Source organism: Natronorubrum thiooxidans, assembly GCF_900156475.1.
Classification (GTDB): domain Archaea; phylum Halobacteriota; class Halobacteria; order Halobacteriales; family Natrialbaceae; genus Natronorubrum; species Natronorubrum thiooxidans.
This window is the reverse complement of record NZ_FTNR01000001.1, coordinates 563,289-607,287: the sequence shown is the minus strand read 5'-3', so window position 1 is coordinate 607,287 and position 43,999 is coordinate 563,289. Positions and strand designations below refer to the sequence as shown.

General features: G+C 63.5%; 45 protein-coding genes (1 of these 45 running past the window's edge). 18 read left to right on the top strand and 27 right to left on the bottom strand.

Annotated elements, in window-relative coordinates; genetic code table 11:
- Nucleotides 1–60: 60 nt before the first annotated feature.
- From BW940_RS03020 to BW940_RS02995, 6 genes are all read right to left on the bottom strand, one after another.
- Entirely contained in the window at nucleotides 61–1,134 is a 1,074-nt protein-coding gene (locus BW940_RS03020; RefSeq protein WP_235847765.1) for an RNA-guided endonuclease InsQ/TnpB family protein, read from the bottom strand.
- A gap of 61 nt (nucleotides 1,135–1,195) precedes the next feature.
- Complete coding sequence (tnpA, locus tag BW940_RS03015; RefSeq protein ID WP_076607681.1) at nucleotides 1,196–1,630, bottom strand: IS200/IS605 family transposase; 435 nt, start codon at nucleotides 1,628–1,630, stop codon at nucleotides 1,196–1,198.
- 167 nt (nucleotides 1,631–1,797) lie between these two features.
- A complete protein-coding gene (locus BW940_RS03010) occupies nucleotides 1,798–2,925 on the bottom strand; it encodes a serine hydrolase domain-containing protein (protein ID WP_076607680.1) in 1,128 nt (375 codons plus the stop codon).
- Between the two features lie 77 nt (nucleotides 2,926–3,002).
- Nucleotides 3,003–3,323: a hypothetical protein gene (locus tag BW940_RS03005; RefSeq protein ID WP_076607679.1), complete on the bottom strand. Its 321-nt coding sequence runs from the start codon at nucleotides 3,321–3,323 to the stop codon at nucleotides 3,003–3,005.
- A 111-nt stretch (nucleotides 3,324–3,434) separates the two neighbouring features.
- Complete coding sequence (locus tag BW940_RS03000; RefSeq protein WP_173834834.1) at nucleotides 3,435–4,913, bottom strand: MATE family efflux transporter; 1,479 nt, start codon at nucleotides 4,911–4,913, stop codon at nucleotides 3,435–3,437.
- A 120-nt stretch (nucleotides 4,914–5,033) separates the two neighbouring features.
- On the bottom strand, nucleotides 5,034–6,146 hold the full coding sequence (locus tag BW940_RS02995) for an acyltransferase (RefSeq protein ID WP_076607724.1): 1,113 nt from the start codon (nucleotides 6,144–6,146) through the stop codon (nucleotides 5,034–5,036).
- A gap of 483 nt (nucleotides 6,147–6,629) precedes the next feature.
- Between BW940_RS02995 and BW940_RS02990 the strand changes: the two genes are divergently transcribed.
- On the top strand, nucleotides 6,630–8,543 hold the full coding sequence (locus tag BW940_RS02990) for a molybdopterin biosynthesis protein (RefSeq protein ID WP_076607677.1): 1,914 nt from the start codon (nucleotides 6,630–6,632) through the stop codon (nucleotides 8,541–8,543).
- Nucleotides 8,544–8,643: 100 nt separating this feature from the next.
- On the top strand, nucleotides 8,644–9,297 hold the full coding sequence (locus tag BW940_RS02985; RefSeq protein WP_076607676.1) for a helix-turn-helix domain-containing protein: 654 nt from the start codon (nucleotides 8,644–8,646) through the stop codon (nucleotides 9,295–9,297).
- A 125-nt stretch (nucleotides 9,298–9,422) separates the two neighbouring features.
- Here the strand turns inward: BW940_RS02985 and BW940_RS02980 are convergent, their stop codons facing one another.
- The 4 genes from BW940_RS02980 to BW940_RS02965 all read right to left on the bottom strand — a co-directional run bounded on the left by BW940_RS02980 (nucleotide 9,423) and on the right by BW940_RS02965 (nucleotide 11,164).
- Nucleotides 9,423–9,620: a hypothetical protein gene (locus BW940_RS02980; RefSeq protein ID WP_076607675.1), complete on the bottom strand. Its 198-nt coding sequence runs from the start codon at nucleotides 9,618–9,620 to the stop codon at nucleotides 9,423–9,425.
- 140 nt (nucleotides 9,621–9,760) lie between these two features.
- Nucleotides 9,761–10,390, bottom strand: a complete 630-nt coding sequence (locus BW940_RS02975; RefSeq protein WP_076607674.1) for an HAD family hydrolase — start codon at nucleotides 10,388–10,390, stop codon at nucleotides 9,761–9,763.
- A gap of 95 nt (nucleotides 10,391–10,485) precedes the next feature.
- Nucleotides 10,486–10,872, bottom strand: a complete 387-nt coding sequence (lwrS, locus tag BW940_RS02970) for an LWR-salt protein (protein WP_076607673.1) — start codon at nucleotides 10,870–10,872, stop codon at nucleotides 10,486–10,488.
- Nucleotides 10,873–10,882: 10 nt separating this feature from the next.
- Entirely contained in the window at nucleotides 10,883–11,164 is a 282-nt protein-coding gene (locus tag BW940_RS02965) for a 4a-hydroxytetrahydrobiopterin dehydratase (RefSeq protein ID WP_076607672.1), read from the bottom strand.
- 143 nt (nucleotides 11,165–11,307) lie between these two features.
- Between BW940_RS02965 and BW940_RS02960 the strand changes: the two genes are divergently transcribed.
- Nucleotides 11,308–11,487, top strand: a complete 180-nt coding sequence (locus tag BW940_RS02960) for a hypothetical protein (protein WP_076607671.1) — start codon at nucleotides 11,308–11,310, stop codon at nucleotides 11,485–11,487.
- 62 nt (nucleotides 11,488–11,549) lie between these two features.
- Here the strand turns inward: BW940_RS02960 and hemA are convergent, their stop codons facing one another.
- From hemA to BW940_RS02945, 3 genes are all read right to left on the bottom strand, one after another.
- Nucleotides 11,550–12,896, bottom strand: a complete 1,347-nt coding sequence (gene hemA / locus BW940_RS02955) for a glutamyl-tRNA reductase (RefSeq protein WP_076607670.1) — start codon at nucleotides 12,894–12,896, stop codon at nucleotides 11,550–11,552.
- Nucleotides 12,893–13,549, bottom strand: coding sequence for a precorrin-2 dehydrogenase/sirohydrochlorin ferrochelatase family protein (locus tag BW940_RS02950; RefSeq protein WP_076607669.1), 657 nt, complete (start codon nucleotides 13,547–13,549; stop codon nucleotides 12,893–12,895). Before BW940_RS02950 ends, hemA begins: the two co-directional genes overlap by 4 nt.
- A gap of 333 nt (nucleotides 13,550–13,882) precedes the next feature.
- A complete protein-coding gene (locus tag BW940_RS02945) occupies nucleotides 13,883–14,287 on the bottom strand; it encodes a DUF5778 family protein (protein WP_076607668.1) in 405 nt (134 codons plus the stop codon).
- Between the two features lie 128 nt (nucleotides 14,288–14,415).
- Here BW940_RS02945 and uppS point away from each other — a divergent pair, with 128 nt between their 5' ends.
- Entirely contained in the window at nucleotides 14,416–15,372 is a 957-nt protein-coding gene (uppS, locus tag BW940_RS02940) for a polyprenyl diphosphate synthase (RefSeq protein ID WP_076607667.1), read from the top strand.
- Between the two features lie 49 nt (nucleotides 15,373–15,421).
- On the opposite strand, the gene BW940_RS02935 is transcribed toward uppS, so the two are convergent.
- The gene (locus BW940_RS02935) at nucleotides 15,422–16,027 is read right to left on the bottom strand and encodes an undecaprenyl diphosphate synthase family protein (RefSeq protein WP_076607666.1); all 606 of its coding nucleotides are present in this window, start codon (nucleotides 16,025–16,027) and stop codon (nucleotides 15,422–15,424) included.
- Between the two features lie 233 nt (nucleotides 16,028–16,260).
- Here BW940_RS02935 and BW940_RS02930 point away from each other — a divergent pair, with 233 nt between their 5' ends.
- The gene (locus tag BW940_RS02930) at nucleotides 16,261–17,607 is read left to right on the top strand and encodes a DUF92 domain-containing protein (RefSeq protein ID WP_076607665.1); all 1,347 of its coding nucleotides are present in this window, start codon (nucleotides 16,261–16,263) and stop codon (nucleotides 17,605–17,607) included.
- A 763-nt stretch (nucleotides 17,608–18,370) separates the two neighbouring features.
- Complete coding sequence (locus BW940_RS02920; protein WP_076607663.1) at nucleotides 18,371–19,603, top strand: orc1/cdc6 family replication initiation protein; 1,233 nt, start codon at nucleotides 18,371–18,373, stop codon at nucleotides 19,601–19,603.
- 285 nt (nucleotides 19,604–19,888) lie between these two features.
- Here the strand turns inward: BW940_RS02920 and dnaG are convergent, their stop codons facing one another.
- Complete coding sequence (gene dnaG, locus BW940_RS02915; protein WP_076607662.1) at nucleotides 19,889–21,283, bottom strand: DNA primase DnaG; 1,395 nt, start codon at nucleotides 21,281–21,283, stop codon at nucleotides 19,889–19,891.
- Between the two features lie 104 nt (nucleotides 21,284–21,387).
- On the bottom strand, nucleotides 21,388–22,263 hold the full coding sequence (locus BW940_RS02910; protein ID WP_076607661.1) for an ArsR/SmtB family transcription factor: 876 nt from the start codon (nucleotides 22,261–22,263) through the stop codon (nucleotides 21,388–21,390).
- Nucleotides 22,264–22,437: 174 nt separating this feature from the next.
- On the opposite strand from BW940_RS02910, the gene BW940_RS02905 reads away from it, so the two are divergent.
- From BW940_RS02905 to BW940_RS02890, 4 genes are all read left to right on the top strand, one after another.
- The gene (locus tag BW940_RS02905) at nucleotides 22,438–22,713 is read left to right on the top strand and encodes a DUF3311 domain-containing protein (protein ID WP_076607660.1); all 276 of its coding nucleotides are present in this window, start codon (nucleotides 22,438–22,440) and stop codon (nucleotides 22,711–22,713) included.
- A complete protein-coding gene (locus BW940_RS02900) occupies nucleotides 22,710–24,185 on the top strand; it encodes a sodium:solute symporter family protein (protein ID WP_076607659.1) in 1,476 nt (491 codons plus the stop codon). The genes BW940_RS02905 and BW940_RS02900 overlap by 4 nt, the downstream gene beginning before the upstream one ends.
- A gap of 104 nt (nucleotides 24,186–24,289) precedes the next feature.
- Nucleotides 24,290–25,075 (top strand): SDR family oxidoreductase, encoded by a 786-nt coding sequence (locus tag BW940_RS02895; RefSeq protein WP_076607658.1) that lies wholly within the window; start codon nucleotides 24,290–24,292, stop codon nucleotides 25,073–25,075.
- Nucleotides 25,076–25,133: 58 nt separating this feature from the next.
- The gene (locus BW940_RS02890) at nucleotides 25,134–26,117 is read left to right on the top strand and encodes a hypothetical protein (protein ID WP_076607723.1); all 984 of its coding nucleotides are present in this window, start codon (nucleotides 25,134–25,136) and stop codon (nucleotides 26,115–26,117) included.
- On the opposite strand, the gene ubaA is transcribed toward BW940_RS02890, so the two are convergent.
- Complete coding sequence (gene ubaA / locus BW940_RS02885; RefSeq protein ID WP_076607722.1) at nucleotides 26,114–26,977, bottom strand: SAMP-activating enzyme E1; 864 nt, start codon at nucleotides 26,975–26,977, stop codon at nucleotides 26,114–26,116. The two genes, BW940_RS02890 and ubaA, sit on opposite strands and share 4 nt — an antisense overlap.
- A gap of 178 nt (nucleotides 26,978–27,155) precedes the next feature.
- Here ubaA and BW940_RS02880 point away from each other — a divergent pair, with 178 nt between their 5' ends.
- The 4 genes from BW940_RS02880 (at nucleotide 27,156) to BW940_RS02870 (ending at nucleotide 30,761) form a co-directional block, all read left to right on the top strand.
- Nucleotides 27,156–27,341 carry an HVO_0416 family zinc finger protein gene (locus BW940_RS02880; protein ID WP_076607657.1) on the top strand — a complete coding sequence of 62 codons (186 nt, stop codon included), beginning with the start codon at nucleotides 27,156–27,158 and terminating at the stop codon, nucleotides 27,339–27,341.
- Nucleotides 27,342–27,465: 124 nt separating this feature from the next.
- Complete coding sequence (locus tag BW940_RS22640) at nucleotides 27,466–27,624, top strand: DUF7563 family protein (RefSeq protein ID WP_449406671.1); 159 nt, start codon at nucleotides 27,466–27,468, stop codon at nucleotides 27,622–27,624.
- 135 nt (nucleotides 27,625–27,759) lie between these two features.
- On the top strand, nucleotides 27,760–29,628 hold the full coding sequence (locus BW940_RS02875) for a UvrD-helicase domain-containing protein (protein ID WP_076607656.1): 1,869 nt from the start codon (nucleotides 27,760–27,762) through the stop codon (nucleotides 29,626–29,628).
- Entirely contained in the window at nucleotides 29,625–30,761 is a 1,137-nt protein-coding gene (locus tag BW940_RS02870; RefSeq protein ID WP_076607655.1) for a M24 family metallopeptidase, read from the top strand. Before BW940_RS02875 ends, BW940_RS02870 begins: the two co-directional genes overlap by 4 nt.
- Nucleotides 30,762–30,782: 21 nt before the next feature.
- Here BW940_RS02870 and BW940_RS02865 read toward each other — a convergent pair whose 3' ends face one another.
- The gene (locus BW940_RS02865; protein WP_076607654.1) at nucleotides 30,783–31,067 is read right to left on the bottom strand and encodes a DUF7533 family protein; all 285 of its coding nucleotides are present in this window, start codon (nucleotides 31,065–31,067) and stop codon (nucleotides 30,783–30,785) included.
- Nucleotides 31,068–31,199: 132 nt separating this feature from the next.
- Here BW940_RS02865 and BW940_RS02860 point away from each other — a divergent pair, with 132 nt between their 5' ends.
- Nucleotides 31,200–31,805: a riboflavin synthase gene (locus BW940_RS02860; RefSeq protein WP_076607653.1), complete on the top strand. Its 606-nt coding sequence runs from the start codon at nucleotides 31,200–31,202 to the stop codon at nucleotides 31,803–31,805.
- Nucleotides 31,806–31,818: 13 nt separating this feature from the next.
- Here the strand turns inward: BW940_RS02860 and BW940_RS02855 are convergent, their stop codons facing one another.
- Together BW940_RS02855 and BW940_RS02850 are read right to left on the bottom strand one after the other, a co-directional pair.
- Complete coding sequence (locus BW940_RS02855; protein WP_076607652.1) at nucleotides 31,819–32,169, bottom strand: hypothetical protein; 351 nt, start codon at nucleotides 32,167–32,169, stop codon at nucleotides 31,819–31,821.
- A gap of 70 nt (nucleotides 32,170–32,239) precedes the next feature.
- Nucleotides 32,240–33,247: a PrsW family intramembrane metalloprotease gene (locus tag BW940_RS02850; RefSeq protein ID WP_076607651.1), complete on the bottom strand. Its 1,008-nt coding sequence runs from the start codon at nucleotides 33,245–33,247 to the stop codon at nucleotides 32,240–32,242.
- A gap of 147 nt (nucleotides 33,248–33,394) precedes the next feature.
- On the opposite strand from BW940_RS02850, the gene BW940_RS02845 reads away from it, so the two are divergent.
- Both BW940_RS02845 and BW940_RS02840 read left to right on the top strand, forming a co-directional pair.
- Nucleotides 33,395–33,610: a DUF7532 family protein gene (locus tag BW940_RS02845; RefSeq protein ID WP_076607721.1), complete on the top strand. Its 216-nt coding sequence runs from the start codon at nucleotides 33,395–33,397 to the stop codon at nucleotides 33,608–33,610.
- A 46-nt stretch (nucleotides 33,611–33,656) separates the two neighbouring features.
- Complete coding sequence (locus BW940_RS02840; protein WP_076607650.1) at nucleotides 33,657–35,087, top strand: ribonuclease FAU-1 family protein; 1,431 nt, start codon at nucleotides 33,657–33,659, stop codon at nucleotides 35,085–35,087.
- 7 nt (nucleotides 35,088–35,094) lie between these two features.
- Here the strand turns inward: BW940_RS02840 and BW940_RS02835 are convergent, their stop codons facing one another.
- From BW940_RS02835 to BW940_RS02805, 7 genes are all read right to left on the bottom strand, one after another.
- Nucleotides 35,095–35,553 carry an NUDIX hydrolase gene (locus BW940_RS02835; RefSeq protein WP_076607649.1) on the bottom strand — a complete coding sequence of 153 codons (459 nt, stop codon included), beginning with the start codon at nucleotides 35,551–35,553 and terminating at the stop codon, nucleotides 35,095–35,097.
- A gap of 108 nt (nucleotides 35,554–35,661) precedes the next feature.
- Nucleotides 35,662–36,651: a bile acid:sodium symporter family protein gene (locus BW940_RS02830; protein ID WP_076607648.1), complete on the bottom strand. Its 990-nt coding sequence runs from the start codon at nucleotides 36,649–36,651 to the stop codon at nucleotides 35,662–35,664.
- Between the two features lie 184 nt (nucleotides 36,652–36,835).
- Nucleotides 36,836–36,985: a DUF7560 family zinc ribbon protein gene (locus BW940_RS02825; protein ID WP_076607647.1), complete on the bottom strand. Its 150-nt coding sequence runs from the start codon at nucleotides 36,983–36,985 to the stop codon at nucleotides 36,836–36,838.
- 113 nt (nucleotides 36,986–37,098) lie between these two features.
- A complete protein-coding gene (locus tag BW940_RS02820) occupies nucleotides 37,099–37,878 on the bottom strand; it encodes a hypothetical protein (RefSeq protein WP_076607646.1) in 780 nt (259 codons plus the stop codon).
- 92 nt (nucleotides 37,879–37,970) lie between these two features.
- Entirely contained in the window at nucleotides 37,971–40,466 is a 2,496-nt protein-coding gene (gene folP, locus BW940_RS02815) for a dihydropteroate synthase (protein ID WP_076607645.1), read from the bottom strand.
- Nucleotides 40,467–40,554: 88 nt separating this feature from the next.
- Entirely contained in the window at nucleotides 40,555–41,451 is an 897-nt protein-coding gene (locus tag BW940_RS02810; protein WP_076607644.1) for a hypothetical protein, read from the bottom strand.
- Nucleotide 41,452: 1 nt separating this feature from the next.
- Nucleotides 41,453–42,241 carry an ABC transporter ATP-binding protein gene (locus BW940_RS02805; protein ID WP_076607643.1) on the bottom strand — a complete coding sequence of 263 codons (789 nt, stop codon included), beginning with the start codon at nucleotides 42,239–42,241 and terminating at the stop codon, nucleotides 41,453–41,455.
- Between the two features lie 184 nt (nucleotides 42,242–42,425).
- Here BW940_RS02805 and BW940_RS02800 point away from each other — a divergent pair, with 184 nt between their 5' ends.
- Nucleotides 42,426–43,999, top strand: partial view of a hypothetical protein gene (locus tag BW940_RS02800; RefSeq protein WP_076607642.1) — the 5' portion only. Its footprint extends 88 nt past the window's final position; only the first 1,574 of its 1,662 coding nucleotides appear in the window; its start codon is at nucleotides 42,426–42,428; its stop codon lies off the right edge, out of view.

Here is a 43,999-nt window from a genome sequence, read left to right as displayed (position 1 = left end):
TCGAGACAACGATGACCGCGGTATTGATGACCTCATGACCGAGATCGACCATCTCTTCGTTCACTCAACAGCCGAGGCTAGCGTGCAAAGCTGAGACTCTGAGTTGGAACACTTGAACGTCGCTTGGTCAGGGCGGTATCCCTGCTCCCCGCAACAGTGGCATGTCTTTGAGGTGTACGCGGGGTTCACCGTCTCCACACGAATCCCTTTCTCAGCCGCCTTGTAGCGGAGTTGGGCGTGCATCTTTCCGAAACCCCACCCGTGGAGTCTCCGGTTCATGAACGCGCCGTAGTCCATGTTCTCGCGGATGTGCGTCAAGTCTTCGAGGACCAGTACAGGATTCTCGAATTGATCGGCATAGGCGACCACCTCCGACGTAACCGTGTGGAGAATATCGTCAATCTGTCGCCAAAGCGAGTCCCCGTAGGACTCTGCGATACGTTCGCTTCCGCGTTTCTGAAGGCGTCGAGTCGCCGTGAAGTACGTTTCACGGAGTTGTCGAACTCGCGTACCTTCGCCGTTCCAAAGGTTGGGTGTAGCCGGGGAGCCGCGCTCGTCACGGTGACACACCGTTACCAAAGAGGCTTCCCCGATGTCTACCCCGATCGGCGTTTCGGACGCCGAACTAGTTCGTTCCTCCACGTCTCTTGTTGCGACGACGTGCAAGTACCACTCACCGCACCGGTCGAACAGCCGACACTCGCCCATCTTCGCGTCCCCCGCGTGCAACGCTTCCAGCCACTTTCGCTGTTCGGGATTCGGTTGCGCGGGGAGCCATAGGTTGTAGTCGTCATGGTGCGGGATTTTGACGTACCACTCGATGGCGTTCTGCGGCTTGTGGTCAAGCTTCGGGCCTTCGTTCGTGAACCGGACAGGGTGGTCGTCGTGAAGTTCTTTTGCGTCGTAGCTTCCGCCACAGAGTTGCGGGACGTACTTCTTCAGGGCGTTCTTCGCGTACCCTGAAAGGTCGTAGTTGACCACCACGTCGTTCGCTTCGGTCTGAGTGGTACAATTCGCGTTGAAAGCGGCTTCGAGAGCGTCTTGATACGCTCGTTTTGTCTCACAGAGTTTTCGATGCTTGTGCGCGTTCGGTTCCACAAGCTTGAGTTCCAGCGTCTCAGTGAGTTCGGTCACGTGTCACCCTCCTCGTGTCGTCCCGAGAAACGCGGCGCGTTTCTCGTGTGCCAAACAGAACTCATGAGTTCTGTTGACGCTGGATGTAGTCTTGGACTGTTTCGCTTGAGACATGCCCTGCTGTCCCCGCGTAGTAGCCGCGCGCCCACTTGATTTTCTCGCCGTCGTGGTCAGCGTAGCGGTGGTTGTACTTCCGCGAACTGATGCCTTTGAACCAGTTGGCGAGAAGTGACGGCGCGTGCTTCGGGGGACTACTCACGAACAGGTGAACGTGGTCGGATTGGACGGTGAGATCGATAATCTCCAATCCTTTTTCATTGGCGATTTCGTTCAGGATTCGCCGCACACGGTCTTCGACCTCGTTTACCAGTACCGAATTGCGGTACTGAGCGGAACCCTGTTCCGCGATGTCCGCAGAATCATCGGTTCTGCGAGACTTTGGTAACCACACTATGTGGTAGTTAAGGTTGTAGATCGCGTGCCGTGTGGTCTTCATCCGTGCTACACACTATGATGAGTAATCATCTTAAAAATACTGAATAGCGTGGGAAATCCAGCCGTTCGTAGCAACGTATCTCGGACGCACTATGCCTACCGCTCGACCCGCGCCTGAAGACGCGGGTATGCGCTCGCACTATGTATCAGCGGCGTGGATTTCGCCTGCTACTGTATCGCGAGTCGAACCGCATCCGCAAGCGCGTTCACTCGAGCGACGTGTTCGTACGAGCCATCTCGGACACCGTTTGTCACGTACGAAAAGCCGACGTTCTCCTCGGGATCGGCCCACCCGACGCTACTGCCGAGTCCGGCGTGTCCGAACGCGTGCGTCGGTGACAGGGATCCATACGGCGCGACTGTCGTCCCACCCTTCCAGAAGCCAAGCGAGAACCGGGCCTCTCGCCCGAGTGTCCCGTCAGCGTCCGTTTCGGCCTCGAGTCGCGTCACCGTTTCGACGGTCTCTGGCGAGAGGATGCGAGTGCCCTCGAGTTCGCCGCCGTTGGCGAGACAGGCGTAGAAGCGCGCCATATCGGTCGCGGTCCCGATGCCGGTTGCAGCGGGGATGACAGCCCGGTGAATCTCCTCGGTATTGAACGGCGCGGCGACCGCGGTGTGATCACCTAGCCCCTCACCGGGGTCGCGACAGCGGTCGAACGGCTCGAAGGCGACGAGCGTCGCGACGTCGTCGTCCTCGTCCTCGCGGAGGCCGATTCCAGTGTCGTCCATCCCGAGCGGCTCGAAGACGCGCTCGCGGGCCGCGTGCTCGATCGGCGTTCCCGACACCCGGCGGACGAGTTCGCCGACCAGCCAGCCGAACGTCAGCGCGTGGTAGGCGGGGACCTCACCCGGCGGGGAGACCGGGTCCATCGACTCGAGGGCGTCAACGACGGCGGTCCAGTCACTCCAGCGGTCGGGTCGGTCGTCGATCTCTCCCCGTGGGAGGCCAGCGGTATGGCTGAGCACCTGTCGAACGGTTATCTCGGCCTTTTCGGAGCCCTCGTCGGCGAACTCGGGCCAGTGCTCGACGACACGGTCGTCGTACTGGAGCGCCCCCTCCTCGACGAGCGAGTGCAGCGTCACGGCCGTGTACGGTTTCGTACACGAAAAGAGGACGTGGCGCTGGGTCGGCGTTTCCTCGCCCCCGTCCGGCCCGGTCGTCCCGCCCGCGAGGTCGAGCACCTGCTCGCCGTCGACGAAGACGCTCAACTGTGCACCGTGATGGAGGCCCACCTCGAGGTGACGATCGAACAGGGCAGCGATTCGCTGGCGATCGGATTCGACAAGTCGTGTCATACCATCCGACTCAAGCGGGAGGGTTGTAATCGTTCCCTTCCTGACAGCGGATCCGAGCTCCGAGTGCAGAAGCGTGCTCAGTCGCAGCGGTGCCAGTGTGGTGTCGACTTGAGGCGAGGAAGCGCCGTCTCGAGGTCGAGTTGGGCAGCGCCGTAAAACCGTTCCCGGCCAACGGGGGTGCGAATGCGTATGATCACGGTGTTGTCCGTGACGCAGAAGATCGATAGCGACCGGGAACCGCCCGATTGTTCCCACTCGCTGTGGAGAGTGCCATCGTCGTCGACCACGTGCGATCCGAGTTCCCAGCTTAATCGAGTGAGGTGAGGAAGATCGAACGGAACAGCGTCGGGAAGAGAAACACCCGCGCCACTGCCGTTCTGAAAGCCATGGGTAGCCATACCAACCAGTATGGAACTCAACGTGAAAAAGACATCTATCTCCTCACGGTTATCACGAACAGTTCGAACGGGCCGAACGTGGCGGTTCAGACGGGTTACTGTCAGTCCGTCTCAGTCGCCCGGCGTGGAGTCGGGTCGATACGCGCGACTGATGACCTTCCAGTGGCCCGTCGTGAACCGGTAGTAGGTGACGACGGCGGGAACGAGCGTCTCGAGGATCAGCGCCGCGTAAAGGGCACCGATCCCCAGCGGTGTCACGGCCTCGAGCACTGGAATCGGTGCCGAGACGGCCCCGAGGGCGGCGACGGGGAGGGCGAAGACGTACAGGCCGAGGACCTGCCCGTAGAACGGCCAGCGGGTGTCGCCGCTGGCGCGCAGTGGGCCGGTCGCGCCACCGCTGATCCCACGGAAGACGACGCTGACGCAGGCGACGGCGATGAACGTCGTTACGAGCGGCAGGATCGACGGGTCGGAGACGAAGAGGCGACCGACCTGCTCGGCGAAGACGAGGACGAGCCCCGCGCTGACGATGTAGACGCCCGTTCCGAACCAGAGCACGTCGCGGCCGTACGTGTCCGCACGTCCTTCCTCACCCGTTCCGAGTTCCTGTCCGACGAGGCTGCTCGAGGCGAGCGAGAAGCCCCAGCCGGGGGTGTCCATCAGGTCCCGGACGCGGCGGGCAACGACGTAGGCGGCGAGGACGTTCGGCCCGAAAAGCGCAACGATTGCGAGCATTGGGAACTGTGCGGCCCGGCGGGCAACGTTCGTAAAGACGAGCGGCCCGCCGATCGAGAGCACGTTCCGGACGTCTCCGGCCGTCGCCGGGAGCTGTGAAACGCTGAGCGTGACGGGAAACGCGCCCAGCAGCGGGAGTCGGCCGACTGTGAAACCGACCGAAAACGCAGCCAGCACAAGGACGTTCGCGACGACCGTCCCGATCGCTGCGCCGACGACACCGAGTTCGAGCCCAAATATCAACACGGCGTTGAGCCCCACGTTGACGACGGCCCCGCCGGCCCGAAGCATCATCGGCGTCCACGCGTCGTCAGCGCCGACGAGGGTTCGACTGGCGATGAGGTTCAGCCCCGCAAACGGGATACCAAGGGCGACGACCTCGAGATAGCGCGCGCCGTAGGTGATCGAGTCGGCGTCGTTCCCGACCAGTGCGATCAACTGTTGGGGCAGTGCCAAATAGAGCGCGGCAAGCGGAAGCAATACCGTGAGGACGACGAGACCGCTCGTCGTCACCGATCGTGAGAGGGCCGCGTGGGTGCCGCCGGTGTAGCGCTGGGAGACCAGCCCGATCGTCGCGCCGGCGATGCCGCCGCCGATGCCGAACGCGAGCCCCCAGTACGGCGTCGCGAGGCCGACGCCAGCGATCGCTGCCGGTCCGAGGGCGATCCCGACCATCGCGACGTCAGCCGCGGATTTGGACATCCGAGCGATCCCCGTGACGATCCGGGGCCACGCGAGGTCGGTCGTCCGTTCGACGCGCTGCCGGTCGATGACGCCGACTCGAGCGAGCAAGGCACCGATCGAAAGCAGGAGCCAGCGAAACGGATTCGGCACGTCACGCCATCGAGAACTCACAGGAATTCGTTTGCGATCCAGCAGTAAAGGACTTCATATTATCGTGTTCTTCGGGATAGAACGCTGGTGTTTCTGAAGGAATGTACTGCCATCGGGTATTATATCACGATTTTTCGTTTCTCACTCCGGGTCACGATGGCGACTCGAGCGCAACCGTGAGAGAGTGGTCTTTCCGAGTTCGGTGGCACCGACCCGTTGTACCGCGATGTAGACGAACAGCGCGCCGAAGAAGGTCGCTGGCGTCAATACGAGATGCCACCAGATCGTCTCACGAATCTCGTAACCAGCGAGATGCAGCGCCTCAGCGGTCCGTTGTAGCACGTACAAGACGGCTGGGTGGGTGACGTAGATCCCGACGGCGTAGTTTCCCCACGACGGCACCGGCGAGGACGACCCGAGCGCCGGCCTCGAGAGGAGCCAGACGAACAACGAGAGGGTAAACAGCGCGGTTCCAATGGTGTAACTCGAGGTGTAGACTCCCTGGGCGAACGTCTCCCCGCCGACGACGTAGCCCAGTACGTATCGTTCTCCCAGATGGAACACGCCGAAAAGAAGGGTGAGTCCAAGATAGAGCGGGCTCCGCGCCGCCGTCGGCTGCCAGCCACGCGCGGAAATAGTGTATCCGAGACTGGTGTAGAAGAACCCGAAGAACAGCGCGTCTCTGACCTCGAACGGAACGTCCACGAACATCGTATAGCTCGTCCCCAGGAGGCCGACGATGTGAAATCCGAGCGAAATCGGGAGCAGATATGTCGTCTTGTCCTCCCTGACGAATACATACACGAACGCGAACGAAAAGAGCAGCGCCGGCAGGAACCACAGGATTTCGGAGATCGAATTTCCGTAGTACAGGAGCGCTGACGGCGACATGAACTCGGCCAGTCTGTGACTACTGCTGGGGACGATAGCACCGTTTTCGGCCCCTGTACGCAGGACTGTTCCGGCGAGGAACACCGGCGCAGCGAGTGCCAGTCCGAACGCATAGAGCGAGACGATCGTCGTGGCCCGTTTGCTGAAGTAGTCAGTGAGGTTGCGACGAGTCGTCTTGCGGGCGAAAAAGTACCCGGCCGTCATGAAAAAGAACGGGACGACGAATCGCGCGGCGGAGTCGATCACGAAATTCGCCATGTTGCCGTACACGCCGACCCCTCTGAACGGATCCGTATGAATCGCCACGACGAACACCATTGCAACGATTCGCATCGAGTCGATACTGTAGATTCGCCCAGTCATCGCTCGAGCGATCCGTGTCTCTTCGGTGCAGCAATCCCGCCAGCGACCACGGGCGAAGGCTGTACCGCTGTCCTCGGTGCGTGTCGGCACACGGTGGTGCCGGTCGTTGCCATCCGTCGATCGCTGTTTTGCATACGTTTCGCGTGATCTCCCGGCGCAGTTACTATAGACGACGTAACGCCGTTTCGTCGCCACAGCGCGTTTCTCGCCCGCTTTCGTCGACTGCAACGATTTCTGCGACGCCTGTGACGCTGTTGTACCGCGTGCAAACCGCACATCCGCGCGTTCGGTACGTCGAGCCGATCGCCACCGTCGTCCCCGAATTCAGTCCGGCGGGTTCGTTGTGAGACGGCAAACAGTCACGACACTCCCTTCGGCGGTTCCTAAAATCCGCGCGTGACTCCGTCGTGACGATCCAGGACCGAGTCCCAGCCCCCGTTGCGTTCGACCGACGTTTTTATTCCCGGCCCACCAACTGCGGGTATGAACCGCAAGGAGTTTCGTGATCTGGCGTCGCCCGAGGCAGCCCGCGAGGCGATCGACTCGCTGTCGCTCGAGGGCGGCATCGACCGCGTCTCGCTCGAGGATGCCCGCGGCCGGGTGCTCGTCGCTCGACTCGACGCCGAACTCGACGTGCCGGGGTTCGACCGGGCGAGCCTGGACGGCTACGCACTCCGGGCACGGGACACGTTTGGGGCCGACGAGGCCGATCCAGCCCGGCTCGAGGTCGTCGGCGCGGTCCACGCCGGTGAGGAGCCGACGATCGACCTCGAGGACGGCCAGGCTGTCGAAATCTCGACGGGTGCGGTGATGCCGTCGGGCGCGGATGCGATGGTTCCCGTCGAGCGGACGGATCGCGTCGAGCCACGCTCGACGGACAGCGCGAACGGCGACGCCGCGAGCGAGACGGGAGACGACGGCGACGAGGTGCTGATCCGCACGTCGGTCGCTCCCGGCGACAACGTCATGTTCGCTGGCGCGGACGTCGCCGCGGGCGAGCGGGCGCTCGGTCCCGGAACGACGATCACGCCGCGGGATATCGGACTGCTCTCCGCACTCGGCGTCGACGAGGTGCCTGTCCGCGCAAAGCCACGCGTGGGGATCGTCTCGACGGGCGACGAACTGGTACGCCCGGGCGAGGCCCTCGAGAGCGAGCGAGGCGAGATCTACGACGTGAACAGCTACACGATCGCCGCAGGGGTCGAGGACGCCGGCGGCGAGGCCATCCTCTACCCACACGCCGGCGACGACCAGGACGAAATGGAGCGCATCCTTCGGGAGGCCGCCGACGACTGCGATCTCGTGCTCTCGTCGGGCTCGACCAGCGCGAGCGCGGTCGACGTCATCTACCGGATCATCGAGGAACAGGGCGACCTGCTGCTCCACGGCGTCAGCGTCAAGCCCGGCAAGCCGATGCTCGTCGGTCGGCTGGATTCGTCGGCCTACGTCGGCCTCCCCGGCTACCCCGTCTCCGCGATGATGGTCTTTCGAACGTTCGTCGCGCCGGCGATCCGCGAAGCTGCCGGCCTTCCGGAGCCAAAGGCAGCGACAGTCCCCGGAACGATGGCCAGGTCCGAACGGTACGGTGAGGGACGGCTTCGGCTCATGCCTGTCGGACTCGTTCAAAACGGCGACGGCGAGACGCTCGTCTACCCCGTCGACAAGGGCAGCGGCGCGACGACCAGCCTCGCCGAAGCCGACGGCGTCGTCACCGTCGACCCCGAGACCGACTACCTCGAGGCCGGTGAATCGGTGACCGTCGACCTGTTCTCGCCGGACGTTCGGCCACCGACGCTGCTCGGCGTCGGCGAGGACGACCCCACGGTGAACCGGCTACTCGATGGGCTGGAGAACCCGCGCTATCTGTCGGTCGGCTCACGGCCGGCCGTGCGTCGGCTCCGTGAGGGCGTCCCAGACGTCGCCGTGCTCGCAGGACCGATCGACCGTGACCTCGAGGCCGACGAACTCGGCCGCTGGAGCCGCGAGTGGGGGCTCGTCGTCCGGCCGGGCAACCCCCACGAACTCGAGGGGCTGGCGGATCTGGTCGATCGCGACCTTCGATTCGTCAACCGGACAACCGACTCGGGGCTTCGCTCGACTCTCGAGGCCGCGATTGACGACCTCGCGGCCGATCGCGGCACGGACCGCCAGAAGCTTGTCGCGGCGATCGACGGCTTCGACCTCGGACTGCGTGCCCACGAGAGCCCCGCCCGGAAGGTGATCGCCGGCGACGCCGACGCTGGGTTGGGGCTGCGTGCGACTGCCGAGCGACTCGACCTCGGCTTCGTCTCTCTCGGCGAGCAACCGGTGTGCGTGTTCGCAAACGCCGACCGCACGGCCAAAGCAAGCGTCCGTGAACTCGCGGCCGCTCTCGAGGAACCGCCCACAGAGCACTGACCGGAGCCCACGTGGGCAATGGAGCGGGTCAATTCAACGAACCAGACAGTCAGCCACTCCAGAACAGTGATTTTTACGCCAGTACGGTGTACGACTGGTGATGTCCACGATCGCCGAATTCCGGCTACCCGCGGCGGAGACGACACTGGGGACGGCACTCGAGTATGCACCCGAGGCCACGTTCGAACTCGAGTCCTCCGTCTCGAAGACTCGTCCCTCCCTCTGGGTGTCCGGCGTCGACCGTGAGACGGCTGTCGCCGCGTTCGATGCGGATCCGTCAGTCGAGGGGTACGAGTTGCTCGTCGAAACCGAGTCGCGACTGCTGTTCGATGTGAACTTCGCCGATGGGACGGCCCGTCTTCGCGACGAACTGCTCGCGGATGGCGGCTCCTTGCTCGAGATGTGGGGCACTGATGGCTGGTGGCAGGTTCGGGTCCGCTTTCGCAACCGGGATACCCTCTGTGATGCGTACGACCGCCTCGAGGCGGCCGGGATATCCGTCGATCTACGCCGCGTGACCGACGTCAGCGGCGTCACGGACAACGAAACGCGGCTAACGCCCGAACAACAGGAAGCCCTCGAAGCCGCCCTCGAGCACGGCTACTTCGAGATCCCGCGTGGCATCTCCATGGAGGAGTTGGCCGATGAACTGGGGATCTCCCATCAGGCGCTCTCGGAGCGATTCCGGCGCGCCTACGAGACGCTGGTCGGCGACGAACTCCAGCCAGCCGGCGAACAGCCCCCACTCGAGTGACCGGCTGAGACTGCTGGTTGCCATTGGCTACCGGCACGCCCACACGACGGGTCGTGAGTGTGTCGGCACTGACTGACAATCGGCATGAAGAAACAGCGCTGTGCGAGTCGAGTGGCGGGCGTCCCTCAGTCGCTCGAGGAAAACAGTTCGCGAACGAGCGCCGTATCGGAACCATTGGGGATCGTCGGCGGGACGGCCCCGGCACTCGAGTCGACTGAATGCCCCGTTTTGACGTGGTGGTCGATCGCCTTTCGTGATGGGGTTCGATCGGATGACTCGTCGGTAGTGCTCGCCTGCCACTCGCAGTTGAGACAGTACTTCATCGCAGTTCTACTTCAGTCTCCGACCGAACTCATGAATTCGTTTCGGTCTCGACTGACTCGAGTCTGCTGCTCGTTCTGGCATCGATCATCTACCGAGGAGGTCACTAAAACGGACCAGAAGACACACCGAACGGCATCCATCAGAACAGCTCGTCGAACGACTGGACGCGGTAATCGCCACGCACACACCGGCCACGGCGCTCGTGGCCGACGCGTTCGACGTGAATCGCGTCGAGTCCGGCGTTCCAGGCCGCGCCGATATCGTTCGAGCCATCGCCCGCGAGCACGCCCTGATGACCGTTGTGCCCGACGCCGAGTTCATCCATCACACACTGGACGGGTTCCGGATCGGGTTTCCAGCCGGTCTGTTCGGTACAGCAGAGTCGGACGTCGAACCAGTCCTGGATATCGAGATGTTCGAGCACCGGCTCACAGAGGAACTCCTGGCAGTGTGTGACCAGCCCGACTGGGACCTCGAGGTCGGTGACGAAGGCCGCATCGTCGTGCAGATAGGTCTGTTCGGCCCGCACCAGTGGCTCTTCTTCCTCGTGGAAGGCATCCCAGAACGTCTGGGGGTCGATGTTCCACTGGCGGAGCTGGCGATCACGGGAGCCGGTCAAGCCACTCCAGAGGATGTCGGCTTCGCGGTCGGTGAACTCCCGTCCGAGGCGGTCACCGACCCGGTCGAACACCTCACGGGTATACGACCACTCGACGTCCACGAGCGTCCCGTCGAGGTCGAGCAGCCAGAAGTCGTAGTCGCCGTCCATCGGAGAGTACGGTACGGTCGTCTCGAGTAAAGATGTATCGCCTATGGGGACTACCGTCTTTGCACGAAGCACCCGTCGATCGTCGGCACTGCTCGCTAGTCGCGTTTGTCGGTGACTCTGATACTCGAGCCCAGATACTTCGAGAGCACCTCCGAGACGTGGTCGGCGTTGAACGTCTCGAGGTCGGCCGCAATCTCGGCTTTCAGCGCCTCAAAGTACGCCTGATCGACCTGCAGTTCGCGAAAGGAGACCGATTCGACGGGGTCGCCGAGCCACTCCTCGGCGAGTTGGCGACCGTACGCCGCGTCACCGAGTTCGCCCCGCCAGAGCGTATCCCGGAAGAACAGCCAGCCCTCGGTCCCCGGCTCCGGGGCCTCGAGAGCGAACGTGACGCTCGTCTCGGCGGTCGCCGGCTCGATCGAGACCGACGGGTCATCGGCCTCGAGGCGGACCTGTGCACGAAAGACGTACTGGGCCTCCATCAGCCGAGCGTCAGGCGTCTCGTTCGGATTCGATCAGGCCGGCCATCTCGATGTCGGCGTCGGTGATCCCGCCTTCCTCGTGGGAGGTCAGCCGGATCTCGACCTCGGCGTAGCGGATCACGATTTCGGGGTGGTGAAACTGCGCCTCGGCAATCTCGCCGACCATCTGGGCGAAGTTGACGCCGCGGAGGTAGTCGTCGAACTCGTAGGTTCGAACGATCTCGTCACCCTCGCGCGTCCAGTCGTCCGGAAGCTGCGTTTCGATTTCGTCATCGGAAAGCAGGTCAGCCATAGTCTCCAGGACGGAACGCAGTCAAATAATGATTGTGCCACGCAGGGCCGTCACTGACTCCGTTACTCACTTTCGGTAGTACTACAGAACTTGAAGTCACCGACAGGGACTTATCGGCGAGTCGAGTAGGTTTTGGCAGTGTAATGTGCGATCTGTCTGCAGACTGCTCGAACGACGGCACCTGTCAACTCGTCCTCCGAAACGAGCAAACGGGGATCAAAACGACCGAGTACTACTGCAAGGCACATCTCGTTCTCCGGGTCTGGGAAGTCGAAGACGACGACGAGCTACACATCGTTAACGCAACCAAGCTCTGGCACTGAGCGACGCCGATCGAAGACCAACGACCGTCCGCTCGTCTCCAGTTAATCGCCGCTACTCCCTGTTAATCGTCGTCAGTCGCCTCGAGTTGGGTCCCAGTAGCCATCGAACCAGCGCTGCTCATCGACGGCGCGATCGGGCCGTCGTCGCCGCCGAAGTCGGGATCGAACAGCTGGAGTGCGGTGTTGATCGTGCTCCAATCGTCCTCGGCTGCGGCTTCTCGCAGGCTTCGGGTCGGCGGTGCAAGCAGTTGGTTGACCAACGCGTCGGCCATTGCCTCGATAACCTGGCGCTGCTCGTCGGAGAATTCCTCGCCCTCGAGGCGTGAGAGGGCCGTTTCGAGCTCACGATTTTTTATCCGGTCGGCGGATTCATACATCGCGGCGATCACCTCGTCCGCGCGGGCTCGCTTGTACTGCTCACAGAGCAACTCGAACTCGTGGTCGATCATCGACTCGACCTCGCGGGCCGCGTCGGCACGCTGTGCTCTGGTTTCCTCGGTGACCGTTTCGAGATCGTCCATATCGTAGACGGTCACAGTCGACAACGAGTCGGCAGCCGGAACGACGTCACGCGGCTGGCCGAGGTCGACGACGACCTGTTCGGTGGCGTCAGTCGTGGCCTCTTCGTCGACCGCGAACTGTTGTGGCCCGAGAATCGGCTCCTCGCTGCCGGTCGCCGTCACGACGACGTCCGATTTGCGGGCGACGGTGTCGAGCGCCTCCAGTGGAACGCCACTGGCCTCGACGTCGAGTTCCTCGGCGAGGTGTTCGGCATGCGAGGTCGTCCGGTTCGCGATAATGAGTTCCGACACGTCGGCGGCTGCGAGACTCCGTGCCGCGAGTCGTCCCATCTCGCCAGCGCCGACGACGAGTGAGGTCGCGCCCTCGAGCGAGACGGTTTCGCTGGCGAGTCTCGTCGCCGCAGAGCCAAGCGAGACGACGCCGTCGTTGATTTCAGTCTCGGTCCGGGCGCGTTCGCCGACGTGAATCGCTTTCGTCACGGCGGCTTCGAGCATCTCTCCGATCCCGCCGGCGCTGCGGGCGTCTTCATAGGCAGTACGTACCTGTCCAATGATCTGGTCTTCGCCCAGAACGACCGACTCGAGTCCGGCTGCAACAGAAAGCAGGTGGCGCAGACTCTGGTTGTGGTCGGCCACGACGACGGCGTCGTCGTTAACGGGTGCGAAAAACTCGTCGAGTGCGGCCCGGCCGACGACGCTGTCGGTGGCGACGACGTAGGCTTCGACCCGGTTACACGTCGAGAGTACGTACGCCTCCTCGACCGATGGGACGGACAGCAGGTCGGCGACGGCGATTCGCTGGCTCTCGGGTGTCACCGCAGCGATATCATCGACGCTACCGGTCTCGTGAGTTACTCGCCCACCAGTTACGACTCCTGCTGGAATCACTGTCGGTCACCCCCAGCAGGCAGTTCTGCATCCAACACGTCCTCAATCACTTGCGCACAGTTGGAAGTACCTGTACGTAAAGCTGTCCAAACATCCGGAGAATTGACGACACCGGTGACGAGCTCGTGTCGTCGCCTCGGGTCGACGTTTCGTGCTTTGAGTTCCGTCCGGAGCTGTCCACAGAGCGTTGCCATCGCCCCTGCTCCTGAAAGCGTCTCCTCGAGTTCCTGACGGAGGTACTTGCTCAGTGCCGGAGCCGTCCCACCGGTCGCGATCGAGACGATGACGGGATCATCACGGACCGTCGCGGGAACGACAACGCTACCGGGCTCTCGGTCACCCGCCCGGTCCGCACGATTGCGGAGGATCCCTCGGCCTCGAGCGGCGGCCGCGACGGCGTTGTTGACCGCTTCGTCGTCCGTGGCGGCGACGACCAGCGCGGGCTCGGCTCGCTCGAGCCAGTCGTCGACGTCGGCAGGGTCGGGAGCGGCCCGGATCAACTCGGCAGTACCGAAATCGCCATCGGCGAACACGGGGCTGACGACAAGGACGTCGGCTTCGCGGGCGAACCGCCGGGCCTTCCGGGCACCGACGGGGCCGCCGCCGAAGACGAGCACTGTCGTCCCAGTGAAATCGTGTGCGAGTGGAATCATGCTGGATTGTGGGGTTGGCCGTCGGCAGTGATGCAGACTCGATGGTGGTGTCAGCGCGCTCGTCCAGCCGACTACCAGTCTCGGTGTCCGTCGGCTGCATCGGGTCGACGTCCGCGACTATACGTGAATCTCGGAACTGGCCAACTATAAGGAGTCCGGACATGGTGTGCCACGGCTATCGATCTCATGATACGAACGCACATCGCAAACAGTGATTCCGATGCAATCTCGTCTCCAGAAACATTCGTCTACTTGGACCCCGTCTACGTGGATCGGCAATACCTCCGTCGGGCGTGAACTATCGGCCAGCCACAAACTCTCAGCGGGCCGTATTTAGTCGCCTCTGACGCCAGTAACCTCGTAACCGAGTTCCTGAATATCCTCGAGGATCGCCTCGTGGTCGGCGCTTGCCTCGTAGTAGATGACGATATCGAAGCTTCCCTCGCGGAGCAGCTGCTGGCACTCCCAGACGAACGCCTCGTCCTCGAGTGTCAACCCCTGATGTTGGTTCGAGGAGAAGTCGGTGTCGTCGTTACCCGAGTAGACGTAGCAGTCTTTCGGATCGTGGCCCGAGTGTTCGGCGATGATGTCACCGACGTCGATGGTCGCCTGCATCATCTGGACGTCCTTACTGCCGTCGTACGTCGTATGCACGACGGCCCCGTTGAGTTCGATGTCGCCGGGCTCGAGTAATGCTTTGGTCCGCTGATAGAGGTCGTCGTCGATCGCGTCTGGCATTGGCCGAGACGACGACGCCCGGACTGATAGCCGTCACGATTTCCGCGACAGCCGCGTGTCACGAACGGTGTCTCGTGTCGCTCCGTACCACACAAAACACATAGGTAACCATACCATCTAGCTGGACAATGAAGCGGTGGCTCCGTCAGCGTGTCGATACGGCCTACGAGCGGGTACTTTCGCGAGAGATCTCCGGCGCACCAACCCACGTCGCAGTGATCCAGGACGGGAACCGTCGGTACGCCCGTGGAAAGGGAGGGAACGCTCACGACGGTCACCGAGCGGGAGCCAAGACGACCGAACGCGTCCTCGAGTGGTGTCAGGACATCGGCGTCGAGGAGTTGACGCTGTATGCGTTCTCGACGGAGAACTTCGACCGGCCGGAGGAAGAAAACGAGGCGCTGTTCGACCTCCTCTGTGAGAAACTCCGGGAGTTTGCCGACGCCGACCGTGTTCACGACAACGAGGTTCACATCCGCGCGATCGGTGAGGTCGAACAGCTTCCCGAGCGCGTTCGTGACGCCGTCGACTACGCCGAAGCACGCACACGCAGCTACGACCAGTTCGTGCTCAACATCGCGCTCGCCTACGGTGGCCGGTCACAGCTGCTCGAGGCGATCCACGGGATCGCTGCCGACGTCGACGCGGGCGACATCAGCCCGGACGAGATCGACGTCGAGACGATCGAAAACCGACTCTACGACCGCCCGGTTCGCGACGTCGACCTCATTATTCGGACCGGCGGCGACGAGCGCACCTCGAATTTTCTGCCGTGGCACGCAAACGGCAATGAAGCCGCGGTCTTCTTTTGTACACCCTACTGGCCGGAGTTCTCGAAGACCGACTTCCTCCGCGGGATTCGGACCTACGAACACCGCGAGGAGTCGTGGCGTCGGACCCGCGCTCGGCGTGGCCTTGCCTTGCTCGGTGCGATCAGTGACACCGAACTCGTCGAGGCCAGGTCGATCGTCGAACGGTTCCGAGACTCGCTGCCGACAGCCGAACAGCCGACGCCGGAGGAGTTAGCAGGATCCGACAGCGAATCGGTCGACGGGATCGACTCGAGCGGGCAGACCGCCGACTAACGATTATAGTACGGGACAGCTGTCCGTACGGGGCCGCTGTCCGCCCACGCTACTGCCCGAATCGCCGGGAGCGATTACAGTACTCCCTGACCGCCCGCAAGAAATCACGTTTGCGGAAATCCCGCCAGTTGACGTCGGTGAAGTACAGTTCCGAGTAGACCGACTGCCAGATCATGAAATCGGAGAGTCGCTCTGCCCCGGTCTTGATAACGAGATCAGGTTCCGACGGAAAAATGAGGTGGTCTTCGACCTGTTCGTCGTCGATCTCGTCGGGTTCGAGTTCGCCCGCCTCGACGCGTTCGGCGAGCGTCCGGACGGCACTGGTAAACTCGTGTTTGCCGCCGAGCCCGATCCCGATTCGGATCGGTGCATCCGCACGGGTTCGATCGTCCGGGCCGCGAACAGCCACCTCACGGGGCGCGTCGATCGTCTCGAGTTCGCGTCGCAACGCGGGAACGGCCGCGGCATCGAGGACGCTGACGTAGACCGTGACCTGGTCGGCGTACTCGAACGCCCAGTCGAAAACGTCCGTTAGCGTCTCGTATGCGCCACGCTCGAGGAGGTCGCGTTCGGTGATCACGAGCGCGATATGCTCGGGAGGGTCGCCATCGTGGCGACGAATCCGAAGAGCGAGATACCGTTCGTACAGTCCCACGCGCTTGCGTTTCCGGGCCGATGGTATAGGGTTACGGATTTGGTCGCTGCAAGGAGGTCGATCAACACTGGTATCTGCCGACGACTGTCCACTGTGGACGTACCGTCGTTCGAAACAGACCGCTTTCCTGTCAAGTCCCACCGTTCACCAGGCAGCACCGTTGAGACGGGTGAGAACGGCCGCAGCGTGGTTCACGAACCTTCAAGTGAACGCCACAGAAAGGACTCGATATCGTGACAGCACCCGTCCGGCGAGCGAGCGTCTTTGCGGTCGTCTGTACGCTCACACTCGCCGTCCCTCTCGGTGGCCCCGTGGTTGGGGCCGCGATCGCAGCCGTCGTGATCCTTGGGGCGCTTGCCGTAACCGATGGCCCTCTCTTCGATCTCCTCGCCTATCCAAGCGACTACGAAGACGGTCGTCTCTACGGGCTTATTACGTTCGTCCTCGCGGCCGTCGCGCTGGGCCTGATCGCAGTCACGACGTCGATGTCGATCACAGTCTTTGTCGGGACCGCCCTCCTCGTCGGGTACGGCAACCTCGCAGCGCAACTCGCTCGCCGTCGAACGGACCACGACGTCGTCATCGTGACCGCCTTCTGTCTGGTCGCAGCGACCGCTGGCGTCGCCGGGCAAGCCATTACGCACGTGCTCACTGACGGCGCTGGCGCACTCGAGTCGGTCACGTCGACGCTACCGGTAATGCTCTTTCTCGGGGCGGGCGGGGCATTGCTCGCCGCGTTGCTCCGTGACGTCTTGCTGTCTCAGGACGATCCCATCGTCATGCTTTCCGTTGGGCTCCTGTGTTGGCTCCTTGCCGAACTCGAGCCCACCCACAATCTGCTGGCGATCGTCGCGGCACTCGCCGTCACAATCGCGCTTGGCTATGCCTCCTATGCACTCGAGACGGCCTCGATCGCCGGGATGCTCACTGGAATCCTGCTTGGCCTACTGACGATCGTTCTCGGGGGGTATGGCTGGTTCGTCGTCCTCATCTCGTTTTTCGCGATCGGTGGGCTCTCCTCGAAGTTTCGCTACGAACAGAAAACGACGCTCGGCGTCGCCGAAGACAACAACGGTGCCCGCGGCAGCGGTAACGTGTTGGGCAACGCTGCGGTTGCGATTGTCGCCGTGCTTGGTTATGCGTCGAGTTCGGCGACTCTGTTTCCCGGTGATCCTGACCCGACCCTGTTTCTGTTTGCCTTCGCCGGCTCCGTCTCGACCGCCATGAGCGACACACTCTCGAGTGAGATCGGCAGCGTCTTCGACACGCCTCGATTGATCACGACCTTAGAACCCGTCGAACCCGGCACCGACGGCGGCGTGACCTGGCAGGGCGAAGTCGCCGGTATCGTGGGTGCGACCGTGGTCGCAGGGATCTCTTACGTGCTTTTCCCGGAGGTCACCGCCATCGGCGCGGGGATCATCGTCGCCGCCGGCATCGTCGGGATGACCGTCGACAGCCTCCTCGGTGCGACCCTCGAGGGACGTGTACTGGGTAATCAGGGTGTCAACTTCCTCGCGACGCTCTCGGGCGCGATCGTCTGTGCACTGCTTGTCCTGTCGTTTGCCGTGTTCGGGTAGCCGCGGCAGGTGTTCGGGTAGTCATGACAGGTGTTCGGCCTCGAGTCGAGAGTCGGGATTCGACGTTCGGATCGGACTGACTCGGAGCGACAGGAACCGACGAAATGGAGCCGACACACCCACCCCACGTTTCCGACGTATCGAGCCGCAGTTGAGGGGGCGTGTCGAACGTCGGTGTCACCCACACCCCGCGTTTCCGTCGTTTCGTGGCGAGAACGAGGGTTCGAGAGTGATGCATTCAGGGTCTTCGAAACCTGACCGTCTCGAGATTGGATAGATTAAAGTAGAGTGAATGAGAATATTCCATTGGCCATACTTCGTGTACTGACAAAACAACGGTAGTTCGTTTTGTCGGTCGAACTAACCGTTCACACGATAGCTCCGCTTTCACTTCCACCAGTCTCGTGTTCACCTACACCAGTCCTGTTTCCGCCTGGTATCTGGGGATAGAACGATTATCTCTCTCATTCGGAACGATTATCTCTCCGGTTCGATTTCTCCGAACGACTCTTTCAACTGGAGTCATCCCTCTCTCCGAGTTACGACGGAAACGTGGGGTGTGTGGGTCAGCCGGTCTTTGCCATCATTCCATCGCTGTCTCCCCATTCGTTGCCGGACGTCGGAAATACGGATGTTCTATCAAATACCTTACTTGCGGTGTCTATGCCTCATACCATTCGAATTCGGCAAAGATACGTCGGAAACGAGGGGTGGCCAGCTTCACCAAATTTATACACGTACCGCTCTCACTACCGTATATTAGATGACACCCGACTCCTCATCCAGTTCCGTCGACGATCCACTCTTTGACTCCGGACACCGAATCTTCTCGAACAAGGATCTCCTCAAAATCGGCCACGTTCCGGAGGCCGACCGGATCGTCGGTCGTGATGAGGAAATCGCGAAGTTGGCGAAGCGTCTGAACGGCGCAGTACACGGGTATTCGCCGGAGAACGTCATGATCTACGGGAAAACCGGTGCGGGAAAGTCACTGGTCTCGAGACACGTCTCCCAGCGCGCACAAAACGCGGCTGAGGCGGGTGTCAGTATCGGAACGGCGTACATCGACTGTGCAGAGGATAACACGGAGACACAGGCGGTATCCTCGCTTGCGGCGAAACTGAACGACGAATCGATCACCGACATCACGGTCCCACACACCGGTCTCAGTACGTCGAAGTATTACAAACTCCTCTGGAAAACACTCGATGCACAGTTCGATTCCGTGATTATCATTCTCGACGAGATCGACCTGATGAACGATGACAGCGTGTTGATGAAACTCTCGCGGGCCGAAGAAGCGGGCAAGATCGACTGCAGCATCGGGATCATCGCGATCAGTAACAAGATCCAGTATATCGATAAGCTAAACGAACGGGTCCGAAGCAGCTTCCAGCACAAGGAGTTGTTCTTCAAACCGTACGACGCGAACCAACTCCGTGAGATCATGGCCAATCGGGAGGACGCATTCCGCGACGGCGTCCTTTCCGAGGACGTGATTCCACTGTCCGCCGCCTTTGCCGCCCAAGAACACGGCGACGCTCGGAAGGCCATCGATATCCTTCGCCATGCCGGTGAGGTCGCCTACGAAGACGGCGCTGCGAAAGTCCAGGAAAAACACGTCCGACAGGCCCAACAGCACGCCGAAAAAGACCGATTCCGCGAACTCGTCAACGGCGCGCCCACGCAGGCGAAAGCTGCCTTACTCGCGTTGACCGAACTCAGCGTCAACTCCGACGACGATGCGTTCCTCACGAGCCGTGTCTACGACCAGTACGAACGAATCTGCGAACATCTCGAGATGGATATTCTCTCAGTCCGTCGCTTCCGCGATATCTTGAAAGAACAGGCGTTTCTCGGCGTCGTCGAAATCGAAAAAATCAACAAGGGGAGCGCTGGCGGCATCCACCTTCAAAACCGGCTCATCGAAGACCCCCACGTCGTCCGCGAAACGATCCTCGAGGATTCCTGGATGCGAGACTGGGCTGCCGAATAGCGGTCGATCACCTTGCTGACGGACCGAACGATGGTGTTTCGGCGACGACTAGACGACGGAAACGTGGGGTGTGGTATGATACCGCTGGCCGTGAGTTATCTCCAAGATCATGAGCGATGAGGTCAGCCAACAGTGTGCGGAAACGACGGAAACACGGGGGGAGGGGTGAGAAACAACGTCGGAAACATGGGGTCCGGCGGGGACGTCGGAAACGTAGGGGGTGGCAGATCGAGTATCCGAGTTCGATCGGTCGGATAGTGTCGGTCCGACTGACAGCAGTCAGTATCACTCCGTTTCGGGTGCGTCCTCGGCGATATCGTCGATCGCATGAATACGGACGGCGGTGGGCCGTTTGGTGAACTGGCCGAGCGATCGAGCGATGATCCGCTCGACGCCGCGGTCGGCCGCCAGATCGAGCAGCTGTTGTTCGAGGATTTCGTCGAGGATAATCGTCTTCGGGGCCGTCTCGAGCGACTCGAGGACGTCGTACGCGTCGTTCGCATCGGCTTCATCGAGGCGGGTGCCGTCCGCATCGAGCGCGCGGACGCGGCCGGTCTGCCCTCGGATGAGCTCCGTCGCGTGATCGTAGACGGTTTTCGGGTCGGTGGACTCCGCCGACGTCGTCTCGGCGGCTGTCTGGTCGGACGACGTCGTGGGCGGCTGTGTCGTCGTTGTCGCGTTCCCGTTGGTTCCGTCTTCGACACCGGCACAGTCGGTCACGCTTACGTCGGGCGACGGTGGGACTGGACTCGCGGTGTCGGTCTCGGCGGTCGAATCGGGTGGTTTGTCGGCGTCGTTGGGGTCGATGTCGGACGCTTCCGGTGCCGGCGTTGCACTACCGTCGGTCGCGGCGACGGCCTCTCGAGGCTCGTTTAACTCCGAGATCGTCTCGTAGGGTACTTTGTTCCGTAAGGCCCCAAACAGCTGGTGGTGGTCGAGGTCCTCGACGGAGGTGCCCGAGGGTGCGAACGCGACGTAATCGATGTCGCCGACCTGCGAGAGTTCTTCGAGAATGAGGTCGCCGCCACGGTCGCCGTCGAGAAAGGCGGTGACCGTACGGTGGCGAGTCAGTTCGGCCACTGCGTCGGGGACGTTGGTTCCCTCGACAGCGATCGCGTTTTTGACGCCGTATTTGAGAAGCGTGAGCACGTCAGAGCGGCCCTCGACGACGATAATCGCGTCGCTGTCGGTCACACGGGGGCCTGCTGGAAGTCCTTCGTATTCGGTAATGTCCTCGACGCGGACATGCTGGCGCACCTCCGCGAGGATCTCTTCGGAGCTCATCACGCTATCGTCGAACCCGGTTCGGAGCAGTTCCTTTGCGCGTTCGACGACCGCTTTCCGTTTTGCCGCCCGCACGTCTTCGATCTCGGTGACCTCGAGGTCGGCCCGGCAGGGACCGACCCGGCTGATCGTCTCGAGGGAGGCCGCAAGTGTTGCGGTTTCGACCTTGTCGAGGCCGGTTGCGATGGTGAGGTGGCCGTGTGACTGGCCGCCGGTGCTCGTTATTTCGACGTCAATACGCCCGACTTTCTGTGACTGGCGGAGATCGCGGAGATCGAGTTCGTCACCGAGTAAGCCTTCGGTCTGCCCGAAGATGGCACCGACGACGTCGCTGCGCTCGACGACCCCGTCGGCCGTAACGTCCGCGTGAATAAGGTATTTCGAGGTGTCTTCCATGGGAGATCGACCTGTGGCACCGCAAAGACGGTACCACAACGGTTTATGTGGTTTTGGGTCGTGACGGGGAAATAGCTGTTGACCTGTCTGCAAAATTCGACCGGTCAGTACGCCGGTCGGTACCAGTACCAGTAGATCATGACAGTAGACAACACAACGAATCCACCGAGAAAGAAGAGAAGCCCGGGTGGGATCACTGCGAAGACCGCCTCGGCCGCTTCGACACCCCCGTCAGCTGCGGCCTCGACGGATTCGTTTCCATCGGCTGTGAGATCGACGGACTCGCTCCCGTCAGCGCTCGGTGGTTCGTCGGCTACCGCGTCGTCGTGCTCCACGGGCCTGTCTTCGTCGACGTCCTGAATCCCGATCTCATCCGACGTGTCCTCGGTCTCACCCCCGCTCGAGTCGTCCGTGCTGGTGTCGTCCGTCTCGCCCGTTCCAGTTGCGTCGTCCGTCTCGCCCGTCCCAGTTTCGTCGTTCGTCTCACTCGAGTCGTCCGTTCCGGTCGGGGCTGTCCCCGTCGACGAGCCCAGTGCCGACTCGGCCCATCGCGTGAGCCCGTACTGCACCAGCAGGCTGCCGCCCCCAAGCACCCCGATCCCACCGAGAAACCGCGAGAGCGCCTCGCGCAACCGGCTCGCCGTCGATTCGTCACTCGTCACGATCAACGGCCCATCCGTCGCCGCATAGACGCTCATCTCGTTGCCACGCGAGGAGTACCAGGTGTCGACGACCTCGATGAGTCCGGCATCCTCGAGGTTCTCGAGGTGATAACGGACGTTCTGGATCGACGAATCGACCGCGTCGGCGATATCACTCGGCGTCCCGGGTTCAGCCTCGAGTCGCGCGTAGATTTGGCGGGCCGTCGTCGACGAGAGGGCGCTGAACACCGCGTCGGCCTCATCGCCCTCGAGGTCGACGATTCGTGGGTGGCCCTCGGTCTGGTCGGGCTCGGACCGAAACGGGAACAGCCGGGCCATGTCAACTCGACTTGCACTCGCCTGCCGACCCCTATACGTTTTTTCCTCCCTAAAAGAGCGATTTTACCCACGGAAACCGCCGGACTGGACGCCATCGCTGAACTGATGGCGAATTTTCTTCAATGCTCGCTGTTGAAGGGAAACGGTTACCAACATCGGGCCCAACAACCGGATATGCGTCGTCTAGAACTCGTGGGCTGGATTACGGTCGCGGTCGTCCTCAGTGGCCTCGCAGTCCCGTGGTTTCTCTGGGGATCGTCGACGGTCGTCGCCGACTTACCGCTGTGGCTCTGGTGGCACATCGGCTGGATGGGGCTCGCGGCGATCGTCTTCCATCTGTTCGCCCAGCGGGCATGGGGGATCGGCATCGAAACCGAATCGACGGACTCGAGCGACGAACACGGGCCGGATCGGTCGCCGCGCTCGGCGAGTGGGGGTGAGCGACCGTGAGTCTCACACTCCAGCTCGGGATCATCGTTGGCTACCTGCTTCTGGCGCTGGCAGTCGGGCTGGTTGCCTACCGACTCACCGACCGAACGGCGGAGGATTTCTATCTCGCGAGCCGGACGTTCGGAACGATCGTTTTGCTGTTTACGACGTTTGCAACGCTGTTATCGGCGTTTACGTTCTTTGCCGGGCCGAACATCGCCTACCAGCAGGGGCCCGAATGGATCCTCGTGATGGGGCTGATGGACGGGATCATCTTCGCGATCCTCTGGTATGTCATCGGCTACAAGCAGTGGCTGCTCGGCCGGGAGTACGGCTACGTCACGCTCGGCGAGATGCTCGGCGATCGGTTCGCCTCACGGCGACTTCGGGGTCTCGTTGCCGGCGTCAGTCTGCTCTGGCTCTTTCCGTACGTCATGCTTCAGCAGGTCGGTGCCGGCACCGCATTACAGGCGCTGACCGAGGGGGCCGTCCCCTACGCCGCGGGTGCGGGATTGATAACCGCGTTCATGATCCTCTACGTCGTCGTCGCCGGCATGCGTGGGATCGCCTGGACGGACACCTTACAGGGCGTGTTCATGCTCGTCACCACCTGGGTCGCGCTGCTGTGGGTGCTCGCTGCCGTCGGTGGTCCGGGAGCGGCGACGTCGGCGCTCGCCGAAAACGATGCAACCGCCGCGTTCCTCTCGCTCGGCAGTGCGTACTACACGCCCCAGTGGATGCTCTCGACGGCGATCACGATCGGCTTCGGCGTGGCGATGTTCCCGCAGGTCAACCAGCGATTTTTCACTGCCGGCTCGCGGACGGTGTTCAAGCGATCGTTCGCGCTCTGGCCGATCCTCTGTGTCCTCCTCTTTGTCCCCTCGTTCATGCTCGGCGTGTGGGCACGCGGCCTTGAGGTCACAATTCCGGCCGGTGAAAACGTCCTCCCCGCCGTCCTCGCCGAGTACACCCCGATCTGGTTCGCCGCGCTCGTCATCGCCGGCGCGATGGCCGCGATGATGTCCTCCTCGGACTCAATGTTGCTTTCGGGCTCGTCGTACTTTACCCGGGATCTCTATCGCCCCTTCATTGAACGAGACGTCACGGATCGACGGGAGGATCTGCTGGCTCGGATCGGCGTCGTGGTCTTTGCGACCGCCGCGTTCGGCGCGAGCCTGTTCAACCCGGCGACGCTGTTCGAACTGGGCGATGCGGCCTTCAGCGGCTTCGCACAGCTCGCCTTGCCCGTGCTCATCGCCCTCTACTGGCGCAAGACGACTCGAGCCGGGATTACGGCCGGGATCGCCGTCAGTCAGGCGTTCTACCTCTCGAGTCTCTTTCTCGCCGTCGTCCCCGGCAGCTACGCCGGCTGGACAGCCGGCATGGTCGGCATGGGGCTCGGACTCGTCGTCACCGTCGTCGTCTCGCTCGTTACGACGCCCGCAGCCGAGGAACGGCGCGCCATCTACTTCGAGGGGTTGGGCGCGGACTGAGTACAGGCTGTGTCCGCCGCCGGACGCAAGTTCCACACCGTTCGCCCGCGAGCCGTTTGCCTTCGACACCGGGCCTTTGTCCCTCCCCATCGTGGCCTTCGAGTATGGATCTCGACCTCGACGGTAACAGCGCACTGGTGACGGCGTCCTCGAGCGGCCTCGGCTTTGCGAGCGCACAGGCCATAGCTGAGGAGGGCGCGAACGTGATGATCTGTGGACGCGACGAGCAGCGACTCGCGGACGCTCGTGAGGAACTCGCCGAGACGGCGACGGGGGAGGTCCGCGCGACACCGACGGACCTTACGGACCCGGACGAGGTCTCCCACCTCGTCAGCGAGACGGTCGACGCCTTCGGCGGCCTCGACCACCTCGTCACCTCCTCGGGCGGGCCGCCGAGTACGACCTTCCTGGAGACCGACGAACAGGACTGGTACCAGGCCTACGACCTGCTGGTAATGAGTGTCGTCTGGACGATCGAACAGGCCCACGAGCACCTCCTCGAGTCGGCGTACGGCTCGGTCACCTGTATTACGTCCCGAACAGTCAGAGAAGTCGCCGACGGCCTCCTGTTGTCGAACTCGGTTCGTCGGGGCGTGATTGGGCTCGTAAAGACGATTTCGCGGGAGTTCGCCCCGGAGATCCGGGCCAACGCGGTTCTGCCGGGGACGATCGAGACGCCCCGAATCGAGGAACTGATCGAAGCGAACATCGAGCGCGGCGTCTACGACGACTACGAGCACGGGCTGACGGAACTCGCGAGCGAAATCCCGATGAACCGTATCGGCGACCCCCGCGAACTGGGCGATATCGTCGCCGTGCTCTCGAGTCCGCGCGCGAGCTTCGTCAACGGCATCGAAGTGCCCATCGACGGCGGACTGTTGCGGAGCTAACGGCGACTGCCTGCGGCGAATCGAAACCCTCTCGTCGGTCCTTTTGTTCGTTCGAGTCGTGTACCGTCCGGTCCAGTTCGCTGGCTACGTCGCACTGTTGCTGACCGCCGGCACGTTGCTCGTGGGCTCGCTGGCCGCACCCGTCGAGACGCCGCCCGAGATGGTCGGCGCGCAGGCTGGGCTCGTGTTCATCGCGGCCGCCGCCGGCGTGCTCGAGCACAAGCGAGTGCGCGGCCCGTTCAAAACGACCGGTTTCGATCGAGCGGACGCAATCAACGCGCTCGCGGTCGTTGCCGGTGCCGTCGTCACCTACGTCCTGAGCGTCCATGCCGATCTCGGCCCGGTGCTCGCCGCCGCACTGGTCGGTCTGGTCGCCGGTCTCGCGCTCCCGCGCATCGATGTGCCGGCGTACTGTGGCTCGTTTGTCGGCATGGCCTCGCCCGTGGTGTTCCCGTCGCTCGAGGCCGTCGCCCTCGCAGGGCTCATCGCGGGCCTCGGCTTCGTCGCGACGACCGAGACGTTCGGCGGCGTCGGCGGCAAACTCGGCACGCTCGCGTTCTTTGGCTGTCTCACGGCGGCCGCGTTCGTTGGGATCGACTTTGCCCCCGCTGGTACGCCCCAGTGGAATCTCGTCTCGCTGGTCGTCCCCGTCGCAGCCGCTGGGGCCACCGCGACGGCTGTCTCGAGCGTCCGCCTCGAGTGGGGGCCGGTCGTCGGCTCGGCCGTCGTCGGCGTCGTCGCCGGTGTGGCGTTTCCGCTCGCGCTGCCGGAACTCGGTGGGACGCTCGCCGCCGTGGCCTTCTGTGCGTCATTCGTGGGGATGTCGAATCCGAAGCGGTTATCGCTCGGGTCCGTCGTCCTCGCTGGCGGCCTCTGCGGACTCGTCTTTCTCGCGGTCACGCCCTCGTTCCCCGGCGCTGGCGGCAAACTCGGGACGACCGCGTTCGTCTCCTGTATCGCCGTCCTCGGCGGGCGAGAGCTGTACGACGGCGTAGTCGATGTCCTGTCGTGGGTCCGTGACACCGCCGAGACGGCCGTCTAGTCGGCCGAAATCTCGCACGTCCCCTCGTAGGCGACGTCCTCGATCGACTCGATCGCCGGATCGTCACCACAGACGGGACACTCGGGATTCGACAACACCTCGACCGTTTCGAACGTCATCCCCATCGCGTCGTACATGAGCAGTCGGCCCTCGAGGGACTCGCCCTTGCCGAGCAGGTACTTGACGACCTCGGTGGCCTGAATGCAGCCGACGGTGCCGGGCAGGACGCCGAGCACGCCGGTGGTCGCACAGTCGGGGACGGTGCCGGGTTCGGGCGCTTCGGGGAAAATGCAGCGATAACACGGTGGTTCGTCGCCGTCACTCGTCGCGCTGTCGCTTGCCTCCCCGCCGCGGTCGTTCGTAAACGTCGTGACCTGCCCTTCGAACCGATAGATCGCGCCGTGGGACAGCGGCGTCCCCGTGAGCACGCAGTGGTCGTTGAGCAGGTACCGGGTCGCGAAGTTGTCACTGGCGTCGAGGACGATGTCGTACTCGGCGACGAGCTCGGCCACGTTGTCGGTCGTGAGTCGCGTCTGATAAGTGTCGACGTCGATATCGGGGTTCAACGTCGCGACGTAGTCGGCCGCACTCTCGACTTTCGGTCGGCCGACGTCGTCGTCGCCGTGGACGATCTGGCGTTGGAGGTTCGATCGCTCGACGACGTCGTCGTCAACGATTCCCAGCCGGCCAACGCCCGCCGCCGCGAGATACTGGATCGCCGGCGAGCCGAGGCCGCCCGCACCGACGATCAACACCGAGCCCTCGAGCAGCCGCTGTTGGCCCTCGGGCCCGATCTCGTCCATGATTACGTGTCTCGAGTAGCGATCGAGCTGGGTCGCATCGAGGCGCAGGTCACTCATACCCATGGGTTGGACCGAGAGCGAGAAAAGTCCGCGGGTCGAATCGGTCTGAAACGGCGCAGTGGCCGGCTGCTTTCGGCTCCCGGTCGTGTTCGAGCGGGTGTGGTGTCTGTTTCTCTCGAGGCAGATCTGTGGGTGAACCCGATGATTTAATACCGTGGTCCACATTCACATGGGTATGGCAACCTCACCCAATGATGCCGGTGACGACGTCATCGACCAATTCCTCTCGGACCGCGGCCACGCGGTAGAACGAGTCGGGTGGGAACAGGAGTATAACAAAAAGCAGTGTCCAGACTGTGGCGGACTCCACGATACGGCTGCAAGCTCCTGTACCGTCTGTGGGTGGGAACCGACGCTGTAACCGACGGCTTCTCCCGTTTTTTGGCCGACACGAGAACGACCAGCCCGTGGCTCGACCCATTTCGACGGAGCGTATGCGATACACCTATACTGTATTGTTTCCTAACTAGTTAGTGGAGATATCAATGCCGGAATGCCAGAACTGCGGTGCGTTCGTGACGGACGCGTACGCTCGCGTATTCACCCCGCCCGGTGTCGACGATCCACGGGTCTGTCCGAACTGTCAGGACAAGATCCGTGACGGCGCTGAAATACGAACCGCCCGCTCTACACGAAACTCATAACCGTTCCGACGCCGGTGTCGAAGGCCACGTGATGGCTCGAACCCGGCGACTCACAGGCGTTTTCCAGCTGGACGAATAGTTTCTATCGCCGGCAACCCACGTGACTTATGCGTATCGCGCTCTTGAACAGCTACAATGACTACCACGGAGACGAAGGTGACCCGGTTGTTCGGTGGTCCGGGCAGTGGCAAGACGACTGCCCTGCTCGACCACGTCGAAGAGATCCTCGAGCAGGATGGCGTGACGTTCCGGGATATCCTCGTCGTCTCGTACACACGAGCGGCTGCACAGGAGGTTCGTGAGCGACTGGCCGACCGACTCGACGAAAGTCCGCGTGCACTGCAGGGCAACGTCTGTACGATGCACGCGAAAGCCTACGAGCTGTTGGATCTCTCTCGAGGTGACGTGATCGGCGAATCCGACAAAGAGGAGTTCTGCGAGGAATTTGGTATCGAGTACGAAGACGAGTACAGCGGTGCCGGTCGCCGCACCGCTCGGTCGACGACGATCGGTAACAAGGTGATCTCGACCAGTCAGTGGCTCCAGCGGACCGGCCGTGATGTCTCGGAGTGGTACGACGTCCCCTTCCAGTGGGACGAAGAGGAGGTTCGTCTGCCACCTGAAATCGACCCGAACGCCCAGGAAGGCAACAAGTACACGCCGACTTGGCCCTCTGATGACGACCGGATCGACGTTCCCGAGGCGATCCGTGGCTGGCGCAACTACAAAGGCGAAGAAGGGAAGATCGGGTTTGCGGATATGTTAGAGCGCGTCAAACAGCGCTCGCTGCTGCCGAACGTCGACTATCTGGTGATCGACGAGTTTCAGGACATCACTACGCTCCAGTACGACGTCTACGAGGAGTGGAAACCGCACATGCAACAGGTGTTGATCGCCGGCGACGACGACCAGGTCGTCTACTCCTGGCAGGGGGCCGACCCCGCACTGTTGCTCGAGGAGGAGGTCGACGAAGACGTTATTCTGCCGAACTCCTATCGGCTCCCCTCGAACGTCCTCAACGCGGTCAACCAGGAGATTCGCCATATCGAGACCCGACAGGACAAAGACCTCAAACCGCGCAAGGAAGGCGGGGCCGTCGAGGCGCGGCGGAACGCCTCCATGCTTGACGTCGTCCGGAACGTCCGACGGACGCTCATCGAGGGTGACGGGACCATCATGATCCTGTTCCGGGCGCGCTACCAGATGTTCCAGTTCATCGACGAGTTCATCACCGAGGGCGTGCCGTTTACGTCGCTGACCGACCAGCGGATGTGGACCGATCGGCTCACCCAGTACGTCCGCGCCGTCGAAGCCATCGACCGCGGCGAGGACGTCACCGGCTTGCAGGCCCGCCGACTCGCCGATATGCTTCAGGAGTCGGCGTTTGGGACCAACGAGCGCGACGACCTCTTCGACGAAATCGACGACCGGCAAGAAGAGTCCGGCATCGACGACCTCGCAGAGCTCATGATCCCCGCGGAGGTCATTCAGGACCACGCGCCGTTCATGCCCGGCCCGGCGTCGGCGGGCGATATGGTCCGGAAAGTTACCAACTTCCAGAAAAAGAGCATCCGATCGTACTTTGCGATCGGCGAGTATCTCGAGATGGAGACCGACCGTGTCCGCGTCGGCACGATCCACTCCGCGAAGGGTCGTGAGGCCGACCACGTCATCGTCGGCACCGACCTCACCGAAAAGGTCGTCGAGCAGATGGTCGCCACCGTCGACGATCCGACGGCTATCCCCGGCTGTGAGGAGTTCACCAAGAACACCTCGCCGGTACCCGTTCTGACCGACAACGAGCGCCGTGTCTTCTACGTCGGCATGTCCCGGGCTCGAGAGCGACTCGTCTTGCTCGAGAACTTGGTCGACGGCGCGCCGACGCTACCGATCGACGTCCTGCTCAACAATCGGCTGACAGACACGCCGCTCGAGGATCTCGTCGAGGAGGCCCAGCAGCCACACGACGCCGACGGCCAAGAGGTCGAAGCCGAAGCACCGTGACTGACGCCGAGTCGACTGCCGGCTCCGACACCGACACGGCCGACGTCGCGACACACCTCGAGTCGGCGCTTTCCAAGACGCTCGAGGCACGCGATGCCCTGGCAGTCGTCCACGTCGGGACGGATCGCGATCCGGCCGTTCGCTACTGTCGGCCCCAGTCTGCGGTCGAGGAGGGACTCGCTGCGATCGCCTTCGACGGCGAGGCGTGGCTCGTGGAGACGGCTACAGACGCTGCCGGTCATCCAGCCGAGACGCTCGCTACAGCCCTGTTCGAGCGCGTCGGCTCGGGAACGATCCTGACGCCGGCCCGACTCCCACACGACGCCGCGCTCTACCTCGAGCAGGCCGGCTTCGAACTCGCGTCGACGGACGTCATCGAGCGCACTCGAGCGACGAAAACCGCCGGCGAGCGCGAGCGAATCGAAGCCACACAGACAGCCGCAGCCGCCGGGATCCGCCACGCGGCGTCGCTGCTCGCGGATGCGACGGTCGACGAGGGCCGGCTCGTCGTCGATGGCAAGGCGCTGACGCCGGGTCGGCTGCGGACGGTAATCGACGAGGCCATCGTCTCGGCGGGGGCGTTTCCGGCGGGCAACACCGTCGTCAATCCCGACCCCGACCACCGGCCCTCGAGTCGCGACGCCGCCGCCGAGGCGCTTCGGCCCGGCGAACCGATCGTCCTCGAGACGGCACCCCGCGGCCCGGCAGGCTACCACGGCGGCCTCGTTCGGACGTTCGTCGTCGACGGCGACGGCGGCCGGGAGCGCCGCGCTCACGTCGGCGTGACACAGTCGTTCCGGTCTGCGGCGGCGATGCTGACCGCGGATACTGAGTCCGTAGTGGCCGTCGAGGCCGACCTCGAGGCCGAGGTCCGCGCGTTCGGCTTCGAGGACGCTGACACCGTCCAAACGCGGGTCACTGGTGTCGGCCTCGAGCCCCGTGAGCGACCCCGTTCGGGCGACGACGAGATCGAACCGGGGCACGTCGTTCGACTCGAGTCGGCCGTCCACGTCGACGGCGGCCAGTGGCTTCGGATCGCCGATATTCTCGTGCGGAAAACAGCGGACGACCGAGCCACCTATCTGCCAGCGTGTTCGCGATCGCTCGATCCGGCAGCGGTACTCGAGGAGTAATCGGCAGTGACTCGAAGTCGATCAGCGGTCGTCGGCACGGACGGTCGTTGTCTCATCGTCCGCATCCGAATCCGATTCTGAATCGCTTGCCACGGTCCCGACGACGCGTTTGGCAGCGAGCCCGGGGAGATCGGACGGCGTGGTCAGTCGTTGCTCGATGACGACGAGCGCGACGGCGAGGCCGAGCAGGATCGCGCCGACCGTCGTCTCCCCGCGAACGAGCAGGAACTCGAGTCCGGCGAGTGCGGCAGGCAGTGCGAGCACGAGCACGCCCGCGAGTTTGATCGTGTCGATGATACCGGCCATTGGACTGGTATAGCGCGGGGACGCTCAAAAGCGCGACGACTGTCCACATCGAGCCGCCGAGACTGCGGGTCACGGAACTGGAACGCGTCTCGAGGTCGGAACGGCTTTATTCGCCGACTCGAATTTCCGAGTATGTTCACGGGAATCGTCGAGGAAACCGGCGAGATCGTCGCTCGAGAGCGAACCGAAGACGGGCTTCGACTTCGGATCGGTGCCGACGAAGTCGCGACGGGGCTCGAACACGGCCAGAGTATCAGCGTCAGCGGCGTCTGTCTCACGGTCGAGCGCTTCGAGGAAGACGCGTGGTTCGAGGTCTTTCTCGCGACCGAGACCGTCGAGCGGACGTATCTCGGCGACCTCGAGGAGGGCGACGTGGTCAATTTGGAGCGAGCGATGCCCGCCGACGGCCGCTTCGACGGCCACGTCGTGCAGGGCCACGTCGACGCGGTCGCGACGGTTTCGAACATCGAATCCGTTGATGAGGACTGGTTCTTCGAGTTCGAACTGCCCGAGGGGTACGGCCGCTACGTCGTCGAGAAGGGGTCGATCACACTCGACGGTATTAGTCTCACCGTCGCCGATCTCGAGACAGAAAACGGGCGGGTGACCGTCGCGATCATTCCGACGACCTACGACCTCACGACGCTTTCCGAAAAGGACGTCGGCGATCCGGTCCACCTCGAGGTCGACGTCCTCGCGAAGTACGTCGAACGGTTGCTCGAGGCCCGCTTCGAATAGCAAACACGGATTCTCAGACGCCCGGAACCCCGAACGCGCCGACGCCGAGACCGAAGATGGTGTTGAGCACGAAGAGGATCGCCAGCGCGGCGATCCAGGCGATCACGCCGATGAGGGAAGCGTTGATCCACCCACCGGGATAGCGCCAGTTGATGACCCAGATCCACGCGAGCAATGCAAATAGCGGCCCGAACAGCGGGATCCAGGCCGTCAACCCCCAGGCGACCGCACCAATGAATGCCGTGACGATTGCATGGGAATAGTCCTCGACGTCGACGACGACCGACGCGCTGACGTAGATCGCCAGTCCGCCGACGAGGAGGGCAACAACGAACGCGACAAACGAGCCGATGAACGTAACCATCACAAAACCGTACGCTCTCGGCCACAATATAGACTGTGACGATAGTCGTGGGTTCGCTATTGGACACGAGTTACCGTTGTGGGGGCTCGAACTCCGTCCGTTCCGGCGTGTGCGGCGCACCGGTCTCGTCTCTGACCGCCCGGTACGTCCGACGGTAGCGAGCGATTTTGCGGTAGAGGTAGTAGCCGACGGCGAGATCGAAGAGGATCACGTAGGAGACGAAAGCCAGTCCAAAGCTGATTGGATAGGTCGAGGCGATGAGGTTGGGAACGATCCCGACCGTGACGTTGTACGTCCCGTGAACGAACGCCGCGATCAGGAGTCCCTTGACGACTAACGGCCCGGCGTAGCGGGAGTTGAACTTCGCGAGGCCGAGATAGTAGCCCGCGATCGCGGAGTAGATGACGTGCCCCGGGCCAACGAGTGCCCGGACGGTCGCAATGCCGGTCGCAGCGGTGACCGTCCCGACGCTGGCCTGGGCGACCGTGCCGGCGATGTAAATCGCGTTTTCGATCGCAGCAAACCCCAATCCGGCGACTGCCCCGTAGACTGCGCCGTCGATGACCGCATCGAACGTGTCGCTTCGGTAGGCGAAGACGCGAACCGCGAGCAGTTTGACACCCTCCTCGACGGGGCCGACGATCAGGTAAAAAAAGAGGAGCGTGCCGACGACGGGAACGGCCTGGAACGACGGCCCGATCGTCGAGTTCACGACGGCCGCAAACGTCGCAAAGAGGACGGCGAGGACGAACGTCACAACTAGCAGCCCGAGCGGTTCGTTCGTCGTGATATCCGAGTACCAGATGAACGCGGCGAGCAACGCCGCGGGAACGACCGAGAGTCCGAAGAACACGGCCAGTGGCGGCTCCTCGAGGACGAGCACCGCTGGCTGGGCGAGCAACGCGAGCGTGATCGCGAAGGCAACGGCGAGGACGATCGTCTGGAGCCCATAACTGATACCGTTGTACACCGAGCACGCAAGCCGGTCGACCATCGACCGCGGTTCCCACGTCGACACATCGTAGAGGTCTCGCGACTGCTCGTCGGCCTGCTCGACCGGGTCGCGCTTTCCCTGCATGGACGGGGCTACGAGGGCCGTGCCGGTAAGCGTTCGGCGCAAACGTGGCGGTTCGGGCAATCGAATCCGGCGACGAACGCGTGTGTGCCGGCGGCGAATCGACGCCGACTCGGAATCCACAAAGGCCCACCGTACGAACTGGCGGGTATGCACTTCGATCAGCGAACCCAGCAGGCGCTTCGAGGCGTCGGTCTCGAGACCGACGACGTACAGGCGACCTCGGACGCCGTTACCGAGGCCGTCGACGCCGGTGCGTCCACACTCGAGGCGTTCTTCGAGCGCCACGACACCGTCGAACTGACGCTCGGGCCGACGATCAACGACCGCGTTCGGTTCGCATCCGACTGCGAGCACCCGCGGTGATCCTCGTGAACGAACGTGTCCACCCCACTGCGACGGAGGGGAAGCGATGACGACGGCTCGAGTGCGCGGGATCTACACGACGGCGATCACCCAGCTCCTCGGCGAGAACGGCCTCGAGGTCGTCCAGGCATCCGAGCCGATTCGAGAGCGATTCGACGAGTCGTTCGAGACGGCCCCGGCAGACGTAGCGATCGAGACGACGCGGGACAGACAGGGTGTCGAAGTGTCGGGAGAACCCGAGACGGTCGAGACGATCACCGGCGAACTCGCGGCGCTGGCGATCGATACGTTCCGCTGGGACGACACGGTTTCCCGCGGTGCGGTCTTCGACGCCGAAGTGATCGACGCCGGTGGCGGGAGCGGTGCCGTCGTCGACCTCGGCGATGGCCGACGCGGCTATCTCAACTACGACGACGTCAATGGCTATGTCGACGACGGGAATCGATACCGAGTGCAAGTGACCGAGCCCACGCCGCCGTGGACCGACGACGAGCCGCGAGTCGCCCCGACGCTGACGGTCCAGAGCGGGCTCTGTACGCTCTCGCGGGATCGAACCGGCGTCTCGGCGGCACTCCGCGGTGACCGAGCCGACGAACTCGTCGGCATGACCGACCTCCTCTCGGTCGACATCCCGGAGGGGTGGGGACTGCGCTGGCAACACGCAGCCGCCGATGCTGACCTCGAGGCGATGGGTACAGCCGTCGAGCAGGTCGCAAACCGAGCGCGAGCGCTCGAGACGGCACTCGAGGATGCCCCCGAGGAGAGCGGTGAGCCGGCCCGGCTCGTGACTCCACGGGCGACGACGTGGTGTTGGTTCGGCCGCGAATCTCGTTTTGCCCTGGACGAAATCCGTCGCGCAGTCGAGACGACGATGCCCGGCCACCATCGGATCAAGGCCGCCGACCGAGCGGCGAGCGCAGCGGTCGACTTCGCCGAAGCCGTCTGCGATTCGACCGGTACCGACGGCGACGACGCGTTCCCCTTCGGGGCCGTCAGCCGACAGTTCGGCCCGACAGTGGGCGACCGTCTCGCGATCGATCACGGCAAACCCGATGGCCGACTGTTTACGCTGGGTCATGGTGACGTAACCGACTGGGATTGCGACGGCTCGCTCACCCTCGAGCGCCGGATGCGCGGCGGGGGCAGCTACGACGCCCTCGGCGTGCCAAAGGAAGACGGCGATGTCGCCGTGACGAAGTTCCGCGAGGGGCGGTGGTGGTATCCGACGACGTACAAAGACGCACAGGGGACCGCAAAAGGGACCTACGTCAACGTCTGTACGCCGGTCGAACTCTTCCCGGCTGCCGCACGCTACGTCGACCTCCACGTCGACGTGATCAAGCAGACGGACGGTACGGTCAAAATCGTCGACGCCGACGAACTCGAGGCCGCAGTCGACGCTGGCCGCGTCTCGACGGAGCTAGCCGAGAAAGCACTGAGCGTCGCCGAAGCCGTCGAGCGCGCGCTCTCGACGTGATCGGTGATCAGTCCGAGACCGTAGCGGTGTCTTCGGGCAGGGAGACGTGTGGGAGCAGGTGGACGTAATCGTCGAGATCGAGTGCGAACTCCTCTGCCGTCGTCGGCTGCACCCAGTGAAGGTCGAACTCGGAGCCGTGTTCGTCCCCGCCGTCCATTACAGTGTGGATCCACTGATCTCGAGGTTCGTGGACTGTCGCGTGAAAGAAGTGGCGGACGTATCGCTTCGGCGGCGACTCACGGCGCGTCCAGACGTCCGTCGTGAGGTGGGTCGTCGAGTTCAGCGTTCCGAGGCCGGTCTCCTCGATGACCTCCCTGAACAGCGCCTCGAGCGGCGATTCGCCGGGCTCGAGCGTTCCTTTCGGGATCTGTAATCCCTCGTGTCCTGGCCCATCGAAGACCAGTAGTTCGCCCGTCTGGCGTGTGATGTATGCACACGCTTTCTGGACGTGTGTTACGGTATCCATGCTACGACTATGCACTCCGCCGATACATAAAAACGTATCACACGAATTGTTAAAATCAATTAAGGGGGTTAGAGGAGTGATAACAGCCCACACGGACGCCGGAACTGCTTAGTCGGCGACGACGGCAGACTCGTCGTCCCGGGCGGCTGTGTCGCCGTCGAGATAGGTAAACACCGTCGCGAGCGCCGGGCCGGAGACGTTGTGCCAGACGCTGAACAACGCCGGGATCAACGCCGCGATCGGGTCGAAAAAGGCAACCGCAAGCGCCACTGCGAGCCCGCTGTTCTGGAGACCGACTTCGAACGCACAGGCGCGAGCCCGATCCTCGCTCATCCCCGTGAGGTGTCCGACGCCGTAGCCGGCACCCAGGCCGAGGCCGTTGTGCAAGACGACGGCGAGGAAGACAAGCGCGCTCGCCGTCAGAATCTCCTCGACATTGAGTCCCACGACGGCCGCGACGATGGCAACGATCGCAACCACGCTGATCGCGGGAAAGATCGACAGCCCTGCTTTCGCAACCGATGGAGCGTATTCGTCGAGGACGTACCGAAGCACCAGCCCTGCCACGACAGGCAGCAGGACGATCTGGACGATCGACTGGGCCATCTCGGCGAAGGTGACGGTGATCGACTCGCCCGCAAGGAGGACCACCCAGGCCGGCATCACGAGTGGCGCGGCGATCGTGGTCAGCGAAGTGATCGTCACCGACAGCGCGACGTCACCACGGCCGAGATAGGTCATCACGTTCGATGCCGTTCCGCCGGGTGCCGCGCCGACGAGGATCAACCCTACGCCGATCTCCCACGGCAGTCCGAGGGCGACGACGAGAACGTACGCGAACGCCGGCATCAGGAGCCACTGGGCCATCGCGCCGATGAAGACGTCTCGAGGCCGCTCGAGGATCCGGCGGAAATCCGCCGGCGTCAGCGTCAGCCCCATGCCGAGCATGATGATGCCCAGCAACGGCGTGATGTACGCGCCGATTGGTGTGAACGTCTCCGGCGTATACAGCGCCACGGCAGAGACGATCAGCACCCAGACGACGAAATACTTGCTCGTGAACTGTCCGATTCGTTCCAACAGTGACTGCGTACTCATGCGAGATTCACCATCATGTAACGAACACAGTCACCTCTCGACAACTGACGGATAAGAAAACCGGTGATTCGACTCACTCGGATACTGCCGGACGACACGGGTCAGACACCGAGTGTCCTCGAACCGCGATCGGCTGTCAACGGACTGCCGTCCGACAGCATCCGGCTCGAGCGGGGCGATTCGCTTACGCGTTCGACGCAGGCGTGACGAAATGGGTCCCGGTTACCGGACCGCCACAGACGGGACAGCCACTCGCCAGCGTCGCCTCGCGCATCGGATCGGTAACGGTGAACGACTGTCGGCAGTCCGGACAGGTAAACTCGTAGCGTTCCATCCGTTTGCAATTGACGATGCGCTTGAGGATAGTGACACAACCCCGATATAGAGGGGTATCTCGAGTACGGACGGGATGTCGACCATCGCTCGAGAGTGGTCGATCAAAAGCGGTTACTGATCCTCGTCCTCGTCCTCGGTTTCGTCGGCCGTCGTTTCGGTCTCGGGATCGTCGTCTTCGCCCTCCTCGTCGGGATCGACGTTCATGTGTGAAGCGTCTTCGCTGGGCGTCTCCTCGGGTTCGGTTGCGTCGGTCTGCGTCGGCTGGGCCTGTTCGGGATCAGGACCCACTGCCTCGCTGACCTCGTCGGCCATCGCCGAGTCAGAGACGTCGATCTCGGTCGCATCGTCGTCGGTGTTGCGCCGCGGGTCATCGGATTCGCCCACGTCGTCCGGTTTCGATCGCGGCCCCGTGTCAGCCGCGTCGTCGGTGAACTCGATCCGTGATCCCTCGCCGCCGTCTCGCTCGTCGCCGAGCTGTGCGGAGTCGTCGATCTTGCCGTTCGCGTCAATCTGGGACTCTCGACCGGCGTCGAGACGCTCGCCGGCGGCGTGAGCCTCGTCGGACGTCTCTTTGCCCTCGGTTCCGCTGTCGATCTCGTCTACCCGTGGCTCGAACGGCGGCGATTCGCTCGAGCGCCGGTTTCGGAGCCCGTAGCTAATCAGCCCAGCGCCAGCGACTCCTTTTGGAATCGCCCGAAGCTGGCCCCGTCCGAGCGAACGGAGGGCAGACAGAAGCAACACGCCGCCCCCAAGCAACGACACCAGCTCGCGTGTGGAATCCCCCGGAGTGGCTGACAGTGCCGTCTCCACCGGGTCCGGTGTCTCGAGGTCATCAGTACGGTCCGCCATCGGGACGTCTGCCATCGGGTCGTGATCGTGGTCTTCGGACATTGGATGAGCCTCCGCGCACGCTGCGCTCACGTGTTGTACAGGACCCCCACGGTTGAAGGTTGGACTGGCACCTGAATACCCGAGGCTGTCCGCTACTCCCACTCGAAGTGGTCCGGGTCGCGGGCCGCCAGTGCCGTCCGAACCGCAGCAACGTTCTCGGCGACGTCGTGAACGCGGACGATATCGGCCCCGCGATCGGCTGCGAGCGCACTCGCCGCAACGGTTGCCTCGAGGCGCTCGCCGGGTTCACAGCCGACGTGGCCGAACATCGATTTGTGGGAGTGACCCACGAGGATCGGACAGTCGAGGGCGCGGAATTCGTCGACGCGACCGAGCATCTCGAAGCTCTCGCGGGCCGATTTGCCGAACCCGATCCCGGGATCGACGACGATCCGCTCGCGGTCGACGCCGGCCTTCTCGGCGAGGAGGATCCGCTCGGAGAGCTGATCGATCACGTCCTCGACGACGTCGTCGTACTCGACGTCACGGTCGGGGACGACGATCGAGTCGATACTGTGCATCACGACCAGTCCCGCGTCGTACTCGGCCGCGACGAACCGCATCTCGGGATCCTCGAGGCCCGAGACGTCGTTGATGATATCCGCGCCGGCCTCGAGGGCGGCCTCGGCGACGGCGGCTTTGCGGGTATCGATCGAGAGATGGGCGTCGAGATCCGCGATCCGCTCGATGACGGGAACGACGCGGTCGATTTCGTCCTCGACCGGGACGGGATCGGCACCCGGACGCGTCGACTCGCCGCCGACGTCGATCACGTCGACGCCGGCCTCGACCATCGCCTCGGCGCGGGAAACGGCGTCCTCGAGGGCGTCGTACTCGCCGCCGTCGTGGAAGCTATCGGGCGTGACGTTCAGGATGCCCATCACCGCGGTGTGGTCGTTCCACGGATACTGCGGGTCGTCGGCGTCCGAACCGGATTCGGATTCGTTCGCGTCGAGGTCGAGAGTCTCACGAAGCGCTCGCGTGACGTCTGTCACGCCGTGGTCGGCCGGCGTGTCCGACTCGAGGACCTCGACGAGACGCTCGAACTGTGAGACGGTCCCCATCAGCACGGCGTCGACTGACTCGTCCTCGCGCTCGAGCCCGGAAAGCGCGCATTCGCCGCCGAGCCGCAACAGCTCCTGTTTGACTGTGGTGGCCTGGCGATAGCCGACTGTCGTCTTGACGACGCGGTGGACCGCATCACCACGTAGTCGACGGCTGCCGGCGTCAGGGACGTCCGCCGTGGCAAGCATTTCTCGGGCGTCCGCGCTGTTGCGGATCCGCTTTGGGACGCCAGCGCTCGTCCAGCGCGAGCGGGCTTCCGCGACGGCAAACAGCGAGCCGGTGACGAGGACACAGTCGTCGCTGCCGGCGTCTTCGAGCGCGCGTTCAAGGGCGTCCTGTACGGTTGTGTCCGTGCGAGCGTCGTCGACGCCGGCGTCCCGAAACACCGCTGCGAGGACGTCGCGGTCTTCGGCGCGCTGGAGCGGCGGCTCCGTCGCGATCACTGACTCGGGGGTCGGCAGCGTGGCGGCCATCTCGCGGTGGTTCTTGTCGTGCATCGCCCCGAAGACGAGATGGAGGGCGTCGTAGTCGTAGGTGCCAAGCGTCTCTGCGAGTCCCTCGCAGGCACCGGGGTTGTGCGCGCCGTCGAGGACGACGAGCGGGTCCGTGTCCATCACTTCGAATCGACCCGGCCAGTGGGCGTTTCGTAGCCCGCGGGCCAGTTCGTCGTCGGTGATATCGACGATCTGGCGGGCGAGCGTGGCCGCGATCCCCGCGTTCGTGGCCTGGTGGGTTCCTGGCAGTGGAATCCGCGTCTCGAGGTGCCAGTCGTCGGCATCGATGGTGATGGCGGCCTCGGTGTGGTTCGTTCGGCCGCCGTAGGCGACCTGCACGTCCGGCTCCGGCACGTCAGTGTCCGACTCGGCTGTCCCTGAGCCGACCGTGACGACGTCGCCCGCAACCGCTCGAATCGCCTCGAGTGTGTCGCCGGAGACGCCAGTAACGAGCGGCGTATCGCTGGGAGCGACGTGGGCTTTGTCGCGGGCGATTTCGGCTTCCGTGTCGCCGAGGATTCCTGTATGCTCTAAGGTAACGCTCGTCACGGCGCTTGCGACTGGGTCGACAACACTCGTCGCGTCGTATCGGCCGCCGATTCCGACCTCGAGGACAGCGACGTCGACGTCCTCGCGGCCGAACTGCCAGATCGCCATCGCCGTCATCGTCTCGAAGAAGGTGGGCGAATCGCCGTCGGCACCGCGGCTCGTGACGTACTCGCGGGCGGTCTCGACGTACTCACAGACTGCCGACCGCGGAATCTTGCGCCCGTCGACGCGGACCCGTTCGCGCAGGTCCTCGAGGTGTGGCGAGGTGTAGAGGCCGACCGAAAGGCCGGCTTCGCGGAGGCTTCGCTCGAGCATCCGCGCCGTCGATCCTTTCCCGTTGGAGCCGGCGATCTGGACGAACTCGACGTCCTCGTGGGGGTTCTCGAGATGGGCGAGCAGCCGCGCCGTCGACTCCGTCCCCGGTTTCGGGCGGAACCGCCGCAGATCGAATAAAAAGTCCGCAGCCTCGTGATACTCCATATCTCACCCAGAGAGTCCGCGCGCTTAGGGGTGTCGGACTCGCCGCTGGTCGGCAACTCGAGAATAATGTGGGCGACAGAATCGGCGACTACGAACGGAGCGTGGAGACCGCGTTCCGACCACCGAGATGGCGCGTTCTGTTGACGAGGTAGACCACCGACAGGCACCAGAGCGCACCGAGGAAGCTGTAGCTGGCGTATCCGGGCGGGTACGAAACCCCGCGAACGACCCTCAGAAAATAGACGGCCACAGCGACACCGACCGGGCCGCCAACGTACAGCCACACGCTCGGGAACCAGTCAGTCGCGCGGTTCCGGGGTGCAGTTGCGTCGATGAACAACCCACCGAGAGTCATGATCGAAAGCGGGACCAGAACGAACAGGCCCGCGACCACGAGGCCGATTTCGAGACCGCTGTCGGGGCGTACCCCGAGCGCATAGTACAACACGACCGGGGCAGCGAGTGCGTACACGGCGACGACCAGCCACCACCTCGAGTCGGCGACAGATTTCTCACCGGCATCTGCGGTCTCCACCAGCCGGTGCTCGCTATCGACGCGCGTTCGCACCCAGTCGGCAAACGCAGCGCTGCCCATCGTGACCAGCACGGTGAACCCGACGCCAAGCACAAGGGCAACCGGTATGACAGCGACCGCAACGACGGTCAGCCTCGAGGACAGCGTCCCGACCGACGAGACCGTGTTCGCGATGAAGACGAGCCCCGTCGCACTCGAGCCGACGAGGCCGGTCCAGAACCCGGCGCGGCGCCCATCCGTCGGTCGATCGTGATAGTGGACGCCGACGAGCAATCCGGCCAGCAACAGCGGCGTCCCGGCAACAGAGCCGCCGATGACGACACCGTCGCCACTCGACACCGATCCCCACGAGAGGGCGAGCGTGAACGGAATCGAGGCGAGGCCGACGAGGATCGCAACCCGAAGCTCTTCGTCGGTCACACCCTCACGAAGGGCGGCCAGCCACGACATCTTAATCCAGCGACGGCTCCGCCGAGTGACCGTCCTCGCCGTCAGGCGTCTCCTGTGTGACCTCGAGGAACGCGTCCTCGAGGCTCCGTACCTCGCCGGTTTCGGCGCGGGATTTCAGCGTTTCGGGGTCGCCTTGTGCGACCAGTTCGCCCTCGCGAAGGACGCCGATCTCGTCGGCCAGTTCGTCGACGACCGGGAGGATGTGCGTCGAGAGAAAGATGGTCATCTCCCGGTCCGCGAGGTCGGCAATTGTCTCGCGCATTGTCCGGGCTGCACGGGGATCGAGCCCGCTTGTCGGCTCGTCGAGGAAGGCGACGGCGGGTTCGTGGAGGACTGCCTGGATGACGCCGACTTTCTGGCGCATCCCTTTCGAGTAGCCCTCGATCCGCCGGTTCGCGTCGTCGACGAGGTCGAAGCGCTCGAGCAGCGAGTCGATCCGTTCGGTCGCCTCGGCTTCGGGCAGGTCCCGCAGGCCGGCGGCGTACTCGAGTTGTTCGCGGCCGGTGAGTTCGTCGTAGATCGGCGGCTCCTCGGGCAGATAGCCGATGTGGGGTGTGACGGACTCGCGGTCGGCGATCGAGTGGCCGGCGACGCGGGCCGTCCCCGACGTGGGTCTGGTAAGCGTCGTCAGCATCCGCATCGTCGTCGTCTTGCCCGCGCCGTTGGGACCGAGAAAGCCGTAGACCGTTCCCCGGTCGACGGTCATGGTCAGCCCGGAGACGGCCGTCGTCTCCCCGTAGCGTTTCGTGAGGGCGTCGGTTTCGATGGCAGGGGTACCAGCAGGGCACATATGCGTTCTCTTTCAGCACGATCTGTATAAATGTACACATGTTTTGCCGGCTACTGTCCGCGACGATCGGACTCGAGTCGATCCGACAGAATGACAAAAACCGAACTATTTACTGGATGCGGAACGCCCTCCCGAGCATGGTCCTCCACGCGAACTGCAGTCTTCGAGTTGGTGGTGATCGCTGATGGCTCGTGTCCCACTCACCGTCGCCAGCACGGAGTTTCGGCGAACGGTTCGGGCGGTGTCGACCGAACGAACGAAACTGCTGTTGATGGCGCTGCTCGCGCTGTTTATGATCGGCCCGATTACGGTAGTCGGCGGCTACCTCCTCCCCAGCCTTGGCGCGGAGTTCGCCGGAGAGACACTCCCGACAGACGCCACGACGGTGACGGCACTCGTCACCGGTGGCGTTGCCGTCGGCTGGCTGTTTCTGGCCTTTATGGCGGCCATTCGGGCGTTTACGGCCACCGCGAGCGTCGATAAACCGGCCTTCCTGCTCACCTCGACGTCGGTCCGAAACACGGTCATCGGCGTTATCGGCGCCGAAATCCTGCTGTTTGCGCTCTGGGTCGTCCCGCCGACGCTGGTGCTTTCGAGTGCCTTTGCCTACGGAGCAGGAACCGTACTGCCGGTTCCGTTCGCAGTGTTCGTCGTCGTCCTTTCACTTGCGACCACCGTACCCGTCGGCTTCGTGGTCGGCATCTGCGCCAAGCATCTGGTCACCGTCTACGAGCCGGTCGCTCGATACCGAACGATCCTGTTCGTCGGCTTCTGGGTGCTGTACTTCGGTGCGCTCGCGACCGGCCGGTTCGATCTGGTCATGAGTCGGCTGTTTACCCTCCTGCAGGATAGCCCGCTCGGCTGGCCCGGCCACCTCCTCTTGACCGGGCTTCCGAACGTCCCTGCCTCGAGTCCACTCGTCCTCGGTGCGGTCGTCGGCACGGTCGTCATCAGCACGGCCACCGTCGCTATCGGGATCGCCGCCGCGCGAATCCACTGGTTCGCCGATCCGGCGCGGTTCGAGGACGCCCCCGAATCAACCGCGACCGAATCCTCGAGTCGGCTCGCTGGCGTCCTCTCTCGCGGTCTACCACGACCAGTTCAGACGGTAACAGTCACGGCGATCCGCCGAACCAGGCGCGCCCCGATTCGGCTGGCGTACGTCGGCTACCCGCTGTTCGGCGCAATCGGGTTCGTTCAGGGCATCATCCAGAGCGGCACGGTTCCCGAGCATGTCGCCGTGGTCCTCTCGCTGTACGTCGTCTGGGCTGCCGGCGCGCTGTTCACGCTGAACCCCCTTGGCGACCTCGGGCGGGCGCTGCCCGCCGTCGTCACCTCGACGCTCACCGGCCGCCAAGCCATCACCGGGCTGGTGGTCGCCGGGGTGGTCGTTGCCGCCCCCATCGCGGGGCTCGTCTCGCTCGTCTTGGGCGTCGTCAGCCCGCTCTCGCTCGAGCAGACCGCCGTCTTGGTCGGCGGGACGGTCGTCGGCACCGCCGTGACGCCGGCGCTTGCGACCGGGGTCGGCACGGCAGCGCCCCGCTTTGGCAGCGTCAATGTCACGAACAACCGCGAGGCGGTGATGCCGAGCAAGACCGCCTTCATCATCTACTCGGTCGCAATCGTCCTCCCGACGACCGCTGCGGTCGTCCTCTACACTGACTCTGCCGCAGTAATTGCCGAGTTGGCCGGGGCGGTCTCCGCAATGGCACCCGTCCCCGACGTGTCGGTTTCGGCCCGCGGGCTCACCATCACTGC

What these genes read in the sequence shown, in the direction of transcription:
- tnpA (WP_076607681.1), bottom strand. Translation starts at nt 1,630, where the DNA reads ATGAAGACCACACGGCACGCGATCTACAACCTTAACTACCACATAGTG.
- BW940_RS03010 (WP_076607680.1), bottom strand. Translation starts at nt 2,925, where the DNA reads ATGACACGACTTGTCGAATCCGATCGCCAGCGAATCGCTGCCCTGTTC.
- BW940_RS03005 (WP_076607679.1), bottom strand. Translation starts at nt 3,323, where the DNA reads ATGGCTACCCATGGCTTTCAGAACGGCAGTGGCGCGGGTGTTTCTCTT.
- BW940_RS02995 (WP_076607724.1), bottom strand. Translation starts at nt 6,146, where the DNA reads ATGACTGGGCGAATCTACAGTATCGACTCGATGCGAATCGTTGCAATG.
- BW940_RS02990 (WP_076607677.1), top strand. Translation starts at nt 6,630, where the DNA reads ATGAACCGCAAGGAGTTTCGTGATCTGGCGTCGCCCGAGGCAGCCCGC.
- BW940_RS02985 (WP_076607676.1), top strand. Translation starts at nt 8,644, where the DNA reads ATGTCCACGATCGCCGAATTCCGGCTACCCGCGGCGGAGACGACACTG.
- BW940_RS02980 (WP_076607675.1), bottom strand. Translation starts at nt 9,620, where the DNA reads ATGAAGTACTGTCTCAACTGCGAGTGGCAGGCGAGCACTACCGACGAG.
- BW940_RS02975 (WP_076607674.1), bottom strand. Translation starts at nt 10,390, where the DNA reads ATGGACGGCGACTACGACTTCTGGCTGCTCGACCTCGACGGGACGCTC.
- lwrS (WP_076607673.1), bottom strand. Translation starts at nt 10,872, where the DNA reads ATGGAGGCCCAGTACGTCTTTCGTGCACAGGTCCGCCTCGAGGCCGAT.
- BW940_RS02965 (WP_076607672.1), bottom strand. Translation starts at nt 11,164, where the DNA reads ATGGCTGACCTGCTTTCCGATGACGAAATCGAAACGCAGCTTCCGGAC.
- BW940_RS02960 (WP_076607671.1), top strand. Translation starts at nt 11,308, where the DNA reads ATGTGCGATCTGTCTGCAGACTGCTCGAACGACGGCACCTGTCAACTC.
- BW940_RS02950 (WP_076607669.1), bottom strand. Translation starts at nt 13,549, where the DNA reads ATGATTCCACTCGCACACGATTTCACTGGGACGACAGTGCTCGTCTTC.
- BW940_RS02945 (WP_076607668.1), bottom strand. Translation starts at nt 14,287, where the DNA reads ATGCCAGACGCGATCGACGACGACCTCTATCAGCGGACCAAAGCATTA.
- uppS (WP_076607667.1), top strand. Translation starts at nt 14,416, where the DNA reads ATGAAGCGGTGGCTCCGTCAGCGTGTCGATACGGCCTACGAGCGGGTA.
- BW940_RS02920 (WP_076607663.1), top strand. Translation starts at nt 18,371, where the DNA reads ATGACACCCGACTCCTCATCCAGTTCCGTCGACGATCCACTCTTTGAC.
- dnaG (WP_076607662.1), bottom strand. Translation starts at nt 21,283, where the DNA reads ATGGAAGACACCTCGAAATACCTTATTCACGCGGACGTTACGGCCGAC.
- BW940_RS02910 (WP_076607661.1), bottom strand. Translation starts at nt 22,263, where the DNA reads ATGGCCCGGCTGTTCCCGTTTCGGTCCGAGCCCGACCAGACCGAGGGC.
- BW940_RS02905 (WP_076607660.1), top strand. Translation starts at nt 22,438, where the DNA reads ATGCGTCGTCTAGAACTCGTGGGCTGGATTACGGTCGCGGTCGTCCTC.
- BW940_RS02895 (WP_076607658.1), top strand. Translation starts at nt 24,290, where the DNA reads ATGGATCTCGACCTCGACGGTAACAGCGCACTGGTGACGGCGTCCTCG.
- ubaA (WP_076607722.1), bottom strand. Translation starts at nt 26,977, where the DNA reads ATGAGTGACCTGCGCCTCGATGCGACCCAGCTCGATCGCTACTCGAGA.
- BW940_RS02880 (WP_076607657.1), top strand. Translation starts at nt 27,156, where the DNA reads ATGGCAACCTCACCCAATGATGCCGGTGACGACGTCATCGACCAATTC.
- BW940_RS22640 (WP_449406671.1), top strand. Translation starts at nt 27,466, where the DNA reads ATGCCGGAATGCCAGAACTGCGGTGCGTTCGTGACGGACGCGTACGCT.
- BW940_RS02875 (WP_076607656.1), top strand. Translation starts at nt 27,760, where the DNA reads ATGACTACCACGGAGACGAAGGTGACCCGGTTGTTCGGTGGTCCGGGC.
- BW940_RS02865 (WP_076607654.1), bottom strand. Translation starts at nt 31,067, where the DNA reads ATGGCCGGTATCATCGACACGATCAAACTCGCGGGCGTGCTCGTGCTC.
- BW940_RS02860 (WP_076607653.1), top strand. Translation starts at nt 31,200, where the DNA reads ATGTTCACGGGAATCGTCGAGGAAACCGGCGAGATCGTCGCTCGAGAG.
- BW940_RS02855 (WP_076607652.1), bottom strand. Translation starts at nt 32,169, where the DNA reads ATGGTTACGTTCATCGGCTCGTTTGTCGCGTTCGTTGTTGCCCTCCTC.
- BW940_RS02850 (WP_076607651.1), bottom strand. Translation starts at nt 33,247, where the DNA reads ATGCAGGGAAAGCGCGACCCGGTCGAGCAGGCCGACGAGCAGTCGCGA.
- BW940_RS02845 (WP_076607721.1), top strand. Translation starts at nt 33,395, where the DNA reads ATGCACTTCGATCAGCGAACCCAGCAGGCGCTTCGAGGCGTCGGTCTC.
- BW940_RS02840 (WP_076607650.1), top strand. Translation starts at nt 33,657, where the DNA reads ATGACGACGGCTCGAGTGCGCGGGATCTACACGACGGCGATCACCCAG.
- BW940_RS02835 (WP_076607649.1), bottom strand. Translation starts at nt 35,553, where the DNA reads ATGGATACCGTAACACACGTCCAGAAAGCGTGTGCATACATCACACGC.
- BW940_RS02830 (WP_076607648.1), bottom strand. Translation starts at nt 36,651, where the DNA reads ATGAGTACGCAGTCACTGTTGGAACGAATCGGACAGTTCACGAGCAAG.
- BW940_RS02825 (WP_076607647.1), bottom strand. Translation starts at nt 36,985, where the DNA reads ATGGAACGCTACGAGTTTACCTGTCCGGACTGCCGACAGTCGTTCACC.
- BW940_RS02820 (WP_076607646.1), bottom strand. Translation starts at nt 37,878, where the DNA reads ATGTCCGAAGACCACGATCACGACCCGATGGCAGACGTCCCGATGGCG.
- folP (WP_076607645.1), bottom strand. Translation starts at nt 40,466, where the DNA reads ATGGAGTATCACGAGGCTGCGGACTTTTTATTCGATCTGCGGCGGTTC.
- BW940_RS02810 (WP_076607644.1), bottom strand. Translation starts at nt 41,451, where the DNA reads ATGTCGTGGCTGGCCGCCCTTCGTGAGGGTGTGACCGACGAAGAGCTT.
- BW940_RS02805 (WP_076607643.1), bottom strand. Translation starts at nt 42,241, where the DNA reads ATGTGCCCTGCTGGTACCCCTGCCATCGAAACCGACGCCCTCACGAAA.